The sequence below is a fragment of the Amycolatopsis sp. NPDC005232 genome (genome assembly GCF_040607795.1).
Taxonomy (GTDB): Bacteria; Actinomycetota; Actinomycetes; order Mycobacteriales; family Pseudonocardiaceae; genus Amycolatopsis.
On the sequence record NZ_JBEXHL010000002.1, the window covers coordinates 679,597 to 734,998 of the forward strand.

The window sequence follows — 55,402 nt, forward strand, 5'->3', positions numbered from 1 at the left end:
GGTTCCTCGGCGTGATCACCGAGGGCCGCGACGATTTCGCGGCCGTGAAGTCCAACCCGGGTGCGCTGTCCGAGCCGTGGGGCCTGCGCGCGACGACGGCGACCGGCGAGCCCGTCACCCTGACCGACACCGGGTCGTCGGTCGACAGCCCGGCGATCGTCACCCCCGCCGGCGCCGGCGAGCTGCACGACGGCGACCGGATCGTCCTGACCGGCTTCGGTCATTCGGCCGCCGTGGTCGCCCTCGGCACCGTCCACGCCGGACGGCTGCAGCGTGCCGTCCCCGTACCGCCGGACGGCACCGAGGTGCTTCTCATCCACCGCTGACCCTGGCGATCACCAGCCGGCTGTGCTTATACTCGTCTGCGAATACTCGTAGACGAGGAAGTGGTGACCGTGAAGCGGCGCAAGGTCGGGAACATGCTGGGGCTGGCGGTGCTGTCGGCCCTGGTCGAGCGGCCGATGCACCCCTACGAAATGGCCTCCGTACTGCGCGAACGCGGCAAAGACACCGACATGAAGATCAAATGGGGCTCGCTCTACACGGTCGTTGGCAACCTCGAGAAGCACGGCTTCGTCGCCACTGTTGAGAGCGTCCGCGACGGTGCGCGGCCCGAGCGCACGATCTACCGCCTCACCGACGCCGGCCGCGCGGAGCTGGAGGACTGGGTGGCCGAGTTGCTCGGCGAGCCGGACCTCGAGCCGACGAAGTTCCAGGCCGGGCTGTCGATCATGGCCTCGCTCGGGCCGGACGAAGTCGCCGACCTGCTGACGAAACGCCTCACGGCGCTGGAAAAGCGCCTCGCTGAACGGGTTTCGGCGCTGGACGCCTCGCGTGCCGAGGTGCCGCGGCTGTTCCTCGTGGAAAGCGAGTTCGAACTTGTACTGCTGCGCGCCGAGATCGAATGGGTGCGCGGCCTGCGCGACGACGTGGCCACGAACGCGCTGCCGGGTGTCGCCGAGTGGCGGCACTACCGCGAGACCGGCGAGCTGCCGGAAGACTTGACCGCTTTCACCGAAGGCGGCCAGGAGTAGAAAGCCGGCCCCGGAGGCAGTGCTGGCACACCACCACCGGGACCGGGGAAACCCTCGAACCGATTCCGCGGGCGCGGATCCGATCCTCAGGCTGCGATCACAGGATACGGGCCCGCACTCGCCGGAGCGGTTCGGCCGACCCACCGAACTGGAGTGCAACCATGACGAACACCGAGGTCAAGCGGCACCGGACCAAGCTCGTGCCGGAGATGGAGGGACCGGTCGCGCGGGCCTACGCGCGCGGTCGCGGGACGGCGCCGCAGCTGGCGTACTACCGCTCGTCGGCGGCGGAGCTGGCCAAGCAGCTGCCCGGCGGCGCCGATGTGCTGGAGGTGGCGCCCGGACCCGGCTTCCACGCGGTCGAGCTCGCGCGGCTCGGCTTCGCGGTGACGGGGCTGGACGTGAGTCGCACGTTCGTGTCCTTGGCGAGCCAGTACGCGCGGGAGCAGGGTGTCGCGGCGGAGTTCGTGCACGGCGACGTCGCGGCGATGCCGTTCGCGGACGGGTCCTTCGATTTCCTGATCACGCAGGCGGCGTTCAAGAACTTCGCCGACCCGGTCGACGCGCTCGACGAGATGTGGCGCGTGCTCAGGCCGGGCGGGGTGGCGCTGGTGCAGGACCTGCGCAAGACGGCCACTTCGGAAGACATCGCGGCCGAGGTGGCCGGGATGAAGCTGGGGGCCGTGAGTGCGTTCACGACGAAGTGGACACTCGGGCAGCTGCGCAAGCGCGCGTACACGCCGGAGCAGTTCGAAACGTTGGCGCGCGAAAGCCGCTTCGGTTCCTGCCACATCACCACGGACGGCATCGGGCTGGAAGCGCGGCTGACGAAGGCGTGACGCGCGGGCGGTCTGGACCACGCGCGTGGTCCAGACCGCCTGGGAACCTCAGCGCGGAGCCATGCGCAGCGCGCCGTCCATGCGGACGACTTCGCCGTTGAGGTAGTCGTGGTCGATCAGCGAGAGGGCGAGCTGCGCGTACTCGTCCGGCCGCGCCAGGCGCTTCGGGAACGGCACGCCGGCGGCGAGGCCCGCGCGGAACTCGTCGCTCACGGTGGCGAGCATCGGGGTGTCGACGATGCCCGGCGCGATGGTCAGCACGCGGATGCCCTGCGACGCAAGGTCGCGCGCGGCCGGCAGGGTGAGGCCGACGACGCCGCCCTTGGACGACGAGTAGGCCACCTGGCCGATCTGGCCGTCGTAGGCCGCGACGGAGGCGGTGTTGATGATGACGCCGCGGGCGTCGTCGGTAAGCGGCTCGGTTTTCGCGATGGCCTCGGCCGCGATGGTGAGCACGTTGAAGGTGCCGATCAGGTTGATCTGCACGACCTTCGCGTACAGCGCGAGGTCGTGGCGGCCCTTCTTCGACAGGATGCGGGCCGAGGGCCCGATGCCGGCGCAGTTCACGACCGTGCGCAGTGGCACGCCCGAGCCGGCCGCGGTGTCCACGGCGACCTGGACCTGGTCGGGGTCGGTGACGTCGGCCTCGACGTAGGTGATGCCGTCGACCTGCTCGGCCTTCTCGATCGACGCGGCGAGGTCGAGCGCGAAGACGCGCGCGCCCTTGGCGGCCAGCGCCTTGGCGGTGGCGCCGCCGAGGCCGGAAGCACCACCCGTGACGAGCGCTGCGGTGTCGGTGATCTGCATCTTCAGCCCTTCTCCTGCTCGTGGTGCGGCCCTGCACCGTAACGACAGGTTAACGTTCGTTCGCACCAGCGCCGGGTGTGCTGTCTCACGCGAGAGCCGTTCTTCACTTCTCGCGTGGAGTATTCGGCGTCGCCCACTTCCGTTAGCGCCCGCTTCAACTCCGAATGTCACCTTCGGCATCATGAGCGCAGCTCGGATCGTGGTGGTGGGGACGGGGTACGTCGGATTGACCACGGGGGCATGTCTCGCGAGCCTGGGGCATCGCGTCACCTGCGTGGACGTGGACGAGGCGAAGGTCTCTCGCCTCACCGCCGGCAGAGTGGACATTCTCGAACCGGGGCTGGCCGAACTGGTCACCGGTGGCATCAAAGGTGGGCGGCTGTCGTTCGTCGTCGGCGCGCGCGAAGCCGTGCGGCAGGCGGACGGTGTCTTCCTGTGCGTGCCGACGCCGATGGGCGCCGGCGGCTCAGCGGACCTGCGCGCGGTGGAGGCGGTGACGGCCGAGATCGGCGACGTGCTGCCCGCCGGCTGCGCGCTGATCACCAAGTCGACCGTGCCCGTGGGCACTTCCAAGCGCATCCGCGCGATGCTCGGCCGCGAAGACGTGCCCATCGTGTCCAACCCGGAGTTCCTGCGGGAAGGCACCGCGGTTTCCGACTTCCTCAACCCCGACCGGATCGTGGTCGGGTCCGACACCCCCGGCGCGGCCCGCTGGGTCGGTGACCTCTACGCGGACCTCGGCGCACCCGTCGTCGTCGCGGACGCGGCGAGCGCGGAACTCGTGAAGTACGCGGCCAACTGCTTCCTCGCGCTGAAACTGTCCTATGTGAACTCGATCGCCGAGCTGTGCGAGCGCCTCGGCGCCGACATCGACCTCGTGACCGAGGGCATGGGCTACGACCGGCGCATCGGCCGCACGTTCCTCAAGCCCGGCCCGGGCTGGGGCGGCTCGTGTCTGCCCAAGGACACCAGCGCGCTGGTGAAGGTCGCGGAGTCGGTGAACTACGACTTCCGCATGCTCACCTCGGCCATCGACGAGAACATCGCCCAGCGCGACCGCATCGTCGCGAAGATCGCCGGCGCCTGCGGCGGCACGCTCGCCGGCGCGCGGATCGGTGTGCTGGGCCTGGCGTTCAAGGCCGGCACCAACGACCTGCGCGACTCGCCCGCCCTCGCCGTCTCCTCGGTGCTCGGCGCGCTGGGCGCGGAGATCACGGCCTACGACCCGGCGGTGGACACCGGCATCGACGGCATGACCGTGGTCGACGACCCGTACCAGGTCGCGAAGGACGCCGACGTGATCGTGGTCCTCACCGAGTGGGCCGAGTTCAAGCACCTCGACTGGACGGTGATGGCCGACGCGATGGAGGGCGACGACGTCGTCGACACCCGCAACCTCCTCGACCCGCGCACGGTCATCGACGCCGGCCTCTCGTGGCAGGGCGTCGGGCGGCCGCGGGCGGCGGGGCGAAAGCGCGTGACGGTTTCCTAGTCCTGGCTTACGATCACGGACGCGGCATCGCGTGTCGGTCACCGGCTGGGTGAGACATGGAGGTGCCGGGATGCCTTCTGGAGGCATTGTTCGTGTCCGTTTCCGTTGAGCTCAACCATCTGATCGTGCCGTCCCGGGACAACCGGGAGTCCGCCGAGTTCCTCGCCCGCTTGCTGGGTCTCGAAGTGGGCGAGGAATGGGGGCCGTTCATCCCCGTCGAAACCGGCAACGGCGTCCGGCTGGACTTCGCGACCATCCCGCCGCAGGACCTTCGGCTGCAGCACTACTGTTTCCTGATCCCCGAGGACGACTTCGACGCGTTTTTCGCGCGGCTGAAGGAAACCGGCGTGACCTACCACGCCGATCCGGCCGGCAAGCAGGTCGGCGAGATCAACCACAACCACGGCGGCCGCGGGGTCTACTTCCTCGACCCGGGCGGCAACGGCGTGGAAGTGATCACGCAGCCCTACGAGCCGGACCGCAGTCGGCCGGTTAGCTGGTGACCGTCGCCGGATCCCGTACGTCCTCGGGGCTGCGGGATCCGGCCACCTGCACCAGCACCGCTCCCGCGAGCAACACGGCCGCACCGACCAGCTGCGTCGCGCCGAGTGTTTCGCCGAGCCACCACCACGCCAGCCCCGCGGCGACCAGCGGTTCCACCAGCGCCAGCACGCTCGCCAGCGCCGAAGGCAGATCGCGCAACGCACGCAGCCCGGCCAGGTAGGGCAGCACCGTGCCGGCCACGGCCAGCACCAGCAAGGCCAGCCACACGGGCACGTGCAGACTTCCGAGCGTTGCCGTGGCGGTGATCGACGCCGGCGCCACCGTCCACGGTGGACTGACCGCGCCCACCACGACGGCCCCGATCGCCAGTCCGGCAGCCGTGAGTCCGACCGAGTCGTGCCGGCCCGCACCGCGTTCGCCGAGCAGGAAGTACCCGGCCGAACACACGGCCGCGCCCACGCCGGCGGCGATGCCGAGCGCGTCGAGCCGTCCGCCCTGCCAGATCTGCGCGACGAGCGCCAGCCCGGCCACGCCGAGCGCCGTCCCGACCCAAACCAGCGCCGGAAGCCGCTCGCGGCGCACCACGCGGACCCACAGCGCGACCAACGCGGGCGCCAGGTTCACCAGCACCATCGCCACTCCGACCGGCACGCGGTCCACCGCCACGAAAAAGCACAGCTGCACCCCAGCCACGCCGAGCACGCCGTAACCGAGCACCAGCCACACGTCGGACCCGCGGAACCGCAACGCCCACGGCCGCACCAGCGCGACGCCGGGCACCAGCACCACGGCCGCGAGCGCGATTCGGACCGCCGTCACCGCGGCGGGCGACCAGCCCGTGCCCATCACGGCCTTCGCCACCGGCCCGGATCCGGCGAACAGCACCCACGACGTGAGGCTCAACCCCGTCGCTCGTCCTCGCCCGGCCATGACCGCAGTGTCGCCGCCCGCCACCGGCGCCGACCAACGATTTTCCAGCGGCCCGAAATTCACCCGACGGAAAACGCGGTCCCCGGACGACGATGTGGGTGTGACGGAACCGCGGGTGAGACCGGACCCGGCTTTCGCGCTGCTCGGGCTGTACGAGTCCGCGCTGCCGGAGGTCTACGGGTACCTGCTCGCGCGCTGCGGCGACCGCGTGCTGGCCGAGGAACTGACGTCCGAGACGTTCCTGGGGGCCGTTGCCGCGTGTCGCAAGTCGGGTGCGCCGCCGGTGAACACCGGGTGGCTGATCGGGGTGGCGCGGCACAAGCTGGCTGACCACTGGCGCCGCAAGGCCCGGGAGGAACGCGGGCTGCGGCTGGTGCACGAGCCCGACGCCCACGACCCGTGGGACACCGAGCTCGACGCGTTGCGCGCACGCCAGGTGCTCGGGTCGCTCGGCGCGCACCACCGGGCCGTGCTCACGCTGCGGTATGTCGACGGCCTGCCGGTCGGCGACGTCGCCGCCTGCCTCGGTCGCACGGTCAACGCGACGGAAGCGTTGCTGACCCGCGCGAAGGCCGCGTTCCGCCACAGCTACGAGGAGAAAGGGGGCCGCGATGAATGAGCCGTTCGACGCGCTCGCACTGCCCCCGACGCCGGTCGACCCGGACCCGGCGTTCGCCAGGGAGCTGCGGGACAACCTGCGGCGCCTCATCCTGAACGGAGCCGAGATGACCACCACCGAAACTCCCGCCGATGCCGCCGTGCGCGCGCTCGCGCCGTACCTCGTCGTCACCGATGCCCGCGCCGCGCTGGACTTCTACGTCGAGGTCTTCGGCGCGCGCCGCCGCTCCGACCCGATCGTGATGGACGACGGCCGCGTCGGGCACGCCGAGCTGGCCATCGGCGACAGCGTGCTGATGCTCGCGGAGGAGTTCCCCGAGCTGGGCAACGTCGTCGCGCCCGAAGGCGGGCCGCTGATCCGCGTGGAGGTGCCCGACGTTCGCGAGTCGGCTCGCCGCGCCGTGGAGCTGGGCGGCGAGCTGCTGCGCCCGGTCGAGGACCGCGGGTACGGGCTCAGCGGCACGATCAAGGACCCCTACGGCCAGCGGTGGCTCGTCGCGCAGGCCGGCCACCCCGGGCGGACAGGGAAGTACGCCACGAACCCGACCCGCCACGGCGAAGCCATGTACTTCACCTTCCAGGTGCCCGACGACGAAGCGGCGAAGGCCTTCTACGGCCGCGTCCTCGGCTGGCAGTTCTCGCCGGGCTCCGTGCCGGACGCCTGGGGCTTCGAAGGCCCCGGCCTCCAGGGCGGGTTGTGGGGCGGCCCGGACCGCCAGGTCGGCTGGAAGCTGATGTACGCCGTGGACGACCTCGAAGCGGCCCTCGCCCGCGTTCGCGACCACGGCGGCACGGCCGGTGAGGTGGAGCACCACCCGTACGGCACGACCGCCGACTGCGTCGACGACCAGGGCATCGAGTTCTGGCTCTGGGAACAGCCACACGAGTGAGAAACCCCATGACCCCGGCGGGTCCCGCGTCGCCCGGGCGCACACTCGAACCATGGCCGGGCACTGGATTCCGTGCAACGAAGCTGAGCTGACCGCCGGCTGGCGGCTGTGGCTGGAGCTGGGCTCCTGCACGTGGCCGGGGCCGGACTGGGACGGCACGCCCGCCGAGGCCGTGACCGGGCTGACGGGGTTGTTCTCGACGTGCAACGAGATCCTCGAGTCCTACCGCCGCAGCGGCGGCCCCGACAGCGCCGGGATCATCGGCCTCGTGCGCTCGATGTTCCTCGCCGCCAACTGGACGCTCGAACTCTGGCGCGACGACACGGCACCGCTGGACGCCGAACGCGCCGCGTTGCTGCACGGCGACCTCGCGGGCTTCGCGGAACACGCCGAGGCCGTCCGAATCCTGCTCGCCCGGGGCGGCGGCTGGTCGTCGCTCCCGGGCTGAGCCTTCACCGAGGATCCGGCAGCTTCCTCGCCAGCACCACCACGAGCAGCGCCACTGCGGCCAGCAGTCCCATGACCAGCACGAACGCTCCCTCATACCCCATCGAGCCCGTGCTCAAGCCCGCGAACAGGCTGCCGAACACGGCCACCCCAAGGGCCAGCGACGTCTGCTGCGTCGTGGTCATCACGCCGCCGCCGATGCCGGCGAGGTCGTGGGGCACGCGGGATAGGACGATGCGGAACAGCGTGGTCATGGCCAGGCCGTTGCCGATCCCGATGAGGACCATGGCGGGCGCCAGCTCCCACAGCGTGAGGTCCGGCCACGCCCACAGCGCCGAACCGGCCAGCACGAGCAGGCCGAGCGCCGCGATCACACCGCCGGCAAGCACCACCTTCTGGCCGAAGCGCGCGACGAGGTGGCTGCTGACCAGCGACGTCACGAAGTACGCCACGGCCATCGGCGTCAGCACGAGCCCCGAGCCGAGCGGGCCGAGGTGCAGACCGTCCTGCAGGGTCACGGCGTAGATGAACATGAAGGACCCGAAGCCGCAGAAGAACGGGACCGCGACAACCAGGCCGTGGCGCACGTTGGCCGTGCGCAGCAGCGCCGGCGGCAGCAGCGGCATCCCGCCGCGAGCCTCCAGCCGGGTCTCGACGCGGGCGAAAGCCAGCACCGCGAACGGGAACAGCACCAGCAGCGCGATGGTCCACCACGGCCAGCCGAGCGCGCCGCCTTCCATCAGCGGCACGAGCAGCGTCAGGAGTGAAGCGGCGAGCAGCGCCGTGCCCCAGCGGTCGACGCCGAGCGGGTTCTCCGCGCGGCTGTCGGGCACTGTGCGGCGGGCGACGAGCAGCCCGATGAGACCGATCGGCACGTTGACCAGGAAGATCGGCCGCCAGCTCGTGCCCCACAGGTCGGCGGCCACCAAGGCACCGCCCAGCAGCTGGCCGACGACGGTGGCGATGCCGCCCATCGCGCCGTAGGAGCCGAGCGCGCGCGAGCGGTGCTCGCCGGTCGTGCCGGCCTGGATGATCGAGAGCACCTGAGGCAGCAGCATCGCCGCCGCTGCCCCTTGCGCGGCGCGGGCGAGCACCAGCGTCAACGCATCGGGAGCGAGACCGCAGACCAGCGACGTCAGTGTGAAGAGCGCGAGCCCCAGCAGGAACAGCCGGCGACGGCCGAACGCGTCGCCGAGCCGGCCGCCGAGGACCAGCAACACGGCGTAGGCGATGCCGTACGCGGCCACCACCAGCTCCAACGTCGCGGTGGACGCGTGCAGATCGGTATCGATGGTGGGGAGGGCGACGTTGACGATGAAGAAGTCGATGACCGGCAGTGCCGCCCCCAGCAACACGGTGACCAGGCCGGCGGAGGTGAGCGCCGGCCTGGCGGTCACGCCGGTGGGGTGCACCGGCGTGGTGGTTGTCGTCGTCATGAGTACCAGGCTCCGAGGCTTTTGAACCTGGTACCAGGTGTGCTCTTATCCTGGTAGTCGGACTACCTGGTACCAGGCAGCGCGCTGTGCTGAACTGGGAGCATGACCACCGGTGTCGAAGAACGCCTCCGCCGCGGCGAGCTCGGCGCGTTCCTGCGCAGCCGCCGCGCCCGCATCACGCCCGAGCAGGTCGGCCTGCCGCTCGGCGGCCGCCGGCGTACGCCCGGCCTGCGGCGCGAAGAGGTCGCGCAGCTCGCCGGCGTCGGGGTCACCTGGTACACGTGGCTGGAGCAGGGCCGCGACATCAACGCTTCGGAGCAGGTTCTCGGCGCGATTTCGCGGACGCTGCGCCTCGACCCGCACGAGCACTCGCACCTGTTCACCCTCGCCGGCGCGCCCGAACCGCCGGCCGCCAACGAGTGCAACGCCATCACGCCGTCGATGCGCAAGATGATGACCCAGCTCGAGCCCTTCCCCGTCGCGGTCCGCAACGCGCGCTGCGACCTGCTCGGCTACAACCGCGCGTACGCGTGGCTGATGGGCGACGTCGACTCCATCCCGTTCGAGGACCGCAACACGCTGGTCCAGTGCCTGCTCAACCCGGACTGGCGCAGCCGGATGCTCGACTGGGAGCAGAACACCCCGCGTGTGGTCGCGTCGTTCCGCGCGGCGATGGCCGAGCACGTGGCCGAGCCGTCGTGGAAAGCGCTGGTCAGGCGGCTGAAGGCCGAGTCGCCGCTGTTCGAGCAGCTGTGGAACCGCCACGACGTGAACCCCGAGCCGATCCGCACCAAGTGCTACGACCACCCCGAGGTCGGGCTGCTGAAGTTCAACTTCACCTACCTGTACTCGGGTCGCCGCTCCGAGATCACCGTGTCCACCTACACGCCGGCCGACGAGCAGACCGCCGCGAAGCTGCCGAGCTCGTTCGACTAGAAGTGCACCAGTACCCGGCCGTCGTTTGCGGGGTCGGCCTCCACCCGCCGGTAGAGCTTCTTGAGGTGCGGCTGGTTCAGCGTGGCCAGCACACGCCGCTTCAGCTTGCCTGAGCCCTTGCCGGAAATGATCTCGACGGTCCTGATCCGTTCCCTGGCCGCGCGGAAGATCGCGGTCCGCACGGCCGCGTCGATGTCCCGGTCACTGCGGAAGATCGGGTGCAGGTCCACGGTCAGCATCTCCGGCATCGTCGGCTCCTCCGTCACTCGGGTACTGCACCGGACGTAGCCATCGTGCCGCTTTCGGACGGACGCGCGAAGGCGCCGTGAGCGGTAGTTTTCTGCACCATGCAGGATTGGTGGCGGGCGCGGAACCCGTGGTTCGGACGCGTGTTCCGGACCTTCGTGGTGCTCGTGTTCACGCTCGGCGCCACGAGCGCGGCCGGCCGCTGGCAGCCGGGCGCCCACCTGCTCAGCGCCGCTGGCGCCGCGTGGCTGGTCGCGACCGTGCTGACGCTGCTGGTCGTGCACCGCTACCCGCTGCCGGTTTTCGTGGTCACGGCCGCGTCGGCGTACGCGTTCTACGCCTCCAGCGAGCCCAACGGCCCGGTCATCCTGGTGCCGACCATCGCGTTGTTCATGCTCACCCGGCGCAGCGGTCCGGTGGTCGCGGGCTGGACCGGCGCCGGCGTGCTCGTCGCCGGCTACGCGGCGCACGTGATCGCCACGCGGTCGTTCGCGATCGCCCCTTCGGCCGGGGTGTTCGTTGTGTGGCTGGCGGCGGTGATCGGCATCGGCACCGCCGTGCGCTACCAGTTCGCGGCACTGGCGGCGCGGCGCGAGCAGGCCGTGGAGCACCGCCACCGCCTCGCCGAGCAGGAGCGGCTGCAGATCGCGCGCGAGGTGCACGACGTCGTGGCCCACAGTCTCGCGATGATCAACGTGCAGGCCGGCGTCGCCGCCCACGTCGCTGACCGGCGGCCTGAGCAGGCGAAAGAGGCGCTGCTGAACATCAAGGCGGCCAGTGCGTCGGCGCTCAACGACCTGCGCGCGACGCTCGCGGTCCTGCGTTCAGGCGAGGACAAGGCGCCCGCGCCGAGCCTTGCACAACTGGGCGAGCTGCTCGACCACGCGCGGTCCGCGGGCCTCGAAGTGCGGCTGCACGGCGACGCGGGCGACGTGCCCGCGCCCGTGGCCGGCGCGACCTACCGGATCCTGCAGGAGTCGCTCACCAACGTCGTCCGCCACGCCGACGGGGCGCAGCACGTGGACGTCCACCTCGACCGGCGCCCGGGCGCCCTCACGCTCACCGTCCGCGACGACGGCCGCGCCACCACCGCGCCCACGCCCGGCCACGGCCTGCGCGGGATGAACGAACGCGCTGCCGCCCTCGGCGGCACGGTCCAGGCCGGCCTGGTCAGTGCGACCGGGGGCGGTTTCGAAGTGCGGGCCGAGCTGCCCGTGAAGGGGGAATGATGACGATCACCGTGGTACTGGCCGACGACCAAGCCCTGGTCCGCGCGGGTTTCCGCGTGCTGCTGGAGACGGAAGACGGCTTCGCCGTCGTCGGCGAGGCCGGCGACGGCGCGCAAGCCGTGGCGCTCGCGGCCGAGCACAAGCCGGACATCGTGGTGATGGACGTCCGCATGCCCGGCACCGACGGCCTCGAAGCCACCCGCCGCATCACCGCCGACCCTGCGCTCGCCGACGTGAAGGTGCTGGTCCTGACCACTTTCGACGTCGACGAGTACGTCTACGAGGCCCTGCGCTCGGGCGCGAGCGGCTTCCTGCTCAAGGACACCGAGCCGGTGGAGCTGCTGCGCGCGCTGCGCGTCGTCGCCGCGGGCGAGGCGCTGCTGGCCCCGACCGTGACGCGCCGGCTGATCTCGGAGTTCGTCGGCCGCCCCGAGCACCGCCGCATCGACACCGCCGCGGTCAAGGTGATCACCGACCGCGAACGCGAGGTCCTCGGCCTCGTCGCCGGCGGCCTGTCCAACGACGAAATCGCCGCCCACCTGGTCATCTCCACCGCCACGGCCCGCACCCACGTCAGCCGCATCATGACGAAGATCGGCGCCCGCGACCGCGCGCAGCTCGTGGTCCTGGCGTACGAATCGGGCCTCGTGACGCCGAGACGCAACTAGCCCGAAGGTGTGAGTTACGCCGTGTCGGTGAACGTCGTCCCACGTTCGGACGCCTTACCGGCAGAGCATCGCCTCACTCAGCGATGTGTTCGGCGGAAGGAGCTCCCATGGCGTGGGAGATCGTCGTGGTCGCCGCGCTGGCCGTGATCTTCCTGGTCAGACTGGTGCTGCAGCTCAAGCGGGGCTGACGGGCGCCGCCGCGGAGTGCTGTGGCGGGCGCGGGGCTCGGCCGTGCGGTCGGAGCCCGTCTCCTGCGCGAGCGGGGGCCGGGGCTGTGGTTGTGGTTGGGGCTGCGGCCGGCGAGGCGGGACGGCCCGGGTGATGACCGTCTTCTCCGCGTCAGCCGGCGGGGGCGGTGTCTTCGGGCCGGGCGGTGTCTTCGGAAGCGGCGTCTTCGGAGGAGGCGGCTTCGGGGTGCCCTTGGGCGGCGTCGAAGGCAGGCTGCCGTTCAGCGACCCGGACACCGACCCCTTCGCGGAACCAGCCGCGTGCCGAGGCCGTTCCCCGACCTTCGGGATCTCGATCGTGATCTCGCTGTTGACCTTGATCGGCACCGGCTTTTCGCGCCGGTACGAGAGCTTGCGAGCCAGCGCGTGGCTCGGCCGCTCGATCCACCGGTAACACACCTCGACCACGCCGAACACCGCCGGGATCACGATCAGCAGCGCGATCGGCAGCGGCACCGCCGGGCGCAGCAGCTGCAGCAGCACGAACGACACCAGCATGTGCAGCAGGTAGATCGAGTAACTGCGCTCGGATACAGCGGTCCAGAACTTCCGCTGTTTGAGCTTCGGCTCCGCCATCATGCCCAGCATGAACAGCAGCACGGCGAACGCCATGGAGAGGTTGTAGGACGTGTCCACGCGGCCGACGTCGATGATGTCCGCCAGCACGTACAGCGACCACGCGCAGGCGCCGTACAGCGCGCCCGTCCACAACGGGATCTTCTTCGCCGTGGTGGCCCAGATCGTCTGCCCGATGATCATCACCGGCAGGTAGGACACGTTCACCGCGAACAGCGACCACGACGGCCCGAGCTGCGAGCGGCTCATCATCACCACGAAGATGAACGTGAGTTCCACCGCGATCGCCAGCCACACCGAGCGGCGCAGCAGCGGCAGCACGGCCATCAGCACCACGTAGAAGACGACCTCGACGATCATCGACCACGCCACCGGCACCAGCACCACCTGCGGATAGATCAGGTAGTTCACCAGGAAGGTGTTGGTGAAGATCGTGAGCGGGTTGAGTTCCTGCGACTGCCCGGTCGACGGCGGGTGCAGGCTCACCACCAGCATCAACGCGGTGAGCAGCACCACGAACAGCATCGGCGCGTACACGCGGATCAGCCGGTTCACGGCGAACCGGCGCTGACCCTGACGCAGCGCGATGGGCGTGACGACGAAACCGCTGACCACGAAGAAGAACGGCACGGCGATCTCACCGATGCCCTGGGTGGACATGTGCATCGGATTGCTCGTCAGCGCCTCGATGAAGCTGATGTAAGGCGCGGAATCATTCTTCGCGATCACCCACGGGTGGGCGATGTGGCTGTAGAACACGAGCAGGGCGCCGAGGCCACGGCCGATGTCGATGAAGACGATGCGGGTCTTCTTCTGCACAGCAGGTGGCTGCTCAACCAGCGCGACCACCCCCGTCTACTCGTGCTGATTCCCCCGAGCAGGGTAGCGCCTTGCTCCTGGGCCGCGGACCAGTCCCCGGAATTGCCCGGGATTCGAGAAAAACCACCCGCGGCGTTCTGGCCTCGGAAGATGGCGCGCGCAGGTACCATCGGGTAGGAATTTGTCCCTTTTCACCCGAGCCGTTCAGGAGTCCCGCGCGAGTGCAGTCGACCACCCTCGACGCGGATCTCGAGTCCCGTTCGGCCTTCCGGACGAGGACCCGGCCCGTCGTGAGCGCGGTCGGCCTGTACCTGCTCTTCCAGCTCCTCGCCTTCGGCGTGCTGTGGCTGATGAGCTGGAAGGCGGACGTCTCGCCGGGCCGCTTCGTGGGCGCGTTCGACGCCAACTGGTTCATCTCGGTGGCCACGCACGGCTACGACCAGGTGCCGACGATCCTGGCGAACGGCATGCCGGGGGAGAACAGCCTGGTGTTCTTCCCGCTGTACCCGGCGCTGATCGCGGTGCTGACGTTCGTCGGCATCCCCGCGCTGCCCGCGGCCCTGGCGGTGTCGCTGCTGGCCGGCTGCGCCGCGGCGTGGGGCCTGTTCGTGCTGGGTCGCGAGTTCGCCGGCCCGCGCGTGGGGATGCTGCTGGCGGTGTTGTGGTCGCTCGGGCCGGGTTCGACGGCGTTGCGCATGGCGTACTCCGAGGCGCTGCTCGTGGCCCTCGTCGCGTGGACGCTGGTCGCCGTGTCACGCCGGAACTGGCTGCTCGCGGGTGCGCTCGCCATCTTCGCGGGGCTTACCCGGGCGAGCGCCGGCGCGCTCGTGGCCGCGGTGGGCGTCGCGGCGATCGTCGCGATCTTCCGGCGCCAGGACGGCTGGCGGCCGTGGGTCGGAGGTCTGCTCGCGCCGTTGGGGCTGCTGGGTTACCTCACGTACGTCGGGTTTCGCACCGGTCGCGCCGACGGTTGGTTCTGGCTCCAGAACGCCTGGCAGATGCACTTCGACTTAGGTCGTTTCACGTGGATCCAAGTCCGTGAGGGGCTGACCGCGAACGGATCCAGCTGGACCAGTGTCACGGCGATCATCGTGCTCGCGGCCGTGGCACTGCTGGTGTGGACGTGGTGCACGAAGCTGCCTTTGCCGTGGCAGCTCTACGGCACGCTGACCGTGCTCATCGCGCTCGGGTCGTCGAACTACTTCCAGTCCCGCGCGCGGTTCCTGCTGCCCGCGTTCGTGCTCATGGTGCCGCTCGCACTGGTGCTCGCTCGCCTGCCGACGAGAGTCCTCGTGGTGCTGCTGCCGGCAGGCGCGGCGATCAGCGCGTGGTACGGCTCGTTCCTCATGACGATCGCCCACGTGGCCCCCTGAGCGGGGGTCACGCAGGCGCGAGCCACAAGGTCACGAACGCCTTCGCGTCGCCCTCGGCGGCCGCGATCAGCGCCGCGTCGTCGAGGGAGCGCTCGTCGGGGCCGGAGTCGCCGACGATCTTCGGTGTGTAGCCCAGCGAGCGGTAGCCCGCGAGGACCGCGGCCGGGTCGTCGCCGAGTTCCCGGATGGCGCCCGGGTCGAACTCGCAGACCACGTGCGGACGGTCGCGCCGCAGCACCTCGTCGAGCCCGGCCAGCGCGCGGTGGTCGCGGCCCTGCAGGTCGACCTTCACGAGGCCGATCCGCTGCGCCGTCACCTCCGGCAGCGAGTCGAGCCGCACGGCGGGCACCTCGAGGCCCGGGCCCTCGGCGCTCACGCGGTTGTCTCCGCTGTTGCCCTCGGTGGCCTGCGTGAGGCGCACGGTGCCGGCCGAGTCCCAGGCCGCGGACTCGACGACCGTGACCAGCTCGGCAGCTGCCGGCGGCAGGTTGACGGAGACGTTCCGGCGCAGGTAAGCCGCGTTGACCGGGTCGGCCTCAACGGCGACCACGCGGGTGACGTCCGGCGTGGCCCGCAGCAGCCGCAGCGTGTGGTAGCCGACGTGGGCGCCGACGTCGAGGAACGCGCCCTCGGCCAGGCGCGCCATCAGGTCGGCCTCGCCGTCTTCCCAGGACCGGTGGAAGACGATCCACGGCAGCATGACCTCGTCGACCGGCATGAGCAGCGCGCCGACGTCGCACGGCACCACGTCGGCGCCGTGCGGCACCGGGGCGTGGGCCAGGCGGGCGGCGTCGCGCATCGCGCTCACGTCGAGCGTCACGCGCTGGATGGCCTTCTCGTCGGCGTCCAGCCGCTCGTCGCGCTGGGAGAACATCTTGTGCACCGACGTCGTGGAAGCCTCGAGGTCGGCGCCGAAGCCGCCATAGCCCTCAGACAGCTTCGTCACGTCGGCTTCGAGGTTGCGCAGCGCCAGCTCGGTGTCCGGGGCCCGCTGACGCAGCTCGCCGACGGTGTCGTCGAGAGTCTTCATGCGCTCGCCCAGCGTCTGGCTGTCGCTCCGTGCGCCTTCGGCGGCCCGGGCGGCGTCGGCGAAGCCGTGCTCCAGCGCCTCGATGCGCTCCAGCAGCCGCCGGTTGCTCTCCTCCGCGCCGGCCAGCAGCGCGCCCATCACCTTGCGCTGGTGGACGTCGTAGTGGTCGATCGCGCGCAGCACGGCCTTGCGCAGCGCGGGCGCGAGCGGCAGCCGCGACGGGGCGGCCGCCTCGGGTCGCCAGTGCAGGGCCTGCGCGGCGTCGTGCAGCGGGGTGATCGGGTGCGGCGGCGCCGGCTGGCCGGCGTGCCGGCCCGACTGCCACACGCCGTACGCGTCCTGCAGCTGCTCGCGCATCCACTTGGCCGCCGTGGCCATCGAGCGTTCGCGCAGGATGTACGCGCGCGCCGCCTGGCCGCGCTTCGCGGCTTCGGCCGGGTTGTCTGCGACCTCGCGCATCGCGGCGGCCGCGGCGTCGAGATCGGGGTCGGCCCACACGGCGTCCGCGTGATACGGGTAGTTGTCCTTGCCCACCGGAACCAGCCGGAACGGCACGGGCCAGCCCGTCGACGCGTCGAGGAACTCCGTGGTGCTGGAGTAGTTCGTGGAGATCACCGGCATCGCGCGCGCCATCGCTTCGGCGACGGTGAGGCCGAAGCCCTCGCTGCGGTGCAGGGAGACGTAGCAGGTGCTGCGCTCGTACAGCGCGTGCAGCTCGGCCACCGACAGGTACCGCTCCACCAGCTCGATGCGGTCGTCGCCGACCACGGCCGCGCGCAGGCGCTCGGCCGCGTTCGGGTGCAGCTTGGCGTTGATCGCCTTGATGGTGAGGCGCACGTCGTCGCGGCCTTCGAACGCGCGGCGGAACGCCTCGACGGCACCCCACGGGTTCTTGCGCTCGGCCACGCTGTTGAAGTCGAACGCGAACAGGAACCGCACCGGTTCGCCCTGCTCACGCGCGGGCGGCGACGGCTCACCCGGGTCGCGCACCGGCACCGGGATCGTCTTCACCGGGATCGGCGAGTGCGCGGAGATGGCGCGGCGGCAGAACTCGCTCACCGTCCACACCTCGTCGAGCATCCCGAACGCCTCGTGCTGCCACTCGGGGAAGTCCTCGAGCTCCCAGGCCCACAGCCCGATGCGGTAGCGGCCGTTGCCGACCTCGGGGTGGTTGGTGAGGATCACGCGCGTCTGGTCCGCGTTCACCGCGAGCACGCTCAGCGGGAACCGCGGGTCGCCGACCGTCGCCGGCCGCTCGATGCCCGTGCGGTTCGACACCGCCTTCTCTTCGAGCACCGACGCCACCGGCACACCGCCGGTCTCGATGGCCTCGAGCACGATCCGGCCCATCTCGCCCAGGCCCAGCTCGGCCGTGAGGTAGCCGAGCAGGTTCACACCGAACTCGTCGGCCGGCGGGTGGCCGGCGGGCCGCTCGCCGGGCAGCGCCCACTCGGGCAGCCCGGCCTCGCTCACGCCGGACCCGGCGCACCAGAAGCGGAAGTTGTCGGCGTCGGCGCCGTACGGGTGCGGGAACGCCATCTGCAGGTCGATCCGCGACGCCCAGATCGCGTGCGTCAGCCGGTTCAGCCCGGCGGCGGCCTGCGCCTGGTCCTCGGGCGTGGCGAGCCACTCGCGCAGCGCCTGGCCGCCGTCCTCGCCGTACGCGTGCGGCGGTGCGGGCTTGTTCTTGCGCTCGGCCTTGATCCAGCCCTCGCGGAACACGCGGCGGGCGAGCTTCGGCACCTCGGTGCCGTCGCGGAAGTTCTTGAAGCCGTAGGGGATCGAGTCGAGCGTCTCGGCGTAGCCGGCTTTCCGCAGCTTCGCGCCGTACGAGTCGCAGATGGCCCGCAGGTCGTCGCTGTGCGACAGCAGCACGCGCGGCTTGCGCGCGCAGTGGAAGCTCAGCAGCCACGGCTTCTCCGGCCGGTAGCCGCTGAAGTGGAAGAAGCGCAGCTTCGCGCCGCCGGCGGTGTACGTGCCGTCGGCGGCGCGCGCGATCGGGCGCTCGTGGAGGTTCCAGTAGGCGACGTCGAAACCCGGGTCGGTGACCACGTGGTTGCGGAACAGCGAGGGCACCTGGTCCACCCACCGCTGGTCGGTGAACAGCTGCTGCTCGGGCGCCACGATCGCGTCGTGGCGCAGGCGCCCGGCCCAGAAGTCGAGGAACGCGCCCGCGCCCTGGCCGACGCCGATGAAGCCGAGGTTGAACATGCCGGTGCCCATGATCACGGCGTCGTCCGGCTCGAGGCCGTCCTGCGGCAGCGGGGTCAGGAAGTGCGGCGCGAGCACGATGTCGTGCTCGCGGGCCAGCTCCGCGACCTCGGGGATGGGGGCGAACAGTTCGATGTCCGGGTCGATGTACATCGCGACCTCGGACGTCTTCAGCAGCTCGCGCAGCAAGTACGGCTTGGCCGACGTGGCGAGCTCGGTGACCGAGTACGCCGTGGCCATCCGCAGGTAGTCGGCCTCGTCGATGCCGAACGCGGCGGGGCCGACGACCTGCGTGCCGTCTTCGAGTTCGGTCACCTCGTCGCGCGGCGCGTCGATCACCGCGATCACGAAGCGGCCGCCCGGGTGCTGCGCGAGGTAGGACCGGGCCAGCACGCGCGCCGCGGGAACGTAGTTCCGCGCGACGATCGTGCAGGCGGTGGCTCCGGTGCTGCCGCGCTCAGGCATCGGCAGGCAGGGTGGTGAGCTGCTGGTTCAGCGCGGAGGAGAAGTCCGCCTTCACCGTCGACAGGTCTCCCTTGCCGGAGACGTCGATGCGGACGATCACGTTGCCGTGCGCGTAGTGGCCGCGCTCCTGGGCGGACTGGCCGTCCTTCTTGTCGATCGTGGTCGCGAAGACGCCGTCGGGCGCGGCGGTGTCGCGCTTGGCGCCGTTGGTGACCTGGATCTGCATGAGCTTGTCGGCCGCGGTCGCCGCCGCGGTCGGGCTCGACGCCTGGGTCAGCAGCAACGTGATCTGGTCGCCGTTGTCGAGGTGGTAGACCACGAACTTGGCCTTGCCCGCGCCGGCGGCCTGGTAGGCCTCGAGCTCGTCGGGGTTCAGGTAGGACAGGCTGTTGACCTCGCTGAACGACGTGATGTCGTCGTGGGTCTCGGCCTTGCCCGGCATGTTCGCGACGGCCAGGGGGTCCGGCGGCTTCGGCGCGCTGGAGGGCGCCTGCTGCGTCGGCTGGGCGGTGGGCTGCTCGTTGCCGCCCCCGCTGTCCCGGCCCCAGAGCCAGTAGGCGCCGAAGGCGATCGCGGCCAGCACGACCACGGCGCCGACGATCGCGCCGACCTTCTTGCCGTTGCCCGACTTGGGCTTCTCGGCGAAGAACTCGGGACCCTGGCGGAAGGAGTCATTGCCCGACGGGCCGAGCGGAGGCAGTTCGCCGCCGCCCCACGGCGGGCTCTGGTCGCCCTCAGGTGCGTTCCACGGCTGCTGCTGCGGGAAGCCGCCGGCCGGGGAGGCCGGCTGCTGGAACCCACCGGGCGGGGAGTACTGCGCCTGCGGCGGCTGCTGCTGGGGCTGCACGTACTCGGTGCGCGCAGGGTCGGCGTGCTGCTGCATCTGCCAGGACTGCACGGCCTGCGTGCGCTCCGCGCTCGGGTCACCGGCGGGCTGCTGCGGTGCGGCCGGGGGCTGCTGTTGCTGCTGCGGGGGCTGTTGCTGGGGCTGCTGGGGCATGCCCTGCGGCGGGCTGACCGGCGTGATGATCTGCGTCGAGTCCGCGCTCGGCGCGGCCTGCTGCGGCGCCGGCTGGTCCTGCTGGCCGACGGCCGAGGACAGCACCTGGTCGCGCCGGATCCGGTAGTCGTCCGCGGACAGCCGCCCTGACGCGAGCTCCTCGTCCAGCCGCCGCAGCTCCTCCTGCCAGGACACCAGGGCCCCCCTTATCTGTCGGCATGGCGACGATCAGTGCGCCACCGCGACCCGATGTGTGTGACGACGTGGACATTGTGCACGGCTGTGACCCCGCGCGACCCCGCGGGTCGACTTCCGTGGCCGGGGCTCGCGTCAGCGGGCGGGCAGGGCCGCCGCGACCTTCGTGCGGATCTGTTCGATCCGCGACCGGAGCACCACCGCGTCGTCGCTGAGCGGCTGCGACACGCCGATGCCGATCGCCACCGGACCGGAGGTGTACCAGAACGCGAGGACGCGCCCGGCCGGGCTGCTGCCGGAGTAGAGCAGGTCCGTCGGTGCGGGTCCGAGCGGTGTGCTGTCGAAGCCGCCGGCCGTGAGGTTCTGCGTCAGGCCCTTCACGAGCCGCGCGGCCTGCGCGGGCGACGGCGTTGGCACGGCGAGCAGGATCGTGCCGTTGTCGGTGTGCGTGGTGTCGGCGTACGCGTGGTAGACGAGCTCGGTCGCGGTGGCGGTCTTCATCAGGTCCGCGTCGGCCTGCGACACGACCTTCAGCTGCACGGCCTTGTCGAGCGACATCGTCGAGTTGTCGGGGTTCGGCGTGCCCGCCAGCGCGGGCAGCTTGTCCTCCAGCGAGGCCGACGGGTCCTGGCCGCCGGTGGCCGAGGGGATCGGCGGCGGCGACACGGTGTCCGCGTTGTCGCTCTGGTTCGGCCGATTGCCGATGTACCAGATCCCGCCGACGACCAGCGCCAGCACGACCAGCACCCCCAGCGACAGGAACAGCCACGTCGGCTTCTTCTTCCGCGGCGGCGCTTCCTCCCAGAGTCGGCGCAGCTCGGGCGTCTGCTGCCGCCCCAGGTCGGCCGTGTCGCCGGTGACGGGCAGGTAGCCGGTCGGGTTCGTGTCGGCCGGGCTCGGTGCGGTCGCGAACGACGGCTCGCCGTCCTTCGGGCTCCACCGCGGCTTCCGGGTCAGCGACGACCGGGGCGGCCGCTGCGGCTTGGCCTTCTTCTTGTCCTGCTTGTCCGGCTGCGGCTCCGCGGGCACGGGCTCGGTGACTTGCTGCTGGACGGGGTGCCAGACGGGCTGGGGCTGTTGGGGCTGGGGTTGCTGCTGCTGGATCGCCGGGTTGGCGCTGGCCCACGTGTTCGGCGTATTCGGAGTGGTCGGAGTGGCCGGCGCCCAGCCCTGCTGGGGCTGGTTCCACGACACCGGCTCGGCGTTCCACGTCCCCGCCGCCGGGCTCGGCTCCGTGACCTGGGCCGGGATCTCGCCCGCGCCCGCCCGTAGCGGCGACGCGACCGGCGAGGCCGCGCCTCCGCCCGAGGCCTCCGCGAGCAGCTCCTCGCGCTTGTGCCGGTGCTCGGCGTGCCCGATCCGGCCCGCGGCCAGGTCGGAGTCCAGCCGCCGAAGCTCTTCCTGCCAGCTCATCGCCATCCTCTGCCACTGGTCGGGGCCGTAGTTTTTCATGCACCCGGACCTGCGGGGGTACCGGTTTGTCGACTCGTGATCGATTCGTCGGCGAGATCATTCCGCGCCAGTCGCGTGGCGTCCAGGGTCCAGGGCCGTCCGTAGGATCGGTGTATGTCCTCCGCCCGCGGTGAACTGGCCGCCTTGGCCGCGGATCGGCTCGCCGGCCGAGCCGTTCTCCCCGACGACCTGGTCGTCGCGGCGGTGCGGGCGGTCGTCGCGGGGCTCGATTCGCCGACGCTGCCGGAACTCGCCGGACTCGGGCACGACGACGCGACCGCGCCCAACCTGTTCGTGCAGGTCGTGGCCGAGCTGGGTATCGAAGTCCCTGCCGACGCGGCGGCGGCCCGCTGGCAGCTGCTTGGCGAGGCGCTGGCCGTCCTGGCGCGTGGCGACGTCTCCGTGAAGGCAGGTGCCACCGCGGTCTGGGAGCTCGATGCGCGGCTCGACTACCCCGGCGCGATGGACGAGATGCGGCGGTGGATCGCGATGCTCGACTCCTGGATCCCCACCGACGTCACACCCGTCAGCTTCTGCGAGGACCAGATCCTCCAACAGGCCCGTGAACTTCTTTCCGGAAACTGGCCGCCCGTCACCCGTTGAGCGGCAAAAACTGTCGTACACATGTTCTAAAATTGGCCGTGTCCAGGGGAGATGCCGCTCGCGTGACGGGGCGGCATCGGCGAAGAGTTCGGACCGGAAGGCGGCTGTCCCATGGCCTACATCACCCTGCCCACGTTCGTCGGCTACAGCGCGAGCACGGGTCCCACGCGGTCGTCGTTCGTGCGGCGCCAGCGGCGGCTGTACGAGGACCCGGCGCGGGCGGCGTTCAACTACTACCGGCGGGCGGCCAACGCGGTGCGGGCCGGGCGAGCGGCGCGGCAGGACGAGGTGGCGATGCGTTCGCTGGTCCACCACGCCGACGACCGCACGCGCCCGCACTACTCGGCCATCGCCGAGGGGTGGCTGCGCTACCTGGGCCGGCGTGACCCGAAGCTGATCGAGGTCGGCCGGGCGCGCGTGCCGCTGGGGGAGCTGGAAGTGGGCCTGAGCCCGCAGCTCGGCCTGCGCAAGAGCAACGGTCAGCGCTACGCGACGTGGCTCTACTTCAAGGAGGAACCGCTCACGCGTGACGCCGCGCAGCTCGCGCTGTGGCTGATCACTCAAGGCCTGTCCGACATCCTGCCGGGCGGCGAGGCGCTGGTCGTCGACGTGCGGCGTGCGAAGGAGTTCACGCTCACGGCGCGCGACCGCGAGCGGCTGCGGCCGTGGGCGCACAGCGAGGCGTCGGCCTTCATGACCCTGTGGAAGGCTGCCTGAGGTGACGATCGGTGACCTGGCGGCCCGGCTGCGCTCGGTCACCGATCCTGCAGGCCACGGCCTTGGAACACACCCACTCGGGTGACGCATTTGGCACTGGGCGGCCGTGGACTGGACAATCTCGCCCCCGGACACGAAGCTTTCGACAGTTTTGAGCCGGCCGATGACTTCGAGGTCGATAAGTGAACGCAGCAGCCTGGGAGCCACTCTCGAGAGTGGCCGACGAGCCCGCTTGGTACTGGGTCTACAACAAGCTCGGCTTCTGGCCGAGCACTTTCGCGCACGACTGGCCCGGCTTCCGAGAGCCCACGCCGTCGCGTACGTGGGATCTGTCGGCGGGTGATTTCGACCGCGCGTCGGCGGAGTTCCGGCTCGGCCCGTACGCGGTGGAGGAGCCCGACCTCGCGCGGATCGTGCTGACGGCGCTGAAGGAGAGAGTGCGGGAGGACGAGTGGCTGTGGGTGCTGCACTGGCAGCACCAGTCGTTCAAGTTCTGGCCGCACCGCATGCCCGAGGGCGCGGCGTGGCCCGTGCCCGTGTTCCCGCGCGGCGACTACCACCTGTTCCTCGCCGAGGACTTCAGCTTCGGCACGCTCGGGCACCCGTGGGAACGCACGCTGTGCGCGTTCGGTGATCGGCTGATGCCCGCCGTGGAGAAGTACGGCCAGGGCGTGCTCACCAAGGTCCTGCGCCGCGACGGCCGCCCCAGCGCCCTGGCGCGCTGACCGCCCGTCCCGCCTGGGGAACCGCCCGTCGCGGCGGGCCGACCGGCGCATCGGCGCAGCTTGTGGCGCTGCTACCGTTCGCGACGTGTACGAATACCACGGCTGGGTGACCATCGCGGCGACCACGAGCGGCGACGATGACGCTGCTCTGCTGGAGCGCCTGGTCGATCGCGTCCACCGAGCCGTGCGCGACGCCGGCACGCTGGACCTCGTCGACCTCCGCTGGAGCGCGGGCATGCCGATGCTGCACCTCGGCGGCCTCGACAAGCACGGCGGCGCGATCGCGCCCGAGCTGCTGGAGACGTTCACGCGCGTCGGCGAGCTGGCGCCCGGCTCATACGGGCTACTGCACGTCTGGGATGACCAGGATCCCGACCACGACAACGAATTCCGCGTGTTCCGCATGGCGCGCGGCCTCGTGACCGAGTTCCGCGACGAGCACCTCACGCCGGTCGCCCCGACCGTGCTGGACGTGTACGAGCTCTAGACAACGCACGAACGGCCCCTCGCGCTTGTGGCGCGAAGGGGCCGTTCGCTTTTTCTGCCCGCGGGAGGGCGTTCTTGGTGGGACGCCGTCAGTGGTGGTGGTTCGGCGTCTGCGGGCGGCTGCCCGGCTCCTGGTGCGGCGGCTTCTGGTCCGTGCCCGGGAACACCGGGGCGGGCAGGTTCGCCGCCTCGTAGCGCGACAGCGTGAGCGGGCCCGAGGTGTCGGGCAGCGTCGGCGGCTGCGCCTTGTGGTCGTTGAAGCGGAACGCCGAGGTCATGTCACCGAAGGTCTTGCGGCGCCAGTCGGAGATGTTCGTCTCCTTCACGCCGGTGACCTGCTCGAGGAACTGCAGCGTCGACGTGTGGTCGAACGGCTCGCTGCACACCCAGCCACCCGCGGTCCAGGGCGAGATCACGATCGCCGGCACGCGGTAGCCCGCGCCGACCGGGAGGCCGTTGCCCTTGGTGCCGCCGTGGGAGGTGCCGTTCACGAACTCGTGCGGGGTGCCGGCGGGCGGGATCGGCGGGACGACGTGGTCGAAAAGGCCGTCGTTCTCGTCGTAGTTGAGGATGAACGCGGTCTTGGCCCACACGTCCGGATTGGACGCGATGGCGTCGATCTTCGAGGCGACGAACGCCGCGCCCTCGGCGGGCGTGTAGTTCGGGTGCTCCGAAGCCGTGGAGGTGCAGATGATCCACGAGACGGTGGGCAGCTTGTCGTTGCGCGCGTCGTACTCGAACTGGCCCTCGGGGCGATGGGTCAGGCCGTTGACGGCGAGCGGCGAGTCGGCCGGCGCGTTCTTGAAGTTGGCGAAGTTCTCGAGCATGTTGCAGCCGTAGGTGTCGCTCTGCTCGTAGACCTTCCAGCTCACGCCCGCGGCCTGGAGGCGCTCCGCGTACGTGGTCCAGGTGTAGCCGCCGGTGGGGGCGGTGTTTTCGAGGATGGGGCCGCCGTTGACGCCGTCGGGGTCGATGGTGCCGGTCATCCAGTACATGCGGTTCGGCCAGGTGGGGCCGAGCACCGAGCAGTGGTAGGCGTCGCACACCGTGAAGGCCTCGGCGAGCGCGAACTGGAACGGCAGGTCGGCGCGCGTGTGGTAGCCCATCACGTACGGGCCGTTCTTGCCGTCGGCCTTGCGGTGCGCCGGCAGCCAGCTGTCCATCTTGCCCCCGTTGAGGGCGTCGTGCTGGACCTGCCAGGCGTGGGAGGTCGACGGGATCTTCTGGGCGTTGGTGGCGTGCGTGTCGAGGTGGAACGGCAGCGCGTAGCCGGCGGCGTTCTCGGCGTCGGGCTGGTAGAACACGGACTTCCCGTTGGGCAGCTTCTTGGCGTGCGGGTCACCGAACCCGCGGACGCCGCGCATGGTGCCGAAGTAGTGGTCGAACGACCGGTTTTCCTGCATCAGCAGCACGACGTGCTCGATGTCCTTGATCGAGCCGTGCTTGGGCGCTCCCTGGGCAAGCGCCTTCTGCACGCTGGGCGGAAGGAGCGTGGCCGCGGCAGCGGCGGCGGCAGCCCCGGCGGTGGATCCGAGAAGACGGCGACGAGTCAGTTCGGTCATGGCTGACACCCTGCTGCCACTCCGTCACCCAAAAAGGTGGTTATCTCAGAACGAGTGACTAACACATGATGAAAACAACTTCCGAACTACCCACAACCCCCGAACCGCCCTGTTCCCGCTGGTAAACGCATTAGGCCACCCGGCGGTTGCTCTCGCCCCTCCGCGCTGCCTTGCCTCCCGCTAGCCCACCCCTAACCCTCCGCTTGCCTTCGGCGCACTCCTCGGGCCTCGTTCTGCAGGAGCCGCGTCACCTGCGTGGGCTATTTGCGGGTACCGCTGGGACGCACCCCGATCATCGATTGTCACGACGGTCCGGATCGGCTTGTCAAGGCGGGAAAGCGTGCCTTGACAAGCCGATCCAGCCCGTGTGGGAGCTGCGGATCGAGATGCAGGGAGGAGCCTAGGTGCCGTCGCCCCTGCGCTGCCGGCCTTCTGCTGGCGAGATGGCAGTCGCCGCCGGTCGAGAGATCGCTCGGCCCCTGCGCTCAGCCCGCGTGCCTCCCCGCCGGCCGCTGAGCCCACTCAGCCAGACACCGTCACCCGCACCTCACCACCGCGGTTCTCTCCCCGGGACACTCCGGCCGCGCAGCGCGCCTCGCCCGAATCTCACCAACGCAGCTAGCCGGACCACCCACCTCGGCCGCGCGAACAACGATCACCCCGCAACTCGCCGCGGGCGCTCGTCTCACTACTCACCTCGGCCGCGCAGCGCCGGCTCAGCCGCACCACACCAACGCAGCTGTCTCACCGCTCAACTCGGCCGCGCAGCACGCCTCACCGGCACCGCACCACCGCGGTTCTCTCACCGGAAGGGTTCACCCGCGCAGCGCGGGCTCACCCGCACCTCAGCACCGCGGTTCTCTCACCGACCAACTCACCCGAGCACAACGGCTCACCCGCAACTCGCCCTGGGAGCTCGTCTCCCCACTCAACTCGGCCGCGCAGCGCGTCTCACCCGCACCTCAACAACGCAGCTGTCCCACCGCTCAACTCGGCCGCGCAGCGCGTCTCACCCGCAACTCGCCAACGCATCTGTCCCACCACTCAACTCGGCCGCGCAGCGCGTCTCACCCGCAACTCGCCAACGCAGCTGCCTCACCACTCAACTCGGCCGCGCAGCGCGTCTCACCGGCACCTCAACAACGCATCTGTCCCACCACGAGCACTGCGCCCCGCGCAGTAGCTCCCCCAACCCAACCATGCAGGAATCGTCACCGATGGCACCGCGGGGGTCCGGGGGCTCGGCCCCCGGGAGATATGGCGAGGGCCACCGCGTCTGCGCATTCCGCAGACACAGTGGCCCCTGGACCGAGCGGATGACGGGATTCGAACCCGCGACCCTCACCTTGGCAAGGTGATGCGCTACCAGCTGCGCTACATCCGCGTTGACCGCTTGTTGCTCGGTGTTGTCGTAACTCTATACCGAGGGATGAGAGCCACTTTCGGGGGGTCCACCTTGTCCGAGTCCGGCCTGTGACGTGCTTCGACTTGGTGCTTCGTTGTCACATCGGGCGTACAAGGGGTGACGACGGGCTTTTCGCTCCGTATGGTGTCCCCATTCGACCGAGTGGTGAGTCCTTCGGGGGAGGAGGTGCCTTGCCGGATGACCGAGCTGGGCACGGCGCCGCCACCAGCGGCCTCGGAATCCGACGAGAAGGCACTTCTTCAGCGGCTCCGCAATGGGGAAGATGCCGCGTTCGGGGAGCTGTTCGAGCTCCACGCGGCGGCCGTGCGGAGATTGGCGCAGAGCCTCGCGTCCGACAGTTCCGAGGCCGAGGACATCACGGCCGAGACGTTCTTCCGGGTTCTGCAGGCGCTGCGGCGCGGCGCGGGCCCGCGTGACTATGTCCGCGCGTATCTCCTGACTGTCGCCCGCCGGGTGTCGTGGGAGTGGCACGGGGCGCGCCGCGACGTGCCGGTGACCGACGACGAGCTGACGTTCCGCGCCGGCGCGGGCGCCGACACCAACGCGCGCACTGCCGAGCACACGCTGATCACCAGGGCGTTCACGAGTCTGCCCGAGCGTTGGCGCACAGTGTTGTGGCAGACCGAGGTCGAGGGCGAGCAGCCCGCCATGGTCGCGCCGCACTTCGGGCTTTCGGCCAACGCGACGGCGGCGCTCGCCCGTCGCGCGCGCCAAGGGCTGCGGGCGGCGTACCTGCAGGCGCACCTTTCGGTGAACCGCGGGCCGGGGACGTGTCGTTCGGTCGTCGAGAAGATGGGCGGCTTCACGGCGGGCAGCGTCACGGGCGCCGAGGCGGAGCGGATCAAGGCGCACCTGCTGGGGTGCGCGTCCTGCCGCGCGACGCAGGACGAGCTGCGCGACGTCTGTTCGTCGCTGCGCGCGCACGCCGAGGTGATCGTGGTCGCGGTGCCCGCGCTGGTGGGCATCGGCAAGGCAGCCGGTGTGTCGGGGGTCGTCACCACTTTGAAGAGCGTGCTGTTCGGCTCGAAGGTGAAGGTGGGTCTCGCGCTCGCGTCGACGGCCGCCGCGGGCGTCGCGGGGTTCACGACCGGTCCGCTCGTGTTCGGTTCTCACCCGGTGCAGGACGTCGGCCTCCAGGGTGGCGCGCCGGAGCTGGCGTTGCAGCCGCCCGCGCCGCCGGCTCAGCAGCCGCCTCCGCAGGTGCAGCACGGGCCGCGCGTGGCGACCGGCCAGTTGCACGGTGCCGCGCGCCCGCAGCAACCGTCGGCCCACACCGTCGGTTCGCACCTGGGCACCAACGACATGCCCAAGCTCCCGGCCGGGCCTGGCGCCGGGCAGTCGTCCGACGGTTCGGCCCGCGTCGACCTCCCCGTCGGCAGCCAGTCGCATTCCCCGATGTCGAGCCAGAACTCCACGGACACCACCGCTTCCACGGACTCGCGCGCCGACACCGACCCGGACCTGACGTCGGGCGCCCCGTGCGACGACCCGACGATCGACGGCCCTTTCAGCACCACGAGGACCTCGTACCCGCCATCGTTCGTGCCGCCGCCGACGGTCACGTACGTGCCCCCGCCCGAGACCTACCTCCCGCCGACGGTCACGACCACGCCGGCGCCGGGCGACACCGTCCCGGAGAAGCCCGAATCGTCCTCGAAGTCCGCTCCGACCAAGTCCACGCAGTCCGAGACCCGGTCCGAAACGGATCCGACTTCCCAAGACTCGGGAGACGTGACCCCGTCGGATGTCACCGGTTCGGCCGATTCCGATTCACCGTCGGCTCCCTGAGCAGCGGAAACCGGGCAAACCTCGCGCCACGCTCCGTGATCACCTCGCGCTGACGGGCGCCGTCACGGTAACGTTGACCGACTCGAGCGTCGCCCGGGAGGCAACAGGATGAACCGGCTGGTACGCGGTGAAGACGGCCGCGACTGGGTGGTCCGAGCCCAGATGGAGTGGCGTGCACCCGCCACCGCGGACGATTTCGAACACGACGTGGCCGGCAGCTACACGCCGGGCATCGCCATGCTCTTGGTCACCGCTTTCTTGGCTGTGGTGCTGGTGATCTGGACGCCGGACCAGGTGCGCGTGCCGGCGTGGGTGTTCCTCGCGATCCTGCTGGTGCTGCTGTTCTTCCCGTTGCGCTGGATCCTGCGCCGGCCGTGGACGGTCGTCGCCGAGACCGAGGGCGACGTGGCGGGCGACCGGCCCTCGGAGCGCTGGGTCGGCACGATCCGGGGCATGTTCACGGTGTCGGGCGAGGTCAAGCGGATCACGAAGACGATCCAGAAGCACTCGCTGCCTGATTTCGACGGACCCCTGCACCCTGTCGAATAAGGCTGCCGAATAGGGCTGTCGAATAACGGCACCTGGCCGATTCGGGCAACGCGAGCAAGACTGGTGCCATGCCCGAGCTGCCCGAGGTCGAAGCACTCGCCCACCACCTGCGCGAACACGCCGTGGGCGCCACGGTGTTCCGGCTCGACGTCGCCTCGCTCAGCGTCCTGAAGACGGCCGTGCCGCCCTACACCGAGCTGCACGGGCGCGAAATCACCGGCGCCACCCGCCACGGCAAGCACCTCGACGTGGTCCTCGGCGACCTGCACCTCGTCGTCCACCTCGCGCGCGCCGGCTGGCTGCGCTGGTCCGACCAGCTTTCGCCCACGCCGTTGAAGCCGGGCAAGGGCCCGATCTCGCTGCGCGTGCACCTCAACGCCGCGGCCGGTCCGGGCTTCGACCTCACCGAGGCCGGTACGAAGAAGGGCCTCGCCGTCTGGATCGTCCACGACCCGAGCGAGATCCCCAGCGTCGCGCGCCTCGGCCCCGACGCGCTGTCGCTCGACGCGTCGCAGCTGCGTGAGCTCTTCGCCGGCAAGGGCACGCGGCTCAAGTGGGCGCTCACCGACCAGTCGCTCATCGCCGGCATCGGCAACGCCTACTCCGACGAGATCATGCACAAGGCCAAGCTCTCCCCGTACGCCACCGTCGGCAAGCTCGACGAGGGCGCGCTGGAGACGCTGGCCGCCGCCATCCACGACATCGAGTCCGACGCCGTGCAGCGCTCCGTCGGCCAGAAAGCCGCGATGCTCAAGGGCGAGAAGCGCTCGGGCCTGCGCGTGCACGCCCGCACCGGCCTGCCCTGCCCGGTCTGCGGCGACACCATCCGCGAGATCTCGTTCGCCGACAAGTCCTTCCAGTACTGCCCCACCTGCCAGACGGGCGGCAAACCCCTGGCCGACCGCCGGATGTCGCGGCTGCTCAAGTAACGCCGGGCCCGGGCTCCGCGAACCTCCGCACGACGGGTCCGTTCGCGCCGTGAGAGCGCTGGGCCGAACGGGGAAAAACCACTCCGTCGGCCGTCGCAGGGAGTGACCATGTGGCCCTGGCACGCCGCTCGGTAGGGTTCAACCACCCTCGGTCGTCACAACTGGACAGAAAGTGGGGAGCAAGCCTTGCACCCGGTCGGTCGAGCGCAGAGCATGGACGTCGTGTCCGCCTTCCCCCTCGCGCAGGTCGTCCCGTGGACGCTGGCCGGTGTGCTCGCGGTCATCGTTCTCGTGCTGCTCTTCAAGGTGCGCCGGCCCAAAGGCGTGATCCAGGACGCCGTGCTGCAGGCCGTGCACCGGATGTCGAAGGCCACGCCGAACCTGCGCGCCGGTCTCGACGAGGAGGCCGCCAACCGGATGACGGCCGAGCTGCTCGAAGTGCTCGACTGCCTCGCCGTGGGGATCACCGACAGTGAGGGCACGCTCCTGTCCTGGGCCGGCGAGGCCACGGACCACTACCTCGACCTCGTCGACGACATCGGCACCGCGCTGCGCAAGCACCGTCGCGCCGTGGCCGACCACAACCGCATGCCATGCAACCACCGCGGTACCTGCAAGATGAAAACCGCCGCCATCGTGCCGATCCTGGTCGAGGGCACGGCGGAGGCCACGCTGATCGTCGTCGGGCGCACGCGCGGCAAGCTCGTGCAGATGGCCGAGGCCGTGGCGCAGTTCGTGTGCACGCAGTTCGAGCTGGCGCGCCTCGAGGAGTCGCGCAACCAGCTGAACCAGGCCGAGATCAAGGCCCTGCGCGCGCAGATCTCGCCGCACTTCGTCTACAACGCGCTGAACACGATCTCCGCGCTCATCCGCACGGACCCCGAAGAGGCGCGCGAACTGCTTCAGGACTTCGCCGACTTCACGCGCTACTCGTTCCGCACCTCCGGCATGTACACCACGCTCGCCGAGGAGCTGCGCAACATCGACCGCTACCTCACGATCGAGAACGCCCGCTTCGGCGGCCGGCTCGAGGTGCGGATGAAGATCGCGCCCGAGGTGCTGAGCGTGGTCGTGCCGTTCCTGATCATCCAGCCGCTGGTGGAAAACGCGGTGAAACACGGCCTGGCGAGCAAGCCCAGCGGCGGCTGCGTCACGGTGATCGCGCAGGACTACGGCACCGAGGCCCTGATCAGCGTCGAGGACGACGGCATCGGCATGGACCCGCGCGCCCTCACCGACCTGAAGAACGCGCACCGCACCGGCGCCCACGTCGGCCTCGGCAACATCAACCAGCGGATGCGCCAGGTGTTCGGCGAGGACTATGCGCTCACCGTCGACACCGCGCCCGGTGCCGGCATGAAGGTGACGCTGCGCGTGCCGAAGTTCAAGCTCGGCGTCCGCCCGAACATGCCCGACTACTCGGCCGACGTGCCGTCGCAGGGCGGCCCCGAGGACACCGAGGTCGAGCACAACGGTGTGAACGGATCGCGTTCGGGCATGCTGCCCGCCCTCTGACATGGCTAGCCTGGCGGCATGAGCGTTACCGAGAAGCTGACGTCCCGCCTGCCCGTGCTCGGCGACCGCGTCGAGCGCAAGGACGTGGTCGCGGTGGTGAAGCTGCACGGCGTGATCACGCCTTCGCCTTCGCCGCTGGCGCGCGGCTCGATCAACCTTGCGACCGTCGAGTCGGCGCTGACCAGGGCGTTCGGCCACGACCGGCTCAAGGCGGTGGCGCTGCTGATCAACTCGCCGGGTGGCGCGCCGACGCAGTCGAGCCTGGTCGCGGAGCGCATCCGCCAGCTGGCCGACGAGAAGAAGGTGCCCGTACTCGCCTTCGCCGAGGACGTCGCGGCGTCCGGCGGCTACTGGCTCGCGTGCGCGGCCGACGAGATCTTCGCCCACCGCACGTCGATGGTCGGCTCCATCGGCGTGATCAGCGGCGGCTTCGGGTTCACGGGCCTGCTGGAGCGCTTCGGCATCGAGCGCAGGCTGCACACGGCGGGCGCGAACAAGTCGCGCCTCGACCCGTTCAGCCCGGAGAAGCCCGAGGACGTCGAGTGGCTGAAGAAGATGCACAGCCAGCTCCACGAGCTGTTCGTCGACTGGGTCAAGGAGCGCCGCGGCAGCCGGCTCGCCGACACCGAGGACCTGTTCACCGGCGACGTCTGGCTCGGGCAGAAGGCGCTCGACCTCGGCCTGATCGACGGACTCGGCTCGCTGCGCCAGATCGTCACCGAGCGGTACCCGGACGCCGAGATCTCGGTGGCGGAGCCGAAGAAGCCGCTGCTGGCCCGGCTCGGCATCGGCGCGCCCGCGGCGGCGAGCGCCGTGCTCGACGCGGTGACCACCAAAGCCGCGTGGTCCCGCTTCGGTTTGTGATCTCCGGACACCCGTGCGCGTCCGGCACTCGCCCGGTTGGCCGCACCGTCGTACGGCACCGTGCCGCGCCCGTGACCAGGAATGGGGCAAAGGGGGCGTCGGGTTTCCCCGACGGGCGGATGAGCCGGACGGGGCTGGACATTGCACTCGGCAATGGGCAGGATGCGTCTCACTGTGAGTGCTCATGAAGACACCCGGAAGCTCATCGTCTTGGCGGTGGACGACGAGCTCAACGGGCTTGACGAACTGACCCACGGCCTGAAGAACAACCCGCACATCCACCGCGTCTTCAAGGCGTCGGACGCTTCCGACGCGCTGCGGTTGTTCTCCCACGACGACCCCGAGCTCATCGCCCGGCGCGCGCAGGGCCTGCCGACGGTCGACGCCGTGTTCGCCGACATCGACATGCCCGGCCTGTCCGGCATGGAGATGTCGCGCGTGATCGCGGCGATGAACCCGTCGCCGATCCTGGTGTTCGTCACGGGCCACGCCGAGGAAGCCGTGAACGCGTTCGACCTCGGCGCCGTCGACTACGTGCTCAAGCCGTTTCAGCAGGATCGCCTCGACCGGTCCGTCTCGCGCGTGCGCGAGAAGCTGGCCGCGGCCGCCTCGCCGCCGCCCGGGCAGCGCGCGGGCGAGCCGGTGAAGAACGACGACGAGGTGATCCCCGTCGAGCTCGCCGGCACCACCAAGCTCATCCCGCGCTCGTCGGTGCGCTGGGTGGAGGCCCAAGGCGACTACGCCCGGCTGTTCACCACCGAGGGCAGCCACCTGGTGCGCATCCCGCTGGCCCAGCTCGAGGAACGCTGGGAGAAGGCCGGGTTCGTGCGCATCCACCGCTCGTTCCTGGTCGCGTTGCCGTTGATCACGGAGCTGCGCATGGGCCAGGGCGGCTACCAGGTCGTGATCGGCAACGAGGAGAAGGTGCTGCCGGTCAGCCGCCGGCACACGCGGGCGCTGAAGGACCGGCTCGTCGGCTCCGGTCGCGGCGGCTGAGCCCGTGTCCGTGCCCGACGATCCGTACCACCGCCTGGCCAACGGCGTCCGCGAACCGGACCCGACGCTGGGTCGCGTGCCCGAGGACAGCGCGGTCGTGGAGCCGGTGCCGCCGGCGCCCGAGCCGCTGCGCCCGGCCGAGCCCGCGCACGAGAAGCCGAAGCGGCAGCGCGTGGTGCTGGCCGACCCGCGCCAGTCGGCGGGCCGGATGCGCGCGCGCGTCGAGCTGGAGGAGCAGACCAGCTGGGGAAAGCTGCTGGTCCGCGACCTGGTGAAGGTGCAGCTGCGCACTGCCGTGCTGCTGGCGTTGCTCGTGCTGCTGGTGCTCGGCGCGATGCCGGTGTTGTTCTACCTGCTGCCCGCCGTCGCGCGGTTCACGGTGATCGGCATCCCGATCCCGTGGCTCGTGCTCGGGCTGCTGCCGTTCCCGTTCCTGTTCGCGGTGGGCCTTTGGTACAACCGGCTCGCCGAGCGCCACGAGCGCGACTTCGTGGACATGATCGAAAACTGACCGCCTCGGACGGGAAAGCCCCGGTGGCGGGGCATCACCTGGCCGCGGGCTCGTGCGAGGATTCCAGCCGTGCAGCTGAACCCGTGGGCGTTGACCGGCATCGTGCTGGTCGCCCTCGCGACGTACTACCTCGGGTACCGCTCCTCGCGTTCGGCAACCAGCACACACGACTTCCTCGTCGCCAGGCGAACGGTCCGCTCGCGCCGCAACGCCGCGGCCATCTCGGGTGAGTACCTGTCGGCGGCGTCGTTCCTGGGCGTCGCGGGCATCGTGCTCAAGGAAGGCGCCGACGCCACCTGGTACCCGATCGGCTTCACCGCCGGCTACCTCGCGCTGATGCTGTTCGTCGCCGCGCCGCTGCGCCGCTCGGGCGCGTACACGCTGCCGGACTTCGTGGAAATGCGCCTCGGTTCGCTGGGGCTGCGCCGCTTCGCGACGGCTTTCGTGGTGTTCATCGGGATCCTTTACATGGTCCCGCAGCTGCAGGGCGCGGGGCTCACGCTCGCGTCGATCCTGCCCGTGCCCGCGTGGGTGGGCGCGGTCGTGGTCACGGTGCTGGTCAGCATCAACGTGATCGCCGGCGGCATGCGCGCGATCACGGTGGTCCAGGCCTTCCAGTACTGGCTCAAGCTGTTCGCGATCTCCGTGCCGACTTTCTTGCTGTGCATGGTGTTCTTCTCCGGCGGCGGCCCCGGCGGCGTGCGCGCGCTCGGCTCGCCCGCCCCGCCCGTGTTCCCGCAGGACACCACGGTTTCAGTGCAGACCGACGTGACGGTGAACGTCACCACCGAGACCTACTTCTACGCCGACGGCCGCATCGACGACGGCCCCGCGCGCGGCGTGGCGCGGTGGTCACCGCTGATCCCGCACACGGTCGAGAAGGGCACCACGCTCAAGTTCGCCGCGGGCACACCGGTGCCGGTGATCAGCGACGCGCCCGCGACCAACGACGCGTGGCTGCACCCGGCGTCCGGCAAGATCACCGACCTGCTGCAGACGTACTCGCTGATCTTCGCGCTGTTCCTCGGCACCATGGGCCTGCCCCACGTGCTGGTGCGCTTCTACACCAACCCCGACGGCAAGGCCGCACGCCGCACGACCGTCCACGTGCTGTTACTTCTCGGGTTGTTCTACCTGTTCCCGACGATGCTGGGCGCGCTGTCGCGAATGTACGTGCCGCAGCTGCTCGTCACCGGCAACACCGACGCGGCCGTGCTGATGTTGCCGACGGCGATGGTGCCGGGGATCGCGGGCCAGATCCTCGCGGCGATCGTGGCGGCGGGCGCGTTCGCGGCGTTCCTGTCGAGCTCGTCGGGGCTGCTGGTGAGTGTGGCCGGCGTGGTGTCCACGGACCTGCTTCCGGGGCGCGTCAAGGATTTCAAGGTGGGCACGGCCATCGTCGCGCTGTGTCCGCTCGGCCTGGCGTTCCTGCTGCGCACGGAGGACATCTCGCTGTCGATCGGGCTGACGTTCGCTTTGGCGGCCTCGACGTTCAGCCCCCTGCTGCTGCTCGGCATCTGGTGGCGCAAGCTCAGCTGGCCGGGCGCGCTGGCGGGCATGCTCGTCGGCGGCGGGCTGGTGCTGGCGGCGCTGGGCGTCGACATCGCGGCGGGCTACGCGAGTTTCGAAGCGCCGTGGTTCACGAGCCAGCCGGGTCTGATCTCGGTGCCGGCGGCGTTCCTCACGACGTACGTGGTCAGCCGCCTGACCCGCTACGGGCGCCCGGAGCTGGTCAACGACATCATGCTGCGGCTGCACGCCCCCGACCCGCTCGGCCTCATGAACGACCGGGCCGTCGCGCGGTTCGGCCAGGCGGAGGACAAGGCCCGCGCCGGGCGAGGCCGGCACCGTAAGTAGGTCACGCGGCGTCACGGCCTATTCACCCGATTCGACGAGGTCGCATCAGCCTTTCCGGGGCGGAAGATCTTCGTGTTGGTCGTGTCGGTGTTTTCAGGTCGTTGTCGGGAAGGGGCGCCGTGGAACGCACCGAAGCGGACGTCGACTGGGAGCACGTACAGGCGACACCCGAGTTCCAGCAGCTGCGCCGGCGTCGGCGCCGGTTCGTGTTCCCGATGTCGGCGGCGTTCCTGGCCTGGTACCTGCTCTACGTGCTCCTCGCCGACTACGTGCACGCGTTCATGAGCGCGCGCCTGTGGGGCAACATCACCGTGGGTTTGGTGCTGGGCCTGGCGCAGTTCTTGACGACGTTCGTCGTCACGGCGTTGTATGTGCGCTTCGCGAACCGCAAGCTGGATCCCCTGGCCGCAGAGCTGCGCGCCGAGTACGGGGGCTAGCGTCTGGTTCCTCACACGCGTACAACGCCTGGACATGGGAGCATGGCACTGTGGTGAGCCCCGCTGAACTGCCGACCGCCGAGGTCCGTGACCTGCCGAAGGACGGCGTGCCCCTGCTGGACGTCCGCGAGGACGACGAGTGGGCCGCCGGCCACGCGCCCGGCGCCGTGCACATCCCCCTCGGCCAGCTGCCCGCGCGGGTCGACGAGCTCGCCGAGCTCCCCGACGACCAGCCCGTCTACGTCATCTGCCGCAGCGGCGGCCGCTCCGCCCGCGCCACCGCCTGGCTCAACGCCAGCGGCTGGGACGCGGTCAACGTCGCCGGCGGCATGGGCGCGTGGGCCCGCGAGGGCCGCCCCATGGTGAGCGAAAACGTGGGCGCCGAACCCGAGGTCATCTGACGGATGCACCCAGCCCAGCCCCCCGTCCCCCCGGGATCCGCGCACCCCGCGGGTCCTCAGGGCGGCGCGGGCTGGCCCCAGTACCCGCCTTGGCAGGGTGAGTCTTCTCCCGACGGCTGGGTGCCGGGATTTGGTGCGCCGCCGGCTAGTGGTCCTGATTCAGCCGCGGGCGGCTCGGACCCGCACGCCGCCTCGCACAACGGGGTGCCTCACTCCGCCCCAGGTGGCGCTGGTCCTGCTTCTTCGCCCTCGGCCGGCCCGGCCCATGCCGGCGGGTACTCGCAGGTGGGCTACCCGGCGAAGGCCGGTCCACACCCCGGCGCCTATCCAGCCGGGGCCGGTCAACAGCCGGGATTCGCCGCACCTGCGCAGCAAAGCGGTGCCCAAGCGCAGTACCCGCCGTTCGCTGCCGCCGCCCGACCGTTCACCGCCGCCTCGCAGGGCCAGGTGCAGCGAACCGCGCCGGAGTACCCCTCCACTCCGCGGCAACGTCCACGCCTGAAGTGGGTCGCCTCGCCCCCACCCGGTTCGGTGATCCGGCGGCGCGCCGTGGCGACCACGCCGTACACCGGCCCTCCGTCCTACCCGGTCCCGCCGCGCTGGGGCTTCCCGAACCTCGTCTGGCGCCGCCCGACGACCGTGCCCGGCACGGCGTCCGGCGCGGTGCGCGCGATCGACCGCATCCCGGTCCTGGCGCAGAGCCTCAACACCATCCTGTGGACGTTCGTGTTCCTCGCCCTCGCCGCGGCGGGGTCGGAGATCTGGCGCTACGTCCTGCTGGTGCAGAGCCGCGACTCCGCGCTGAGCACGTCGGTGGTCGGGTTCTCCGACGCGTTCGTGGTCACCGCAGGCCTGCTCACCACGATCCTTTCGCTGCTCCCGGCGGGCCTGGCCGTGTGGTGGCTGCTCGTCGCCCGCCACGCCGCCGCCGACGAGGCCGGCGTCGAGCCCGCGCGTCCGGTGTGGCAGGTGCTCGTCGGTGTGCTCGTGCCGGTGGCGAACCTGCCCATGGCGCTGTCCGTGGTGAGCGAGCTGGAACACGCCGTCCTCCGCCGCCCCCGCGACGAACGCCCCAAGCCCTCCCGCCTCGTCCTCATCTGGTGGGGCACCTGGGTGGCCAACTGGGTGCTCCTCGCGGTCACGATCATCTGGCGCCTGCGCCCGGGCGTCCAGGCGATGGCGGACAGCGTCGTCCTCGTCGCCCTCACCGACCTCACGGCCGCCGCCCTCGCGATCGCCACGGCTCTCGTCATCCGCCGCTTCTCCGACCTCCTGATGCCCATCGCCCCCGGCCGCCTGCGCACGCTGCGCGTGCTCAAGGTCGACGGCGCCCCGGAACCGGAGCTGCGCAACGCCCGCCCGGTCGGGGCTGCTCGCTGAGCCTCGCTGGGCCTCAGCCCCCGCGCGGGTTTGCTGCTGCGCTTGTTGTCCGACCGCCGACGCTGCCCGGTGAGCTTCAGCCGAGCGCCGGTTCGAGCTGCCCGAACGCCTTCGTCGCCGCCTCACGCACCTTGGCGACCAGATCCTCGTCGCCGGCGTAGGTGAGGTCCCAGACCTCGTCGAAGAGCAGCCTCAGCACCGAAGTCAGGTGCGCCGCCGCCGTGCGCGCGAGGATGTCGCTGCCGGGGGCCTCGCGTTCCAGCAGGGTGGCGACGAGCTGCTGCTCCCGGTCGAGGTGCATCTGCGTGAGCGCGGCCATGAGCGTCACGCTGGCCCGCACCATCCCGACGAACTCGATCCCCGCGAACCCCAGCAGAGCAGTCCGCTCTTCGAGTGCTGCGAAGTACCCGTCGCGCACCGCCGCGAACGGCGGGCTCGACGGAGCCTGCTGCACCAGCTTCGCCGGCCAGTCGACGAAGTCGTTGCGGATGTCGAAGACCAGGTCCTCCTTGCGCCCGAAGTGGTTGGTCACGGTCATCTTCGCGACGCGCGCCGCCTCCGCGACCTCGGCGATCGTCACCCCCTCGAACCCTCGCGCGATGAACAGCCGCGTCGCCGCGTGCGAGATGTTCTGCCTGGTCTCAAGCTTCTTCTGTTCCCTGAGGCTCACCCGGCCAGCATACTAGGTCCGACCTATATTTGTGCTTGACCCAGCGAATCGGCGAGACCTAATCTTAGGTCCGACCTAATCAACTTCGAAGGGACACCGATGACCCTGCGCCTGCTCGCCGTCCACGCCCATCCCGACGACGAATCCAGCAAGGGCGCCGCCACCCTCGCCCGCTACGCCGCGGAAAGCGTCGACGTCCTCGTGGCCACCTGCACCGGCGGCGAACGCGGCGATGTGCTCAACCCGGCGCTGAACACCCCGGCCATCCACAGGGACCTCCCCGCCATCCGCAGACGCGAGATGGCTGCCGCCGCGGAGATTCTCGGTGTGCGCCAAAGGTTCCTGGGCCACGTCGACTCCGGCCTCGACCAGCCGTTACCCGAAGGCTGCTTCGCGAAACTGTCCATTGAGGACGCCGCCAAGCCCCTTGCAGACCTGCTCCGCGAATTCCGTCCACAGGTCGTGATCACCTACGACGAGACCGGCGGTTATCCACACCCCGACCACATCCGGACCCACGAAGTCACCCGCGCCGCCTTCGCCGCGACCGAGGGCGGCGCCCCGCGCAAGCTCTACTACCAGGCCACTCTCAGCCGCGCGTGGTTCCAGGCCATGCACGACGCCACACTCGCCGCCGGCCTCGAGTCACAGATGGGCCCGGTGCTCGACGAGCTCCCGCCCGACCGCCTTCGCGCCACCACGAGGATCCGCTGCGAGCAGTACTTTGACACCCGCGACCGCGCCCTCAAAGCCCACGCCACCCAGGCCGACCCGGCCCACCCGTTCTTCCACCACTCCCGCGACGTCGAACGCGCCGCCTGGCCCTGGGAGGAGTACCACCTCGTCGGCGCCACCCCGGACACCCACGAAGACGACCTCTTCGCCGGCCTCCGCTGACCCGATCGACCAGCAAGAACCCAGCGTGGTCAGCAAGAACCGGTCAAACCGTCACCGGCAACGTCCTCAACCCCCGGATCACGAACTCCGGCCGCCTCTCCGGCTCGGCCGCCAGCCGCAACCCCGGCAGCCGTGCGGAAAGCGCCGACAACGCCGCCGCGATCTCCACCCGAGCCAACGGGGCCCCCACGCAGTAGTGGATCCCCATCCCGAAACCGAGATGCGCGTTCGGCGAGCGTCCGATGTCCAGCACATCCGGCGAGTCGAACACCCGAGGATCCCGCGCCGCCGCCCCCAGCAGCGCGCCGATCTTCGCGCCGCGCGCCACCGGGTACCCGGCGATCTCCACATCCTCCGTCGCCGTGCGCTCGAACAGCTGCAGCGGCGCGTCGAACCGGATCAGTTCTTCCACAGCCGAGTCGAGCAAACTTGGGTCCGACCCAAGTCGCTCCCATTCGGACCGATAGGTCAGCAGGGCCAGCACGCCGTTGCCGATCACGTTCACCGTCGCCTCGTGCCCTGCCATCAGCAGCAGCACGGCGGTGGCCACGACCTCGTCCGGCGTGAGCTCGCTGGCCACCAAGTCGGCCACGATCCCGCCCGGCGTCCCGCTCACCACCGAGCGCAGGTACGAGACGAAGTCGGCCGCGGCCTGCTCGGCGGCCTCGCGGCCGGCTTCGGGCAGGCCGAACTCGTACATCTTCACGATGGCGTTGCTCCACGCCACCAGACGCGGCCCGTCCTCCACCGGGATGCCGAGCAGCTCCGCGATCACGGCCACCGGCAACGGCTGCGCGAGGTGTTCCAGCAGGTCAGCGCTGCCGTCGGCCGCGATCTTGCCCGCCAGTGTGTCCACCATGGACGAAGCGAGGGCCGCGACCATCGGCTGCAGCCGTTGCACGTGGCCGCGCCCGAACTCGCCCGCGATCACGCGCCGCAGCCGCGTGTGGGCCGGCGGTTCGTTCTCCAGCAAGGAGTTGCGGTGCAGCAGGTTGAACGACGCGAACCGCTCGAGCGGCTGCGCGTCCGTCCAGATCCGGCCCAGCCCGCGGTGGCGCAGCACGGCGGCCGACGCGGCGTGCGAGACCGTGATCGCCAGGTCGAGCCCATCGTGGTGGTGCACCTCGCCCTCGGCGCGCAGCGCGGCGAACGCGGGGTACGGGTCGGCGAGGAAGGCGGGATCGGAAGCGTCGAACACGAGCCGACTCTACTGTGCCGATCGTTACCAATCCGACCACAGTCACGGCCGAATGGCTTCGTAGCAACGGATACGTGCCGCGCGGGGGCCGGCCTGCTTTTGGCCGGATTAGTAACCCGGACGCTTCGGGCGGCCTCCGCTTCGATAGCGTCTGGTCTCGAGCTTTGAGGAGGCTGAAGTGGGTAAAGGCGCGCGGAAGAAGGGTCCCAAGCCGGACCGCAAACCGAAGGTGCGCGACGTTTTCGTCGGGCAGCCCTTCGAAGGTCTGGCCGCGGAGCCGGAGCTGATCGCGTTGCGCGAGTTCGTGCCGTCGGCCACGGCGAAGCTCACGCTCGCCGAAGGCGGCGACGTCACCCTCGGCACCGTGCTGCCCATGGCGGCCGCGGCGTTCGTCCGCTCCGACGGGCAGCGCTACCTCGGGCTGCAGGTGCAGACGCGGTCGTCGGACATCAGCCGCGACCTCGGCCGGTCGCTGCGCTGGGTGCTCGACGCGAAGCCGGGCGACGTCCTGTCCGTGCCGGACACGACCACGCCGACCGACCCGGACGAGCAGAACCGCCTGCAGGACCTGCTCGCGCCGGCCGCCGAGCTGGAGCTCACGCTCCACAGCGACTTCGGCTGGTGGCTGCCCGAGGACGCGGACGCGAGCGGAGACGTCGCGGTGTCCCTCGAGCGCGCCAACGCCGCCATCATGCCCACCGAGCGCCTCGGCGCCGGTGCGTACTGGGTGCTCGCCGGCGAGAAGGCGCACCTGCGCTGGGTCCGTCCCGAGCCGGAGAACCTGCTGCTGCAAGCGCTTGCGCGCCTGTCCGCGGCCGGCACTTTGGGCCTCGGGGAGGGCACGCGGTACGCGGGTTCGTTCCGCGCCCACGGTTTGCTCGTCCCGGTGTGGGATCTCGACCCCGAGGCGCACGCGCGCGAATGGGCCGAAGCCAAGGACCAGCTCGGCGCCCGTCTCGAGGAGGCGCTGAAGTCGCTCGACGCCGAGCCGCTCAACGCCACCGAGCGCCGCGCTCGCGACGGCCTCATCGGCCGCCAGCTCACCATCCGCTAGTGGACAACGCTGTGGAAGTTCGACGCCGAACTTCCACAGCGTTGATCGCAGCGTTGAAGTCACACCCCGCTCACCGGGTAAACCCGTACCTCGACGTGCCCCGCGGTGGCACGATCTTCGGGGTGATCCTGCACATCTGTTCCCGCGACGAGTGGGCCGCCGTGCCCGAAGCCGGCGACTACGCCGCGCCTTCGCTCGCCGACATCGGGTTCATCCACTGCTCCGACCCCGGCACCGTCAGCCTGCCCGCGAACGCGCTCTACCGCGGCCGCACCGACCTCCTGCTGCTCGAGATCGACCCCACGCGGGTCGACGCGCGTGTGGTCTGGGAGGCCGGCGCCCCGCCGCACCCCGACGGAATCCTCTTCCCGCACATCTACGGGCCGATCGCGCGAAACGCTGTGGTCGCGGTACACGATTTCCCATCAGGCGCGGACGGTTCGTTGAAGCTGCCCGAGTCGCTCTCCGTGCGCTGAATCGCGTGGACGTTCACGGAAAGTAGTCGCGAGAGCTGGACAACCTGCGGGGGCTGCCATGCGTGTGGGGGATGACGAGGACGCGGTGCGCGGCGATCTCATCCGGGGAGGGGGCGATTTGGTGACGGCAGCGGCACCTGTCATCTCGGGGGGAGAACCGACGTGGATCCCGGACGCGCGCGCGGCGGCCGAGCCCAGGGTGTTCGCCGAGTTCGGTGACTTCGTCACAGCCAGCCTGCCCGGCTTGCTGCGCTACGGCCACGCGCTCACCGGCAACCCGCACGACGCTGCCGACCTGGTGCAGACCGTGCTCGAGAAGATCGGCTCGCGCTGGTCCTACGTCCAGCAGAAGACGGGCGACCCGCTCGCGTACGTGCGGCGCTCGATGGCCAACGCGCACGTCAGCCGGTGGAGACGCACGCGACGGGAGAACCTCGTCGCGGACCTGCCGGACACGAGCCCGTGCGCGCCGAACGACCCGTTCGAGCACGAGCCGCTGTGGCAGGCGCTGCGAAATCTGCCGCCGAGGCAACGAGCGGTGGTGGTGCTGCGTTATTACGAAGGACTGTCCGAGGCTGAGATCGCGGAAGCGCTCGGTGTCAGCCAGGGGACGGTGAAGAGCCAGGCCAGCAAGGCCATCGCTTCGTTGCGGACGAAGCTGAAGCACGGAGAAGGGAGCGAAGCGGGTTGAACGTCTCCGAGGATGAGCTCGAACAGCGGCTGCGCACGCTCTTTTCCGACGACCGGCTCGGCGTCGCGCCGCCGGCCGACGCGGCTCCGGCGATCATGGCCGGTGCGCGACGACGTCGGCAGCGGCGCAAGGTGCTGATGTCGGCGTCCGGGGCGGTGTGCGCGCTCGCGCTGGTGTCGGGTGGGCTCGTGGTGTTCAAGTTCCAGGCCACGACGGGCACGGCCGACCTCACGGCCTCGCGGCTGACGATGCCGAACGTGTCCGCTCCGCCGCCGGTCGCGCCGGTTACGGCGGCCTCACCGCCGGCGGCCGAAGATCCGCCTGTTGCCCCGCCGGTCGCGCCGTCGCACCTCTCGTCGGCTCCGCCGAAGCGGCATTCACCACCGCCGGCGACGCGGGGTGACGCGCCGGACAAGGTCACGAAGGGATCGTTGCTGACGGCGGACGGTCTCGGGGTCTTGAAGCTCGGGATGACCGAGGAACAGCTGGCCGACTCGGGCCTGGCGCTGACGCAGGTCAAGGAATCTGCCGGCTGCACCTACTACGACGTCGCCGGCGAGGGCGTCCCTGCCGCGACCGCCGTGGTTTCGCCGGACGCCGGCGTGGTGGTCGTGAAACCGGACGGCGCCGCCCACACGCCCGAGGGCGTCGGCGAGGGCTCGGCGAAAGAGGACGTGACCGCCGCGTACCCGGGAACATCCCAGGCCTCCGATGAGTTGGTAGCACCGACAGGCGACGAGGGCGCCTACCACTTCACCCTCGCCGACGACGGCTCCGTCTCGAGCCTCGACGTCCGCTCCGTCAACCAGACCTGCGCCGGCTGAGCCGGGCGCCGACCGAGGAACCCGGGCTATCCACAGGGGGAGAGCCCGGGTTCCTCTCTGTCCGGGCCCTTGTGGACAGCTGGCGACGGCTCGATGGGCCTGACCTAACGGGCTGTCGACCGGCCTCCGCCTCTGTGGGCAGCTGGGTAGGTCGGACCCAACGAACCCCGGGCCTGCCGCGCGCGGAGCTGCTGGTATTCGGGATAGGCCTGGCGTTGTGGACGGCTGGGTGGGTCGGACCTAGCGACCGAACCGGCAAGCCGACTGCCAGCGGTATGACCCCGGTGCCCCGCGCGTCTCACGTGCCGACAAAACGACGAAGCCCGGGTTGTCCACAAGGGGACAACCCGGGCTCCGCGATGGCTGGCCTGATGGTGACAGCGCCCGCTGACTGGCCGGTTCAACCGGCAGCCTTACAGAGCGCCGCCCGCGACGGGGGGCATGCCGGCGTCCGCGGAGGCCGTGCCGACGGCCTCGCGGTGGAGGAACTTCTCGATCTCGTACACGTTGTCACCCGCGCGGCGCGCCACAGTGACCAGCGTGGACATCTGGGAGATCTCCTCGACCTGCTCCTTGAGGAACCACTGCGTGAACTGCTCGCTGATGTAGTCCTCTTCGGCCCGCGCGGCCTTCGCCAGCGCGGCGACGTCGGCGGCGACCTCCTTCTCCTGCTCCAGCGCGAGCTCGAGGAGCTCAAGCGGGGCGGAGAATTCGTTGCGGACGTCCTTCACGCCCGGCACCTCCACGTGGTGGTCGCGGTCGAGCATGTACTGCACGAGCGCCATCGCGTGGTTCCGCTCTTCCACCGACTGCTTGTAGAAGTGCTTCGCGAGCTGAGGCAGGTCCTCGTTGTCGAACCAGACCGCCAGCGCGATGTACTGCTGGGACGCGTGGAACTCGTTGTGGATCTGCGCCTGCAGCAGTTCGTAGAACTTCGAGCGCGGTTCTTTCTTCGTGAGGGCCATGTCAATGACGGTACGACAACTCTCGATTAATTTCCACTTTTACCTGGTGATCTCCACCCTATTAGGGTTACCATTCCTAAAGAAATCTTCCCTTATTTTGGTTAGCCTCCCCTTAATTTATTCCACTCATTTAGGGAAGGCTAACTTCGCTTTATATCGTGTCCCGTACGATTGGGCACGACATGCAGCGCGGGCCGCCGCGACCTGAACCCAGTTCGGATCCGGCGATGGCGAGGACCTCGATCCCGGCGTCGGCCAGGCGTTCGTTGGTCTCGAAGTTGCGCTCGTACCCGACGACGACTCCGGGGGCCAGCGCGAGGGTGTTGTTGCCGTCGTCCCATTGCTCGCGTTCGGCGGTCACGGGGTCGAGGCCTGTGTCGATCACGCGCAGGCGGTCGATGCCCATCGCCTCGGCGGCGGCGCTCAAGAACGGCGCCGGCCCCGCGACTTTCACCCCGCCGTCGCCGGTGGGACGCACGGTGAACGCCGTGAGTGAATCGCGCGCGAGCGGGTACATCACTACGGCGTCGGCCGCGACCATGGTGCACACCGTGTCCAGGTGCATCGTCGCGCGGGTCTGCTCGATCGGCACGGCGAGCACGGTGTGCGCGAGGCCGTCGGCGAATACCGAGCGCGCGAGCGACTCCGCGCCCGCCGGCGTGGTGCGCTCGCCGACGCCGATGGCCAGCACGCCCGGGGCCAGCAGCATCACGTCGCCGCCCTCGATGGGCGCCGAGTGGGCGCCGTACGCGCGCGCCGCGTGGCGGAAGCGCGGGTGGTAGGCGTAGACGAGGTCGAGCACAGCCGTCTCGCGTCGCCGCGCGGGCATGGTCAGCGACGAGATCGCCACGCGGTCGCCGATCCACGCGGACGAGTCGCGCGTGAACAGCAGGTTCGGCAGCGGGTCGACCGCGAACTCGTGCGGGTCGCGCATCATCCGCACCAGCGACGAGCCCTCCGACGACGGCAGCTCTTCGAACGTCATGCCCGCCATCAGGACCTCGGCGAGCGTGTTCGCGTCGACGTCGCTCAGGTGCGAGCGCAGCGAATCGGCGAGGTCGGCGCCGAGGCGCAGTTCATCCACAGCCGCGTGGACGCCCGCGGTGTGCGCGCGGCTGTCCTCCAGCGCCGTGCGCAAGGTGTCCGCCAGCAGGAGCACTTCGACGCCGCGGCCGCGGAGTACTTCCGCGAACGCGTCGTGCTCTTGCTGCGCCCGGTCCACCCACGGGATGGAGTCGAAGAGGAGCTGGTCGTTGTTGCGGGGCGTCAGCCTTTTGAGCTCGTTTCCCGGCCGGTGCAGGAGAACTGCACGAAGGGGTCCGACTTCGCTGTCCACCCTGGGCGGTGCCTTCACGTCGTTCACGAGGTCGAGCCTAATGAGCGCGCGTCAGGGGAGCCAGGAAAGATGGCCTTTCAGGAGTGAATAACCGACGAAAGACACCACGTCGAAAAGGGTGTGCGCGGCGATCAGCGGCCACAGCCGGTTGGTGCGCTGCCAGACGCGGCCGAACACCAGGCCCATGACGAAGTTGCCGACGAACCCGCCGAACCCCTGGTAAAGGTGGTACGAGCCGCGCAGCGCCGCGGCGCCCACGAGCGAATTGTTCTCGCGCACGCCGAGTTGCCGCAGCCGCGTGAGCAGGTAACCGATCACGAGCACTTCTTCGGCGAACGCGTTGCCGAACGCCGAGAGCGTGAGCGCGATCGGGCGCCACCAGGTGTCGCCCAATGTGGACGGTTGCACCGCGAGGCTGAAGCCGAGGTGGTAGGAGAGGAAGTACAGGCCCAGCCCGGGAATCCCGATCACGGCGGCGAGGCCGAGGGTGATCAGTGCGTCGGACCCGGGGGAGCGGCGGTCGAGGCCGATGTCGCGGATCTTGATGCCGGCGCGCCACAGCAGGTACAGGCCGAGCACGCCCCAGCTGACGAGCTGCAGGGCGTTGAGTAGCTGCTGCAGCAGGTCCAGGAGGCTGGCGGCGGCCTGCGGGACGTTGAGCTGCACCTGTTGCTGCGCCAGCGGGACCGGGCGCAACAGGGAGTCCACAAGGGACAGCAGGCTGCGTGCGCCGGAGAGGCCGAGCGTGATGCCGAAGACGAGCACCAGCTCGAACTTGACGGCCCGGCGCTCCTTCTCGTCCACGATCGGGGCGGGCGAATCGGGCGGAAGGGGCAGCAGCCAGGACCTGATGCCCGATCGCTCTGTCGTGCTCATGAGCGCACGCTACCTTCGGGGTATGCCTCGGACTATCGCCACCAACACGAAGGTCGACCGCGACGCGCTGGTCGAGTTCCTGAAGCCCCGCCACCACGCGATCCTGGTCACCACCCGCGCCGACGGGCGGCCCCAGCTCTCCCCGAACACGTGCGGCGTCGACGCGGAGGGCCGGATCGTGATCGCGACCTACCCGAAGCGGGCGAAGGCCGCGAACCTGCGGCGTTCGGCTGCCGTTTCGGTCTGTGTCCTGTCGGACGAGTGGAACGGCCCCTGGGTCCAGGTCGACGGCACCGCCGAGGTCATCGACCTGCCCGACTCCGTCGAACCGCTCGTCGACTACTTCCGCAGCATCTCCGGCGAACACCCCGACTGGGACGAGTACCGCGAAGCCATGCGCAAGCAGGGCAAGAGCCTCATCCGCATCACCATCGACCGCTGGGGCCCCATCGCCACGGGCGGCTTCCCGCCGGAACTGGCGGACGACTGACGTTTCGCGCTCGCCGCGAACGGGCCGGCTCCACTTAAGGTGGGGCCGGCCTTTGTCGCGTGTGACCAGTTTCTGCTGGTTGGGTCGGACCCAACCAGCGGGATGAGTTGTCCCCAGGCACAACTCATCCCCATGGGGACAGGTGCCGGGCTGTCCCCATGGGGATGAATGCGAGTTGTCCACAGGTGGATCACTCGACATGTCCCCGTGGGGATGGCCGACGAACCATCCCTACGAGGTGGGACTCAGTCGGAGCGGTGCTGCTGGCGGAGAAAGGGGCAGCCGACCAGCCGGCGGAGCTCGGCGGCCAGCTTGGGCGGGCTGTCGATCGGCTCCGAGAACGCCAGGCGCACGTCGTGGTCGCCGGTGTCGGACTCGACGCGCAGGCGCAGGCCGTAGCGGTCGAGGCCGAGCGGGCGGATGCGCCCGTGCTGCAGGCCCGGCGGCAGGTGCTGCGCGAGCTGCTCCACGACGTCCGAGTGGTCGCTCTCGAGGTGGCGCAGCCACTCGGCCTCGTAGCTGTGGAAAGGGTCCGGCGGCGCCGCGCTGAACAGGTGCGGCCGCAGCGAGTGCGTGCCCTCCGCGTCGGCCAGGACGAGCGACGCGGGGGTGAGCCGCAGGAGCGTCAGGCCGTGGCCGACGTCCAGGAGCCGCTCGTCCGGCCGCTGCTCGGCGATCGACACGGCGCGGGCGCGCGCCGAAACCGCCGAGAGCGGCCGGAGCCACCCGGTTATCCACAGCAGGCCGCGGATGGGTTCCCGCAGCTCCACCGGGGCGTGGTCGGCGAGCTCGACCATGACGGCGAGCTCGCCGCGCTGAGTCTGCCGCGACGTGCGCACCATCGGGTGCTCGTCGGGCAGAAGGATGCTGACGCTGCCGCTGTGGTGCACGTGGTGCAGCACAGGCACCACGCGCTCGGCCTCGCAATCGGCGCGCTCGACGGTCGGCATGATCGTCGCCGGTCCGTTGCGCGTCGCGATCGTCTTGGCCCGCTCGGCGGGGTTCGGCGCGGGCGGGCGTCGGACGGATGTCGGGGCCTCGGTCACGGGTCACCTCCTACTTAGGTGAGCCTAACCTGAATTCTAGCAAGAAGGGAAGACCCGATCCGTAACGCACCCCGCGCGAGTGGCGAATAGCCGGTGATCAGTACCGCCACCTGGGGAGAACATGACCGACAAAACGACCACAATCCCCGTCTGGGAACCGGAGCCGGGGGTGCCCGCCGCCTCGCTGCCCCCGTTCGGTGACCTCTACGCGAAGGCCCGCCGCACCGCGGCGGCCCAGGTGCTGTTCGGGGCCCTGATCACCGTGGCGGGCCTTGCTTTGCTCTTCGCCGGTGCCAGCGTTCCCGCGTCGATTTTCGTCGCCTTCCTCGGCTGTCGGATCCTGCTCAACTGGGTGCCGGCCGTCGTCTCGGGGATCGGGACGAAGCCGGGCCCCACCGAGGTGTTCGAGGCCATGCCGGTGGATCCCGACGGTCTGGTCGCACGGCGCAGCCACGTCGGCGTGCGGTTGCCCGACGGCCTCTGGCTGCGCGTCCAGCTGCCGCCCGGCGTCCGCGTGCAGCTCGCCGGGCAGCGCCGGTTGTGGCTGCTGAGGCGCGGCGACCGCGTTCACGTCGTGGTGCCCGGAATCGTCCTGGTCTGGAAGGGGCGCTTGGTTTCCGCGCCGGTGAGCGGCGCGAAGCACCTGCCGGTGGTACCGCGTGACGTGGTCGCGCCGTGCGAAGACCCCGTGCTCAGCGCCGACCGTCGCGCCAAGGTTCCGATGATGCTGATCATGGTCCTGCTGAACGTGATCTCCGTCGGCCTGGCGGTGTGGACCGTGGTGGGCCTCAAGGCGGATGTGGTCGCCCGGACCGCGGCCGCGGACTTCGCGGCGCCCGGAGGTGCCGCCGTCGCAGTCCTGGGCGTGTTCGCCGCCCTGCACGCGCTTACGTGCGCCATCACTCTGCTGAAGCTGCTCCGGCCGCGCTCGGAGCGCTCGTGGACCGAACTGCCGGTGCTGGACCGGCAGATCACGTTCAGCGGCAGCTATCGCGCGGTGCTGAAGGGCCACGTCCGGCTTCCCGACGGCAGCGTGGCCGGCTTCCGCACTTCGAAGGTCTTCGCCTCCCTCGCGCTCGACGTCGCTGCCTCCGATCGCCTGTGGACACTCGGCGCCGCCCGGCTCGGCGTCGTGGCCGTCGGTGTGCCCGGCTATCCCGTGATCGGTGTGGCGCGATTCCGACCGGCCCCGGAGCGGGCGCCGGCGGAACCCGCCGCCCAGCCGATCGGCCACTGAGCCACTGAGCCACTGAGCCACTGACACCATCGAGCCACAACGCCACCGAGCCACAAACGCCACCCAGCCGGAGGAATGACCATGCCTACCTGGACGCCTGATCCGACCGTCCCGGCCGGGCAGCTGCCGCTGTTCGGCAAGTTTTCGCCGCGGCGCTGCGCGGTGGGCCTGGCCGGTTGATCACCGCCGTCGTCCTGGTGGGGTTTGTCGTCGCGGTCCTCATGGCCAACTACCGCCTCTCCACCGCGGACGTCGTGCTGATGGCGTACTTGCTCGGCGGCTACCTGCTTCTGCACATCCGGTCGGTTCTCGTCCACCGGCAGATCAAGCCACTGCTCACGGAGGTCTTCGTGCCGGTGGACGTCGAGCCAGTGGGAATCGAAGCGAACCGGCGCCAGGTCGCCGTGCGACTGCCGGACGGCCACTGGCTCGCGATCACCTCCAGAACCACGCAACCGCCGCTTGTCGCACAACGGCGGCTGTGGGTGCTGCGGCACGGCGACCGGGCGCGGGTCCTGTTGCCTGGCGCCGGACTGCTCAAAGCCCGCATACGCGCCGAACCGCTCCGCGACGGCGCCCGGCCACCCCAGCCCCCGGCCGATGCCTGGGAAGCAGCCAAGCAGTCGGCGAACCTCCGCGTGGCCCGGCGCAAGACGGTCGTGTTCGCGTTGACGACGGCGCTCCTGGCCTGGGCGCGGCTGGGCTATCCACACGATGACCGGTCCCTCTTCGCCATCGTGCTGACGATCGCCCCGGTCCTCACAGCGGTGCGGGCGCTTCAGTACCTCATCGCGCTTATCGGTATGGGGCAGTATCGACGGTGGTCCGAGTTCGCCGTCGAGCCCGACCCGGTCATCTCTGATCCGCCGTCGATTCGGCGGCCGGCGAATCCACGTTCAGCGCCTCGGCCCGGACGAAGCCTGATTCAGGAGCACCGATGCACACCTGGGAGCCCGATCCCACCGTCCCCGCCGAACGGCTGCCGCTCTTCGGGGACCTGACCAGCGCCGCGAGGCGCGCGGAGGGGCGACAGCTCGCGTTGGCCATCGCGCTCGTGGTGGTCGCGGCAGTGCTCGTGGCCGGCGGGACGACGGCGGTCGCCGAGGCGGTGTTGCTCGGCTACCTATTCGTCGGGAGCGCGGTGCTGCGCGGGCTGGCCGTGGTTCGGTACCGGCGGGTGAAGCCGTTGCTGGGCAAGGCCTTCGAGCAGGCCGAAGTCCGCGATGTCGTGGCCGGCCGTGAGGTGGGTGTGCAGCTGGCCGACGGGCGTTGGGTGCGGTTCAGGGCCTCGCGGTACGCGGCGGAGGTGCTCGCGCGGCGGCGACACCTCTGGCTGCTCCGTGACGGCGACCGCGCGGCGGTGCTGGCCGCTGACGCCGGCCTCGTCCCGGCCCGGGTCCGCGACGAACGGCCCGGCGGCAGCCGCGAGGTGGTTCCGGCCCAGCCCACCACGACGCCCGACGCCGAGCCCCTCCGAGCGCTGCGCAAGCGTCGGGACTGGATCGAAGCCGCTGCGGTGGCGGGCCTCTCGGCGCTCTACGTGGTGGCGTGGCTGACTTTTTCGCAGGGAGACCGGTTGTTCTCCCCGTTGACGGTCGTTTTGGCGGCGATCACGGTCCTGTCGACCGCACTCGCCGTGGTCGTGTGCCTTCGGCCCTCCCGCGCTGCGGAGTGGACCGAGCTGGAGCTGGTGGCCGAGCCGACGATCGCGTTCACCCTCGGCCGGCTGAACATCGAGGGTTGTGCCGTCGGCCCCGACGGCACAGCCGTGGCCTTCCGGGTGCCGCGGGCGTCCCTCGCCGCGGCTCTCGACATCGCCGCCACCGGAAAGCTGTGGATCACCGGCTCGCGAGCCGGCCTGCCGGGCCACGTCTGGACCGGCACCGTCCGCTTTCAGGACCCCGTCGGACCTCGCCCCGACCACGACCACGCGTAAGCCTCGTCCTCGGAAGCCGAAGCCGCTTCTCCGAGCTCCAGTGGCGCGAACGTATCCACCATCACCGCCGCCTCGTCGAAGAACTCCGCGCCGATCGACGCCTCCGCGGCGCCCGGCTGGGGGCCGTGTGTGAAGCCCGACGGGTGGAGCGACAGGGAGCCGATGCCGATGCCCGAGCCGCGGCGGGCTTCGTAGTTGCCGCGGACGTAGAACATGAGCTCGTCGGAGTCGACGTTCGCGTGGTTGTACGGCACGGGGATCGAGTCCTCGTGGTAGTCGACCTTGCGGGGGCAGAAGGAGCACACCACGAAGTTCGGCCCCTCGAACGTCTGGTGCACGGGCGGTGGCTGGTGCACGCGGCCGGTGATGGGCTCGAAGTCGTCGATGTTGAACGCCCACGGGTACAGGCAGCCGTCCCAGCCGACGACGTCGAAGGGGTGCGTCGCGTAGGTGTAGCGGGTCAGGCCGGCGCGGTGGCGCACGAGCACGTCGACGTCGGAACCGTCCACGAGCAGTGGCGCGACAGGTCCCCGGACGTCGCGCTCGCAGTACGGCGAGTGCTCCAGGAACTGCCCCTTCGCCGAGAGGTAGCGCTTGGGCGGGCCGATGTGCCCGCGCGCCTCCAGCACGTACAGGCGGACCTCGCCGCGCGGCACCACGCGGTAGGTGCACGACGTCGGGATCACCACGTAGTCGCCGTCCGAGGCCTCCAGCACCCCGTAGATCGTCTCGAAGACAGCCGACCCGCCCTGGACGTAGAACAGCTCGTCGCCCGCCGCGTTGCGGTACAGGGGAGAAGGGGCGGTGGCGACGACGAAGCCGATCGTCACGTCGTTGTTGCCGAACAGCCGCCGCCGGTCGGTCACGGCGTCGGCGGACGCGCCGTACTTCAGCTCCGGCGTCTTGAAGTGCCGCGGCTTCAGCGGGTGGTTGGGCACGAGGCCGCCGCGGTCTTCGGGCACGGCCACCGCGTCGACGATCGCCGTCGGCAGGCCGCGGTGGTACAGCAGCGCCGAGTCGGCGGAGAAGCCCTCGACGCCCATCAGCTCTTCGGCGTACAGGCCGCCGTCGGGCTTGCGGAAGGCCGTGTGCCGCTTGTGGGGGACCTCGCCTACTCGCCGGTAGAAGGGCATGGGTGACTCCTCGGGAGGTGTCCGCAGAACGAACAATTTTGTCCTGTTGTCGTACGCTACTAGCGTGTCATTCGTGTCAAGCGCTGTGGAACTCACGCCCCCCGGCCCCCGTGGAATTCCTCCCCTGTTCGCGCGGCTCGTCGACGACTCGGCGCTCTTTCCGCCCTCGGACGCGGCCATGCCCGAAGCCCTGCGAGCGCACTACGAGTCGCGGGCGGGTGAACACGCCGGTGTACTGGGCGTTTTCCTCTGCCAGGCTTCCCGGCTGCCGGAGCTGATCACCGAGTTGATCAAGATCAAGCCGAAGGAGCCGCTGCCCTTGTCACTGATCATCGACACCGGGCTCGGCGGCGTGCCCAAGGCCATCTCGATCGTCGAGTCGCGCAGCGAGCTGCTGTCGCTGCGGATGGTCGAGATGCCGGCGCCGTCGGACGTCGACGAGGTGTGGCTGGAGCGCGTCTCGGAGTTCGTGCCCGAAGACGTGATCCGCGTGGTCGAGCCGCGCCGCGGCGTCGGCTGGCTCGACGGCGTGCGCAAGGTCATCGAGCACGGCAGCTGGCCGAAGATCCGCTGCGGCGGGCCGGCGGGGGAGAACTTCCCCAGCGTCGACGAGGTGGCCGACTTCATGTCGGTGGTCAGCGGCGCGCCCCGCGCGTCGTTCAAGGCCACCAACAGCCTGCACCGCGCCGTCCGCCACACCGATCCGGAGTCGGGCTTCACGCACCACGGTTTCCTGAACCTGATCGTCGCTTCGGCTCGCTGCCTCTCGGGCGGCGACGTGCGCGAGGCGCTGGAGTCCACCGACGGCAAGGCACTGGCCGACGAGGCCCGCGCGTTGTCCGAGCCGGCCGCGAAGGCCGTGCGGGAGCTCTTCGCGTCCTACGCGGCGGCGTCGTTCGCCGAGCCGGTGGCCGACCTGGGTGAGCTCGAGCTGCTGTGAGCAGGGAGGGGTCGCTGACCCTCGACCGCGGCCTGGCCCTGCTGCAGGCGGTAGCCGACGCGGGCGAGGAGGCGGCGACCATCTCCGAGCTGGCCGTGACGATCGGCGCGAGCCGCGCGGCCGTCTATCGGCTGCTGGTGCCGTTGTCCGAACGCGGCCTGATCTGGCGCGACGGCACGAAGGTGCGCCTCGGGGTCGGCCTGCTGCGGCTGGCCGGGCAGGTGCTCCCGCAGCTGCGGGAAGCGGCGCGGCCGGTGCTGCGGGAGCTGGCTGAGAAGGTCGGGGCCACGGCGCACCTCACCGTGGCCCAGGGCGACCAGGCGCAGGCCGTGGCGGTGGTGGAGCCGTCGTGGACGAGCTACCACGTCGCGTACCGCGTGGGCAGCCGTCATCCGCTCAGCGCGGGCGCGGCGGGCCGGGCGATGTCCCTGCGGCCCGGGGGCGACGGCTGGGTCACGTCCACGGGCGAGCTGGAGGCGGGCGCGTCCGGCGTGGCCGCGCCGGTGCGCGGGGTGCCGGGACTGCGGGCGAGTGTCGGGGTGGTGTCGCTGGAGCCGTTGGACGCCGCCGCGGTGGGTCCCCAGGTCGTCGCGGCGGCCGGAAAGCTGACCGAGGTGCTCCGAACCGACGCGTAGTGCGGCGTGGCGTGCTGGAATATGGTCTCGTGGAGCAAAGGGGACGGCTTGCCGAGAAGCCGTCGCGGAGGTGCCCAGGTGAACGTTCCGAGTGAGCTCGTCGGTTGCGAGGTGCGCCGGACGTCGTTCGACTACCAGGTGCGCCTCGCGCTGGTCGACCAGCCGGACCCGGCCGACGAGCCGCGGGTGGACGCCGAGCTGGTGCTCGAGACGTCGTTCGTACTGCGTGACGTCGAGGGCGTGAGCCACGAGCTGGAGCCCGGCAGCGGTGCGGCCCTGGCGCCGGTGCTCGCGCTGTTCGGCCAGCGCGTGACCGAGGTGGCGGTGCCCGAGGTAGGCACGCTGGCGGTGGTCTTCGACGGCGGCGCCGAGCTGCGCGTGGGGCCGGACCGGCAGTACGAGTCGTGGTGGCTGACCGGCCACGGCGTCGAGCCGATCCTGGTGGGTCCGGACGCCTAGCGGCGCGCGGCCGCCAGCAGCGGTCGCACCATCGTGAGCAGCAGCGCCAGGTCCACGCAGAACAGCAGCCGCTCGAACAACCCCAGCGTCACTTCCTGCTGCGCGGGGCCGGTGATCAGCTCGAAGACGAACCCGCCGAGCACCATCAGCACGCTGGCCACGCTGGCGACGGCCAGGCCGCGGATCGTGCTGCGGCGCGGTTCCCATGGGCACTTCGGCGTGCCGCGGCGCGTGAGCAGCCACGCGGCGGCCGGCAGGGCCAGGAACGCGGTGATGGCGGCGCCGTTGTGGAGCTGCCCGTCGAACGTGCGGGCCTGGCCATCGGGGTCGACGGGGACGGTCGCGCAGATCGTGAGGCCCGCGCACCAC

Annotated in this window: 56 protein-coding genes and 1 tRNA gene (2 of these 57 running past the window's edge); 39 read left to right on the forward strand and 18 right to left on the reverse strand. The window is 70.5% G+C overall.

Annotation, left to right across the window (positions count from 1 at the left end; all coding sequences use genetic code 11):
- The 3 genes from ABZU76_RS07005 to ABZU76_RS07015 all read left to right on the forward strand — a co-directional run.
- Positions 1–326: the end of a hypothetical protein gene (locus ABZU76_RS07005; protein WP_354865839.1), read on the forward strand. Its footprint begins 802 nt before the window's first position; 326 of the gene's 1,128 nt are visible here — the last part of the coding sequence; the start codon falls outside the window, past its left edge; the stop codon is at positions 324–326.
- Between the two features lie 63 nt (positions 327–389).
- Entirely contained in the window at positions 390–1,034 is a 645-nt protein-coding gene (locus ABZU76_RS07010) for a PadR family transcriptional regulator (protein WP_354865841.1), read from the forward strand.
- A gap of 161 nt (positions 1,035–1,195) precedes the next feature.
- Complete coding sequence (locus tag ABZU76_RS07015; RefSeq protein ID WP_354865843.1) at positions 1,196–1,873, forward strand: class I SAM-dependent methyltransferase; 678 nt, start codon at positions 1,196–1,198, stop codon at positions 1,871–1,873.
- A gap of 48 nt (positions 1,874–1,921) precedes the next feature.
- Here ABZU76_RS07015 and ABZU76_RS07020 read toward each other — a convergent pair whose 3' ends face one another.
- Positions 1,922–2,680 (reverse strand): SDR family NAD(P)-dependent oxidoreductase, encoded by a 759-nt coding sequence (locus ABZU76_RS07020; protein WP_354865845.1) that lies wholly within the window; start codon positions 2,678–2,680, stop codon positions 1,922–1,924.
- Between the two features lie 181 nt (positions 2,681–2,861).
- Here ABZU76_RS07020 and ABZU76_RS07025 point away from each other — a divergent pair, with 181 nt between their 5' ends.
- Entirely contained in the window at positions 2,862–4,172 is a 1,311-nt protein-coding gene (locus ABZU76_RS07025) for a UDP-glucose/GDP-mannose dehydrogenase family protein (protein ID WP_354865847.1), read from the forward strand.
- 92 nt (positions 4,173–4,264) lie between these two features.
- On the forward strand, positions 4,265–4,675 hold the full coding sequence (locus tag ABZU76_RS07030; protein ID WP_354865849.1) for a VOC family protein: 411 nt from the start codon (positions 4,265–4,267) through the stop codon (positions 4,673–4,675).
- Here ABZU76_RS07030 and ABZU76_RS07035 read toward each other — a convergent pair.
- The gene (locus ABZU76_RS07035) at positions 4,665–5,606 is read right to left on the reverse strand and encodes an EamA family transporter (protein ID WP_220245513.1); all 942 of its coding nucleotides are present in this window, start codon (positions 5,604–5,606) and stop codon (positions 4,665–4,667) included. The genes ABZU76_RS07030 and ABZU76_RS07035 overlap by 11 nt on opposite strands.
- Positions 5,607–5,706: 100 nt before the next feature.
- Here ABZU76_RS07035 and ABZU76_RS07040 point away from each other — a divergent pair, with 100 nt between their 5' ends.
- The 3 genes from ABZU76_RS07040 to ABZU76_RS07050 are packed head-to-tail and all read left to right on the forward strand — an operon-like array spanning position 5,707 to position 7,562.
- A complete protein-coding gene (locus ABZU76_RS07040) occupies positions 5,707–6,225 on the forward strand; it encodes a sigma-70 family RNA polymerase sigma factor (protein WP_354865852.1) in 519 nt (172 codons plus the stop codon).
- Positions 6,218–7,114 (forward strand): VOC family protein, encoded by an 897-nt coding sequence (locus tag ABZU76_RS07045; protein WP_354865854.1) that lies wholly within the window; start codon positions 6,218–6,220, stop codon positions 7,112–7,114. Before ABZU76_RS07040 ends, ABZU76_RS07045 begins: the two co-directional genes overlap by 8 nt.
- A gap of 52 nt (positions 7,115–7,166) precedes the next feature.
- Positions 7,167–7,562: a hypothetical protein gene (locus tag ABZU76_RS07050; RefSeq protein ID WP_354865856.1), complete on the forward strand. Its 396-nt coding sequence runs from the start codon at positions 7,167–7,169 to the stop codon at positions 7,560–7,562.
- 4 nt (positions 7,563–7,566) lie between these two features.
- Here the strand turns inward: ABZU76_RS07050 and ABZU76_RS07055 are convergent, their stop codons facing one another.
- Positions 7,567–8,997: an MFS transporter gene (locus ABZU76_RS07055; RefSeq protein WP_354865858.1), complete on the reverse strand. Its 1,431-nt coding sequence runs from the start codon at positions 8,995–8,997 to the stop codon at positions 7,567–7,569.
- Positions 8,998–9,099: 102 nt separating this feature from the next.
- Between ABZU76_RS07055 and ABZU76_RS07060 the strand changes: the two genes are divergently transcribed.
- Complete coding sequence (locus ABZU76_RS07060) at positions 9,100–9,933, forward strand: helix-turn-helix transcriptional regulator (protein ID WP_354865860.1); 834 nt, start codon at positions 9,100–9,102, stop codon at positions 9,931–9,933.
- Here the strand turns inward: ABZU76_RS07060 and ABZU76_RS07065 are convergent.
- Positions 9,930–10,181: a Smr/MutS family protein gene (locus tag ABZU76_RS07065; RefSeq protein ID WP_354865862.1), complete on the reverse strand. Its 252-nt coding sequence runs from the start codon at positions 10,179–10,181 to the stop codon at positions 9,930–9,932. The genes ABZU76_RS07060 and ABZU76_RS07065 overlap by 4 nt on opposite strands.
- 99 nt (positions 10,182–10,280) lie before the next feature.
- On the opposite strand from ABZU76_RS07065, the gene ABZU76_RS07070 reads away from it, so the two are divergent.
- Positions 10,281–11,408, forward strand: a complete 1,128-nt coding sequence (locus tag ABZU76_RS07070; protein ID WP_354865864.1) for a sensor histidine kinase — start codon at positions 10,281–10,283, stop codon at positions 11,406–11,408.
- Positions 11,408–12,076 (forward strand): response regulator transcription factor, encoded by a 669-nt coding sequence (locus ABZU76_RS07075; protein ID WP_354865866.1) that lies wholly within the window; start codon positions 11,408–11,410, stop codon positions 12,074–12,076. Before ABZU76_RS07070 ends, ABZU76_RS07075 begins: the two co-directional genes overlap by 1 nt.
- A gap of 77 nt (positions 12,077–12,153) precedes the next feature.
- Here ABZU76_RS07075 and ABZU76_RS07080 read toward each other — a convergent pair whose 3' ends face one another.
- On the reverse strand, positions 12,154–13,698 hold the full coding sequence (locus ABZU76_RS07080) for an acyltransferase (protein ID WP_354865868.1): 1,545 nt from the start codon (positions 13,696–13,698) through the stop codon (positions 12,154–12,156).
- 221 nt (positions 13,699–13,919) lie between these two features.
- Between ABZU76_RS07080 and ABZU76_RS07085 the strand changes: the two genes are divergently transcribed.
- Complete coding sequence (locus tag ABZU76_RS07085) at positions 13,920–15,071, forward strand: hypothetical protein (protein ID WP_354865870.1); 1,152 nt, start codon at positions 13,920–13,922, stop codon at positions 15,069–15,071.
- A gap of 7 nt (positions 15,072–15,078) precedes the next feature.
- Here ABZU76_RS07085 and ABZU76_RS07090 read toward each other — a convergent pair whose 3' ends face one another.
- The 3 genes from ABZU76_RS07090 to ABZU76_RS07100 form a co-directional block, all read right to left on the reverse strand.
- Positions 15,079–18,777, reverse strand: coding sequence for an FkbM family methyltransferase (locus tag ABZU76_RS07090; protein WP_354865872.1), 3,699 nt, complete (start codon positions 18,775–18,777; stop codon positions 15,079–15,081).
- Entirely contained in the window at positions 18,770–19,972 is a 1,203-nt protein-coding gene (locus ABZU76_RS07095) for a hypothetical protein (protein ID WP_354865874.1), read from the reverse strand. The genes ABZU76_RS07090 and ABZU76_RS07095 overlap by 8 nt, the downstream gene beginning before the upstream one ends.
- Before the next feature lie 135 nt (positions 19,973–20,107).
- Positions 20,108–21,424 carry a hypothetical protein gene (locus ABZU76_RS07100; protein WP_354865876.1) on the reverse strand — a complete coding sequence of 439 codons (1,317 nt, stop codon included), beginning with the start codon at positions 21,422–21,424 and terminating at the stop codon, positions 20,108–20,110.
- A gap of 114 nt (positions 21,425–21,538) precedes the next feature.
- Here ABZU76_RS07100 and ABZU76_RS07105 point away from each other — a divergent pair, with 114 nt between their 5' ends.
- The 4 genes from ABZU76_RS07105 (at position 21,539) to ABZU76_RS07120 (ending at position 23,956) form a co-directional block, all read left to right on the forward strand.
- Positions 21,539–22,027, forward strand: coding sequence for a hypothetical protein (locus ABZU76_RS07105; RefSeq protein ID WP_354865878.1), 489 nt, complete (start codon positions 21,539–21,541; stop codon positions 22,025–22,027).
- A gap of 111 nt (positions 22,028–22,138) precedes the next feature.
- Entirely contained in the window at positions 22,139–22,744 is a 606-nt protein-coding gene (locus ABZU76_RS07110; protein ID WP_354865880.1) for a hypothetical protein, read from the forward strand.
- 182 nt (positions 22,745–22,926) lie between these two features.
- A complete protein-coding gene (locus ABZU76_RS07115) occupies positions 22,927–23,469 on the forward strand; it encodes a DUF2716 domain-containing protein (protein WP_354865882.1) in 543 nt (180 codons plus the stop codon).
- An 85-nt stretch (positions 23,470–23,554) separates the two neighbouring features.
- A complete protein-coding gene (locus ABZU76_RS07120; protein ID WP_220245529.1) occupies positions 23,555–23,956 on the forward strand; it encodes an immunity 7 family protein in 402 nt (133 codons plus the stop codon).
- Between the two features lie 88 nt (positions 23,957–24,044).
- Here ABZU76_RS07120 and ABZU76_RS07125 read toward each other — a convergent pair whose 3' ends face one another.
- A complete protein-coding gene (locus tag ABZU76_RS07125; protein ID WP_354865883.1) occupies positions 24,045–25,517 on the reverse strand; it encodes a phosphocholine-specific phospholipase C in 1,473 nt (490 codons plus the stop codon).
- A gap of 1,311 nt (positions 25,518–26,828) precedes the next feature.
- Positions 26,829–26,901: transfer RNA gene (locus tag ABZU76_RS07130), tRNA-Gly, on the reverse strand.
- Positions 26,902–27,120: 219 nt separating this feature from the next.
- Between ABZU76_RS07130 and ABZU76_RS07135 the strand changes: the two genes are divergently transcribed.
- From ABZU76_RS07135 to ABZU76_RS07185, 11 genes are all read left to right on the forward strand, one after another.
- Positions 27,121–28,731, forward strand: a complete 1,611-nt coding sequence (locus tag ABZU76_RS07135; RefSeq protein ID WP_354865885.1) for a sigma-70 family RNA polymerase sigma factor — start codon at positions 27,121–27,123, stop codon at positions 28,729–28,731.
- Between the two features lie 108 nt (positions 28,732–28,839).
- Positions 28,840–29,280, forward strand: coding sequence for a DUF983 domain-containing protein (locus tag ABZU76_RS07140; RefSeq protein ID WP_220245532.1), 441 nt, complete (start codon positions 28,840–28,842; stop codon positions 29,278–29,280).
- A 68-nt stretch (positions 29,281–29,348) separates the two neighbouring features.
- Positions 29,349–30,209 (forward strand): DNA-formamidopyrimidine glycosylase family protein, encoded by an 861-nt coding sequence (locus tag ABZU76_RS07145; protein ID WP_220245533.1) that lies wholly within the window; start codon positions 29,349–29,351, stop codon positions 30,207–30,209.
- A gap of 213 nt (positions 30,210–30,422) precedes the next feature.
- On the forward strand, positions 30,423–31,724 hold the full coding sequence (locus tag ABZU76_RS07150) for a histidine kinase (RefSeq protein WP_354865887.1): 1,302 nt from the start codon (positions 30,423–30,425) through the stop codon (positions 31,722–31,724).
- Between the two features lie 18 nt (positions 31,725–31,742).
- Entirely contained in the window at positions 31,743–32,588 is an 846-nt protein-coding gene (locus ABZU76_RS07155) for a S49 family peptidase (RefSeq protein WP_354865889.1), read from the forward strand.
- Between the two features lie 162 nt (positions 32,589–32,750).
- Positions 32,751–33,584, forward strand: coding sequence for a LytTR family DNA-binding domain-containing protein (locus ABZU76_RS07160; protein ID WP_354865891.1), 834 nt, complete (start codon positions 32,751–32,753; stop codon positions 33,582–33,584).
- Positions 33,585–33,594: 10 nt separating this feature from the next.
- A complete protein-coding gene (locus ABZU76_RS07165) occupies positions 33,595–34,095 on the forward strand; it encodes a hypothetical protein (protein WP_220245537.1) in 501 nt (166 codons plus the stop codon).
- A 69-nt stretch (positions 34,096–34,164) separates the two neighbouring features.
- Complete coding sequence (locus ABZU76_RS07170) at positions 34,165–35,952, forward strand: cation acetate symporter (protein WP_354865893.1); 1,788 nt, start codon at positions 34,165–34,167, stop codon at positions 35,950–35,952.
- Positions 35,953–36,071: 119 nt separating this feature from the next.
- Positions 36,072–36,389: a DUF485 domain-containing protein gene (locus ABZU76_RS07175; protein ID WP_354865895.1), complete on the forward strand. Its 318-nt coding sequence runs from the start codon at positions 36,072–36,074 to the stop codon at positions 36,387–36,389.
- A 50-nt stretch (positions 36,390–36,439) separates the two neighbouring features.
- Positions 36,440–36,790, forward strand: a complete 351-nt coding sequence (locus ABZU76_RS07180; RefSeq protein ID WP_354865897.1) for a rhodanese-like domain-containing protein — start codon at positions 36,440–36,442, stop codon at positions 36,788–36,790.
- Between the two features lie 447 nt (positions 36,791–37,237).
- Positions 37,238–38,170 (forward strand): DUF4328 domain-containing protein, encoded by a 933-nt coding sequence (locus ABZU76_RS07185; RefSeq protein ID WP_354865899.1) that lies wholly within the window; start codon positions 37,238–37,240, stop codon positions 38,168–38,170.
- Positions 38,171–38,246: 76 nt separating this feature from the next.
- On the opposite strand, the gene ABZU76_RS07190 is transcribed toward ABZU76_RS07185, so the two are convergent.
- On the reverse strand, positions 38,247–38,840 hold the full coding sequence (locus ABZU76_RS07190; protein WP_354865901.1) for a TetR/AcrR family transcriptional regulator: 594 nt from the start codon (positions 38,838–38,840) through the stop codon (positions 38,247–38,249).
- A gap of 99 nt (positions 38,841–38,939) precedes the next feature.
- Here ABZU76_RS07190 and mca point away from each other — a divergent pair, with 99 nt between their 5' ends.
- Positions 38,940–39,737, forward strand: a complete 798-nt coding sequence (gene mca / locus ABZU76_RS07195) for a mycothiol conjugate amidase Mca (protein WP_354865903.1) — start codon at positions 38,940–38,942, stop codon at positions 39,735–39,737.
- Between the two features lie 43 nt (positions 39,738–39,780).
- On the opposite strand, the gene ABZU76_RS07200 is transcribed toward mca, so the two are convergent.
- Entirely contained in the window at positions 39,781–40,935 is a 1,155-nt protein-coding gene (locus tag ABZU76_RS07200) for a cytochrome P450 (protein WP_354865905.1), read from the reverse strand.
- Between the two features lie 178 nt (positions 40,936–41,113).
- Between ABZU76_RS07200 and ABZU76_RS07205 the strand changes: the two genes are divergently transcribed.
- The 4 genes from ABZU76_RS07205 (at position 41,114) to ABZU76_RS07220 (ending at position 43,980) form a co-directional block, all read left to right on the forward strand.
- Positions 41,114–41,989 carry a DUF5926 family protein gene (locus tag ABZU76_RS07205; RefSeq protein WP_354865906.1) on the forward strand — a complete coding sequence of 292 codons (876 nt, stop codon included), beginning with the start codon at positions 41,114–41,116 and terminating at the stop codon, positions 41,987–41,989.
- A gap of 122 nt (positions 41,990–42,111) precedes the next feature.
- Positions 42,112–42,465, forward strand: a complete 354-nt coding sequence (locus ABZU76_RS07210) for a DUF952 domain-containing protein (RefSeq protein ID WP_354866017.1) — start codon at positions 42,112–42,114, stop codon at positions 42,463–42,465.
- A gap of 58 nt (positions 42,466–42,523) precedes the next feature.
- On the forward strand, positions 42,524–43,156 hold the full coding sequence (locus tag ABZU76_RS07215; protein ID WP_220245545.1) for a SigE family RNA polymerase sigma factor: 633 nt from the start codon (positions 42,524–42,526) through the stop codon (positions 43,154–43,156).
- Entirely contained in the window at positions 43,153–43,980 is an 828-nt protein-coding gene (locus tag ABZU76_RS07220) for a hypothetical protein (RefSeq protein WP_354865908.1), read from the forward strand. Before ABZU76_RS07215 ends, ABZU76_RS07220 begins: the two co-directional genes overlap by 4 nt.
- A 413-nt stretch (positions 43,981–44,393) precedes the next feature.
- On the opposite strand, the gene ABZU76_RS07225 is transcribed toward ABZU76_RS07220, so the two are convergent.
- The 3 genes from ABZU76_RS07225 to ABZU76_RS07235 form a co-directional block, all read right to left on the reverse strand.
- Positions 44,394–44,945 (reverse strand): ferritin, encoded by a 552-nt coding sequence (locus tag ABZU76_RS07225; protein ID WP_354865910.1) that lies wholly within the window; start codon positions 44,943–44,945, stop codon positions 44,394–44,396.
- Between the two features lie 151 nt (positions 44,946–45,096).
- Positions 45,097–46,281, reverse strand: a complete 1,185-nt coding sequence (locus tag ABZU76_RS07230) for an arginine deiminase (RefSeq protein ID WP_354866019.1) — start codon at positions 46,279–46,281, stop codon at positions 45,097–45,099.
- 51 nt (positions 46,282–46,332) lie between these two features.
- A complete protein-coding gene (locus ABZU76_RS07235) occupies positions 46,333–47,157 on the reverse strand; it encodes a CPBP family intramembrane glutamic endopeptidase (protein WP_354865912.1) in 825 nt (274 codons plus the stop codon).
- Positions 47,158–47,179: 22 nt separating this feature from the next.
- Here ABZU76_RS07235 and ABZU76_RS07240 point away from each other — a divergent pair, with 22 nt between their 5' ends.
- Complete coding sequence (locus ABZU76_RS07240; protein WP_220245549.1) at positions 47,180–47,647, forward strand: PPOX class F420-dependent oxidoreductase; 468 nt, start codon at positions 47,180–47,182, stop codon at positions 47,645–47,647.
- Positions 47,648–47,892: 245 nt separating this feature from the next.
- Here the strand turns inward: ABZU76_RS07240 and ABZU76_RS07245 are convergent, their stop codons facing one another.
- Positions 47,893–48,693 (reverse strand): DUF2470 domain-containing protein, encoded by an 801-nt coding sequence (locus tag ABZU76_RS07245; RefSeq protein WP_354865914.1) that lies wholly within the window; start codon positions 48,691–48,693, stop codon positions 47,893–47,895.
- A gap of 121 nt (positions 48,694–48,814) precedes the next feature.
- Here ABZU76_RS07245 and ABZU76_RS07250 point away from each other — a divergent pair, with 121 nt between their 5' ends.
- The 3 genes from ABZU76_RS07250 (at position 48,815) to ABZU76_RS07260 (ending at position 51,866) form a co-directional block, all read left to right on the forward strand.
- On the forward strand, positions 48,815–49,930 hold the full coding sequence (locus ABZU76_RS07250; protein WP_354865916.1) for a hypothetical protein: 1,116 nt from the start codon (positions 48,815–48,817) through the stop codon (positions 49,928–49,930).
- A gap of 176 nt (positions 49,931–50,106) precedes the next feature.
- Positions 50,107–50,931, forward strand: a complete 825-nt coding sequence (locus ABZU76_RS07255; RefSeq protein ID WP_354865918.1) for a hypothetical protein — start codon at positions 50,107–50,109, stop codon at positions 50,929–50,931.
- Positions 50,868–51,866, forward strand: coding sequence for a hypothetical protein (locus ABZU76_RS07260; RefSeq protein WP_354865920.1), 999 nt, complete (start codon positions 50,868–50,870; stop codon positions 51,864–51,866). The genes ABZU76_RS07255 and ABZU76_RS07260 overlap by 64 nt, the downstream gene beginning before the upstream one ends.
- Here ABZU76_RS07260 and ABZU76_RS07265 read toward each other — a convergent pair.
- A complete protein-coding gene (locus ABZU76_RS07265) occupies positions 51,824–52,999 on the reverse strand; it encodes a homogentisate 1,2-dioxygenase (RefSeq protein ID WP_354865922.1) in 1,176 nt (391 codons plus the stop codon). The two genes, ABZU76_RS07260 and ABZU76_RS07265, sit on opposite strands and share 43 nt — an antisense overlap.
- A gap of 85 nt (positions 53,000–53,084) precedes the next feature.
- On the opposite strand from ABZU76_RS07265, the gene ABZU76_RS07270 reads away from it, so the two are divergent.
- The 3 genes from ABZU76_RS07270 to ABZU76_RS07280 all read left to right on the forward strand — a co-directional run bounded on the left by ABZU76_RS07270 (position 53,085) and on the right by ABZU76_RS07280 (position 55,033).
- Positions 53,085–53,939, forward strand: a complete 855-nt coding sequence (locus tag ABZU76_RS07270; RefSeq protein WP_354866021.1) for a hypothetical protein — start codon at positions 53,085–53,087, stop codon at positions 53,937–53,939.
- Positions 53,936–54,574, forward strand: a complete 639-nt coding sequence (locus ABZU76_RS07275) for a helix-turn-helix domain-containing protein (RefSeq protein ID WP_354865924.1) — start codon at positions 53,936–53,938, stop codon at positions 54,572–54,574. The genes ABZU76_RS07270 and ABZU76_RS07275 overlap by 4 nt, the downstream gene beginning before the upstream one ends.
- Before the next feature lie 78 nt (positions 54,575–54,652).
- Complete coding sequence (locus tag ABZU76_RS07280) at positions 54,653–55,033, forward strand: DUF6188 family protein (protein ID WP_354865926.1); 381 nt, start codon at positions 54,653–54,655, stop codon at positions 55,031–55,033.
- On the opposite strand, the gene ABZU76_RS07285 is transcribed toward ABZU76_RS07280, so the two are convergent.
- Positions 55,030–55,402: the 3' portion of a DUF998 domain-containing protein gene (locus ABZU76_RS07285; protein WP_354866023.1), read on the reverse strand. It continues 308 nt past the right edge of the window; only the last 373 of its 681 coding nucleotides appear in the window; the start codon falls outside the window, past its right edge — the gene reads right to left on this strand; its stop codon occupies positions 55,030–55,032. The two genes, ABZU76_RS07280 and ABZU76_RS07285, sit on opposite strands and share 4 nt — an antisense overlap.

Bases quoted from the DNA above. Each gene is read 5' to 3' on its own strand.
- ABZU76_RS07015 (WP_354865843.1), top strand. From the start codon at position 1,196: ATGACGAACACCGAGGTCAAGCGGCACCGGACCAAGCTCGTGCCGGAG.
- ABZU76_RS07020 (WP_354865845.1), bottom strand. From the start codon at position 2,680: ATGCAGATCACCGACACCGCAGCGCTCGTCACGGGTGGTGCTTCCGGC.
- ABZU76_RS07025 (WP_354865847.1), top strand. From the start codon at position 2,862: ATGAGCGCAGCTCGGATCGTGGTGGTGGGGACGGGGTACGTCGGATTG.
- ABZU76_RS07035 (WP_220245513.1), bottom strand. From the start codon at position 5,606: ATGGCCGGGCGAGGACGAGCGACGGGGTTGAGCCTCACGTCGTGGGTG.
- ABZU76_RS07045 (WP_354865854.1), top strand. From the start codon at position 6,218: ATGAATGAGCCGTTCGACGCGCTCGCACTGCCCCCGACGCCGGTCGAC.
- ABZU76_RS07050 (WP_354865856.1), top strand. From the start codon at position 7,167: ATGGCCGGGCACTGGATTCCGTGCAACGAAGCTGAGCTGACCGCCGGC.
- ABZU76_RS07055 (WP_354865858.1), bottom strand. From the start codon at position 8,997: ATGACGACGACAACCACCACGCCGGTGCACCCCACCGGCGTGACCGCC.
- ABZU76_RS07060 (WP_354865860.1), top strand. From the start codon at position 9,100: ATGACCACCGGTGTCGAAGAACGCCTCCGCCGCGGCGAGCTCGGCGCG.
- ABZU76_RS07065 (WP_354865862.1), bottom strand. From the start codon at position 10,181: ATGCCGGAGATGCTGACCGTGGACCTGCACCCGATCTTCCGCAGTGAC.
- ABZU76_RS07070 (WP_354865864.1), top strand. From the start codon at position 10,281: ATGCAGGATTGGTGGCGGGCGCGGAACCCGTGGTTCGGACGCGTGTTC.
- ABZU76_RS07075 (WP_354865866.1), top strand. From the start codon at position 11,408: ATGACGATCACCGTGGTACTGGCCGACGACCAAGCCCTGGTCCGCGCG.
- ABZU76_RS07090 (WP_354865872.1), bottom strand. From the start codon at position 18,777: ATGCCTGAGCGCGGCAGCACCGGAGCCACCGCCTGCACGATCGTCGCG.
- ABZU76_RS07100 (WP_354865876.1), bottom strand. From the start codon at position 21,424: ATGAAAAACTACGGCCCCGACCAGTGGCAGAGGATGGCGATGAGCTGG.
- ABZU76_RS07105 (WP_354865878.1), top strand. From the start codon at position 21,539: ATGTCCTCCGCCCGCGGTGAACTGGCCGCCTTGGCCGCGGATCGGCTC.
- ABZU76_RS07110 (WP_354865880.1), top strand. From the start codon at position 22,139: ATGGCCTACATCACCCTGCCCACGTTCGTCGGCTACAGCGCGAGCACG.
- ABZU76_RS07125 (WP_354865883.1), bottom strand. From the start codon at position 25,517: ATGACCGAACTGACTCGTCGCCGTCTTCTCGGATCCACCGCCGGGGCT.
- ABZU76_RS07135 (WP_354865885.1), top strand. From the start codon at position 27,121: ATGACCGAGCTGGGCACGGCGCCGCCACCAGCGGCCTCGGAATCCGAC.
- ABZU76_RS07140 (WP_220245532.1), top strand. From the start codon at position 28,840: ATGAACCGGCTGGTACGCGGTGAAGACGGCCGCGACTGGGTGGTCCGA.
- ABZU76_RS07145 (WP_220245533.1), top strand. From the start codon at position 29,349: ATGCCCGAGCTGCCCGAGGTCGAAGCACTCGCCCACCACCTGCGCGAA.
- ABZU76_RS07150 (WP_354865887.1), top strand. From the start codon at position 30,423: ATGGACGTCGTGTCCGCCTTCCCCCTCGCGCAGGTCGTCCCGTGGACG.
- ABZU76_RS07155 (WP_354865889.1), top strand. From the start codon at position 31,743: ATGAGCGTTACCGAGAAGCTGACGTCCCGCCTGCCCGTGCTCGGCGAC.
- ABZU76_RS07160 (WP_354865891.1), top strand. From the start codon at position 32,751: ATGCGTCTCACTGTGAGTGCTCATGAAGACACCCGGAAGCTCATCGTC.
- mca (WP_354865903.1), top strand. From the start codon at position 38,940: ATGACCCTGCGCCTGCTCGCCGTCCACGCCCATCCCGACGACGAATCC.
- ABZU76_RS07215 (WP_220245545.1), top strand. From the start codon at position 42,524: ATGCGTGTGGGGGATGACGAGGACGCGGTGCGCGGCGATCTCATCCGG.
- ABZU76_RS07225 (WP_354865910.1), bottom strand. From the start codon at position 44,945: ATGGCCCTCACGAAGAAAGAACCGCGCTCGAAGTTCTACGAACTGCTG.
- ABZU76_RS07235 (WP_354865912.1), bottom strand. From the start codon at position 47,157: ATGAGCACGACAGAGCGATCGGGCATCAGGTCCTGGCTGCTGCCCCTT.
- ABZU76_RS07240 (WP_220245549.1), top strand. From the start codon at position 47,180: ATGCCTCGGACTATCGCCACCAACACGAAGGTCGACCGCGACGCGCTG.
- ABZU76_RS07250 (WP_354865916.1), top strand. From the start codon at position 48,815: ATGACCGACAAAACGACCACAATCCCCGTCTGGGAACCGGAGCCGGGG.
- ABZU76_RS07260 (WP_354865920.1), top strand. From the start codon at position 50,868: ATGCACACCTGGGAGCCCGATCCCACCGTCCCCGCCGAACGGCTGCCG.
- ABZU76_RS07265 (WP_354865922.1), bottom strand. From the start codon at position 52,999: ATGCCCTTCTACCGGCGAGTAGGCGAGGTCCCCCACAAGCGGCACACG.